Here is a 53,823-nt window from a genome sequence, read left to right as displayed (position 1 = left end):
GACCCCGCCCTCGACCCCGGCCGAGCCCCCGACCCCGCCCCCGACCCCGCCCCCGACCCCGCCCCCGAACCCGCCGGCCCCCAGGAGGCGCGGGTCGACCCGCCCGCCGCCCCGCACCCCCGCGGAAGTCGCCCCCGTCGCCGCCTCGACCCCGGGATCGCCTGGGGGCTGCTGACCGGCCTGGCCATCGCCTCCTACACGATCTGGGACGCCCACGCCCTGCGCACCTGGAGCCTCACGCCCGTCTCGTTCATGGTCGGAGTGACCCTCGCCGAGGTCGTCTTCTACACCGTCGCCCTCGGTCGTCGGCGTGGCGAGCTGCTCGGGGTCGGGCGGGCGCACTGGCCGCGGGTGCTCGCGTTCGGCGTGCTGTCGCCGCTGTCGTACATCCTCGTGCTGGTCGCGATCCAGACGACGCCGGTCGCGCTCGTCGCACCGGCCCGCGAGACGAGCGTGGTCATGGTCGCGGTCTTCGGGGCGCTCGTGCTGCGCGAGGGCTCGGTCGCGAAGCGCCTCGTCGCGTCGGTCGTCGTGCTCGGCGGCATAGCCCTCCTCGCGGCCTAGCCCCGCAGCCCTCGCATCGAGGTGACCCGTTCGGTGCCCTCCCGCGCCCCGAGGGCCCCTCTCGAGTCACCTCGACGCCAGGCCCAGGAGGCGCGGGTCTGGAGCCCCCGCCGCCCCCGCATCGAGGTGACCCGTTCGGTGCCCTCCGGCGCCCCGAGGGCCCCTCTCGAGTCACCTCGACGCCAGGCCCAGGAGGCGCGGATGGGCATACAACACGTGAACTCTGCCTGAACGGACCACGAGTTAGGTTCCTATGTCGGACGGTCGCGTGTCACCATCGTCACGTCCTGCTCCCACCCGAAAGGCCGTCATGACCCTCCGCCGTCCCCGTGCCGCGATCGCCCTCGTCGGCGTCGCCCTGCTCGCCACCGCTCTCGCCGGCTGCTCGAACGCCGCCTCCTCGGCCGAAGGCGAGGGCGGGGGCTCGTCCGACGCCGCCGGCTTCGCGGTCGACTCGAGCACCCTCGTCTTCGGCGTCGTGCCCGACTCGGTCGACACCGAGACGAACTACCAGCCGCTGATGGACTACATCGCGCAGGAGACCGGCAAGACCGTCGAGTACCACGAGTCGACCGACTACGCGGCGCTGATCGAGGCGAGCATCGCCGGTCAGATCGACGTCGCGTCGTTCTCCGGCTTCACCTACGTGACCGCCACGAACAACGGCGCCGAGCTGACGCCGATCTCGTCGATCACGACGGCCGAGGGGCAGGAGCCCGGCTACTACTCGCAGGCCATCGTGCCGAAGGGCAGCGACATCACGTCGATCGCCGACATGAAGGGCAAGAAGGTCTGCTTCGTCGACCCGTCGTCGACGTCGGGCTACCTGTTCCCGAGCTACGCGCTGCTCGAGGCCGGCATCGACCCCGAGAAGGACATCACCCCCGTGTTCGCCGGCAAGCACGACGTCAGCGTGCAGAAGACCGGCGAGGGCTCGGAGTGCGACGCGGGCTTCGCGGAGGACAGCGAGGTCGCCAAGAGCGACGCCGTCGAGGTCATCGACGAGCAGATGGTGCCCGGCGCCCCGATCGTCGAGTCGGACAGCCTGCCCGACGACCTGAAGGCGCAGCTGGAGGAGATCCTCGCGAACGTCAGCGCCGACGACATGGTCGCGGCCGGCATCGACGGCGCCGACAGCGACGGCTTCCGCAGCGTCTTCTTCGAGACGACGCCCGTGGACGACGCGTACTACGACGAGATCCGCGACATCTGCGAGAAGACGAACGCCACGCAGTGCCAGGCCTGACGACGTAGCACCCCCCCAGACCCCGGGAATCCGCTCAGACCCTCGCGCGCGCGTGGGGGGTCTCGGCGGATCCCCGGGGTCCGAGCAGAACGGACACCCGCATGAACCCGCACGACGACACCACCACCGCGACCCGCGCCGCGACGGCGACCACCGACACGACGGCGACCACGACGGCGACGGCGACCACGACGGCGACCACCGGCCCCACCGGCCCCGCCGAGACCGTCGTCGCCCTCGAGGGCATCACCAAGCGCTTCGGCGCGACCACGGCGCTCGACGGCGCCTCGCTGACCGTCCGCCGCGGCGAGGTCGTCGTGCTGCTGGGTCTGTCGGGCTCGGGCAAGTCGACGCTGCTGCGTCACGTCGACGGCCTCGAGCGGCCCACCGACGGCCGCGTCACGGTGCTGGGTCGTGAGGTCACGGCGTTGGCGGGTCGCGCCCTGCGCGAGCTGCGCAGCGAGGTCGGGTTCATCTTCCAGCAGTTCGAGCTGGTGCCGTCGCTCACCGTGCTCGAGAACGTGCTGACCGGGTCGCTCGCGACGGTGCGCGGGCCGCGTCTCGGGCTCTGGTCGTACGGTCGTGCGGCCAGGGCGGAGGCGCTCGCCCGGCTCGAGCGCGTCGGTCTGCTCGAGCGCGCGTACCAGCGCGCCGACACGCTCTCGGGCGGGCAGCAGCAGCGCGTCGCCATCGCCCGCGCGCTGATGCAGCGCCCGCAGGTGCTGCTCGCCGACGAGCCGGTCGCCTCGCTCGACCCCGAGTCGAGCGACCAGGTGATGGCGCTGATCCGCGAGATCGCCGCCGACGAGGGGCTCACCGTGATCTGCAGCCTGCATCAGGTCGACCTCGCGCTCTCGTGGGCCGACCGGATCGTCGGCCTCCGTCACGGCCGGGTCGTGCTCGACACCCCCACCGAGGGGCTCTCGAAGGCGCAGGTCATGGAGATCTACGGCCGCGTCGCGACGAGCACCGACCAGTTCGAGGCCATCGAGCTCGAGCTCGGCACGTCCGGCACGCCCGGCACGTCCGGACTCGCAGGAGGCGCGGCGAACGTCCCCGAGGACCTCGCAGGAGGCGCGGCGCACGCCCCCGACGGCGCCGTCCGATGAGCATCGTCACCGAGCGCCCGCGCACGACCGAGGCCGTCGTCGCCCCCGTCGCCGCGCCTCCTCGTCGTCGGGTCTCGCCCGAACGCGTCGCCGCCGGTCTCACGCTCGTCGCGCTCCTGATCGCGAGCGTCGTCGCCCTCCGCAGCGTCGACATCGACCCCGCCCGCATGCTGCAGAGCTGGTCGAACGCCGAGCGGTTCTTCGGCAGGGTCGGCGCGATCGAGTTCCCGCCCCTCGGCGAGCTGCTGCAGCTGACCGCGCTGACCCTCGGTCTCGTCATCTGCGGCACGCTGCTCGCCGCCGTGCTGTCGGTGCCGGTCGCCGTGCTGGCCGCGTCGAACACGTCGCCCGGCCCGGTCTGGCGCGCCGCCGCCCGGTTCGTCACCGTGCTGGCGCGCGCCGTGCCCGACGTCGTGCTCGCGATGGTCTTCGTGCTGCTGTTCTCGCTCGGCACGCTGCCCGGCATCCTCGCCATCGGCCTGCATTCGGTGGGCATGATCTCGAAGCTCTTCGCCGACGCGATCGAGCAGATCGACGAGGGGCCCCGTACGGCCGTCCGCGCCGCCGGCGGCACGCGTCTGCAGCAGTTCATGGCGGGGGTGCTGCCGCAGGTGCTGCCCTCGTGGGTCGCGACCGTGCTGCACCGCAACGACATCAACCTGCGCGGCAGCGTCATCCTCGGCTACGTCGGGGTGGTCGGTCTCGGCATGGAGATGTCGTTCGCCTTCAAGTCGCTCGACTACGGGCTGGGGCTCGGCTACGCCGTCGTCATCTTCGTGCTCTGCGTCGTGATGGAGATCGTCTCGAGCAGCGTCCGCGCGGTCATGCTCGGCACGGCTCCGACGGGTCGCGGTCTCGGCGACCGCGTCGTCCGACGGGCCACGAGGAGGCGCGGCGCGGCGACATCCGCGGCCCCCGCACCCGGGGCGGTCGGCCGGGCGTCGACCACCGCGACGTCCGCGGACGACGCGACCCGCGCCTCCGGAACCCCCGCCCCCGCGACCTCCGCGGACGACGCGACCCGCGCCTTCGGAACCCCCGCCACCGCACCCGCCGCCGCGACCGTCGCGACGATGCTGCGTCGCCCCTGGGATCGCGCCCGGGTGCGGACCACCACGTGGGCCGCGGTCGCCGCCGCCGTCGTCGTGGCGAGCATCGTCGTCTGCGACATCGCCTGGTCCGAGCTCGTGACCGTCTGGAGCGGCGTGCCCGCTGTGGCCGTGCAGTTCTGGCCGCCGTCGTTCGGCAGCTACGAGATGTCGACGATGGTCGACGCGATGGGCGAGACCGTCGCGATCGCCCTGGCCGCGACGCTGCTGACCCTGGTCGCCTCGATCGTGATCGGGTCGCTCGCGGCCCGCAACGTCGCGCCGAGCCGGGGGGTGCGCGGCGGCATGCGTCTGCTGCTCGTCGGGATCCGCGGAGTGCCCGAGGTGATCCTCGCCATCGTGCTGATCGTCGTCACCGGTCTGGGGACCCAGGCGGGCACGCTCGCCCTCGCGCTCGGCGGTGTCGGACTGCTCGGCAAGCTGCTCGCCGACTCGTTCGAGGAGGTCTCGTCGGGGCCGGAGCGCGCCCTGGCCGCGACCGGGGCCACGCGCCTCCAGGTCTACGCGGGCGCGACCCTGCCCCAGGGCACCCGGGCGCTGATCGGCCACACCTTCTACATGCTCGACACCAACATCCGGGCGGCCACGCTGCTCGGCATCGTCGGGGCCGGGGGAGTCGGGTACTACCTGCTGAACGCCAGCCAGGGCTCGAACTACGGGACGGTCACGGCGATCGTGCTGATGATCCTCGTGACGGTGCTCGCCGTCGAGGGTCTCGCGATGTGGATGCGCCGGGTGTTCCGGTGACCGCGCGCTACGACGTCGTCGTGGTCGGCTCGGGCATCGTGGGTCTCGGTGCCGCCCTGGCCGCGGTCGACCGCGGGCGGTCCGTGCTGGTCGTCGACCGTTCCGCCGTCATCGGCGGGTCGACCGTCCGCAACTTCGGCCACCTCTGCCTCACCCCGCAGAGCGGCGAGGCCCGGCGGCACGCGCTCGCCGCCCGGGGGCTGTGGCTGCGGCTCGCCCGCGACGCCGGCTTCTGGCTCGCCGAGAGCGGCACGCTCGTCGCCGCGCGTCACGACGACGAGCTCGCCCTGCTCGGCGAGCTGGCCGCGGCCCGCACCGAGCGCGTGCTCGGCGACCGCCCCGAGATCGAGCTCCTCGACGCGAGCGGGCTCGCGGCGCGCACCCCGGTCGCGCCCGGCGTGACCGTCGGCGGCGCCCTGCTGCCCTACGACCTGCAGGTGGACCCGAGGGAGGCGGCGGATGCGATCCGCAGGCATCTCGAGTCGCGAGGGGTCCGCTTCTCGACCCGCACCTCCGTCGGGTCCGTGACGACCGGCCGCGTCGAGACGAGCCGGGGGCCGATCGACGCGGGCACCGTGGTCGTCGCCACGAACCACGACCTCGACCAGCTGCTGCCCGACCTGGCCGAACGAGCCGATCTGCAGCGCTGCGGTCTCGACATGCTGCGGGTCCGCGCCGACCTGGCGAAGCCCCTCGGGGCGCCGCTGCTCACCGGGTGGTCGCTGATCCGCTACAGCGCCTTCGCCGGAACGAGCGCCGCCGAGCTGGTGCGCGCCCGCCTGCACGCCGAGCGGCCCGACCTCGCGGCCCTCGATCTGAACCAGATGTACACGCAGCTGCCCGACGGCTCGATCATCGTCGGCGACAGTCACCGGAGGGGCGAGGCGATCTCGCCCTTCCAGGACGAGCGCGCCTCCTCGGCGTTCCTCGACGAGTTCCGGGCGCTGTTCGGCGCGGAGCCCGTGGTCACCGAGCGGTGGCAGGGCGTCTACGCCTCGGGTCGCGACGAGTTCGTCGTCGACGAGGTCGAACCGGACGTGCTCGTCACCGTCGTCGCCACCGGCATCGGCATGACGACCGGTCTCGGTCTCGCCGAGCACGTCGTCGGCGGGCACCTCGACGGCGGGCGCGACGCCGCCCTGCCCGCCGCTCCGATGCGCGCCCCGCACACCGCCCACCCGCCATTCCTCCTGGAGAGCACACCGTCATGACCCTCGACACCACGCAGCCCGCTACCGCCGCTACCGCCCCTGTTCCCTCGACGGGGCCGGTTCCCGCCGCTGCCGCGACCGAGCCCGCCCCCGTCGAGCTGGTCGTGCTCGACATGGCCGGCACCACCGTCGTCGACGACGGCGTCGTCGAGCAGGCCTTCGCCCGGGTCGCCGACCGGGTCGACCTCGGGCCGGCGCTCACCCGCGACGAGGCCCTGCAGTACGTCCGCGACACGATGGGGCAGTCGAAGATCGAGGTGTTCCGGCACCTCGCCGGGGGCGACGAGCGGGTCGCCCAGCGGGCCAACGAGCAGTTCGAGATCGCGTACGGCGAGCTCGTCGACGAGAACGGGGTCGACCCGATCGAGGGCGCGGGTGATCTGATCGACGCGCTCCGCGCCTCCGGCATCGCGGTCGTGCTCACCACCGGGTTCTCGCCCGACACCCGCGACCGCCTGCTCGACGCCCTCGCCTGGAAGGTCGACGCCGCCCTCTCGCCGGTCGACGCGGGCCGCGGACGCCCTGCGCCCGACCTCGTGCTCGCGGCGCTGCTGCGCACCGGGGCGTCGTCGGTCGCGTCGGTCGTCGTGGTCGGCGACACGGTCAGCGACGTGCGCTCGGGTCGGGCCGCCGGGGCCGGGCTCGTCGTCGGCGTGACGACGGGCGCGCACACCCGCGAGCGACTGCTCGCCGCGGGTGCCGACGTCGTGCTCGACAGTGTGCGCGACCTCGTGGGGCTGCCCGCGTTCGCGGGGGTCGCGGGTGGGGCGGGAGTCGCGGGTGCCGCGGGTGCCGCGGGAGTCGCGGGTGCCGCGATGGGGGCGGCGTCGGCTGCGCCGGTCGCACCCGTCTCGCCGGCCGGGACAGCGCCCGTCGAACCCGTCGCATCGGTCGCCCCGGTCGCGCCGGTCGCGTCGGCCGCGTCGGCCGCACCGGTCGCCCCGGTCGCGTGACCGCGCTCGCGCCTCGGCCCGTCGACGACTCCGCCGCCCGCGCGGCCGGCCCCGTCGAGCTGAGGCTCGACCCCGCCCCGACGGCGATGGTCTGGACGCAACCCGGCCGCCCGCACGACGCGGTCGCCGTGCCGGGCGTCCGCCTGGCCCCCGGAGACCTGCTGGTCGAGATCGAGCTCGCGACGATCTGCGGCTCGGACGTGCACACGACCCGCGGTGACCGGGCCGCACCGGTCCCGCTCGTACTCGGGCACGAGCAGGTCGGGCGGATCGTCGCGGTCGGCCAGGGCGCGGTCGCCGTCGACGGCACGCCGCTCGCACCGGGGAGGCGCGTGGTCTGGTCGCTGACGGCGAGCTGCGGGCGCTGTGCGACCTGTGCCCGTGGTCTGCCGCAGAAGTGCGAGCGTGTGCGGAAGTACGGGCACGAGCGGCTCGAGACCGGGTGGGAGCTGAGCGGAGGCTTCGCCACCCACGTGCACGTGCGGGCGGGGACGTCGGTCGTGCCGGTCGCCGACGACCTCGACGCGCGGCTGCTCGCGCCGGTCTCGTGCGGCACGGCGACCGCGGTGGCGGCGCTCGACGCGGCGTCGGCGATCATGCCGCTCGACGGGCGGGTCGCAGGTTCGTCCGGTGCGTCCCGTGCGGCCGGTGCGGCCGGTGCGGCCGGTGCGTCGGGCTCGTCGGGCTCGGTCGGGTCGGCCGGTGCGTCCGGTGCGCCGGGCCCGTCGGGCTCGGCCTCACCGGACGGTGCGGCGGCTGCGCCTGCGGCACCGGTCGTGGTGCTCGTGCTCGGTGCGGGCCTGATCGGGCTCACGGTCGCGGCGCTGGCGACCGACGCCGGCGCCCGGGTCGTCGTGGTGGACCCCGACCCGGGTCGTCGTGCTCTCGCGGTCCGGTTCGGGGCGGTCGCGACGGGCGATCCCGGAGTCGCCGCCGACGCCGACGGCAGCGTCGACCGCGCCCTCGAGGCTGCAGGAGGCGCGCCTCTCGTGGCCGTGGAGGCGTCCGGTTCGCCGCACGCCGTCGCGTCGGCCCTGACCAGGCTCGGGGTGGGAGGCGTGGCCGTCCTGGTCGGCAGCGTGTCGCCGGCTCCGGCGGTGCCGGTCGACGCGGAGAGCGTCGTCCGTCGGCTCGTCACCGTGCGCGGGGTCCACAACTACGCGCCGCGGCACCTCGTCGAGGCGGCCCGTTTCGTCGAGCGGAGGCACCTCGCCTGGCCCCTGGCCGACCTCGTCGGCGACGAGGTCCCGCTCACCGACCTCGACACGGGCCTCGGGCGGGCCGCGTCGGCGGGAGCGGTGCGGGTCGCCGTCCGTCCGTGACGAGCGGTGACGGTGCGATCAGCGGCGACTTCGAGGGCTGAGCCGACCCGCGCCTCCTGGGCCTGCGCGCCGACGGCGGCTGCCGGACAGGCGGCGCCTCACGCCCCGATCGTGCGGATGAAGTGGTCGCCCTCGCGGGCCCGGCCCGAGGCGGCCACGGTGAAGCGGACGATGTCGCTGCGGTAGCGGTCGTCGGAGGCCTCGAACGTCCGGCCGTCGCGCCCGCGGGTCACGCGGTGCAGGCGGAGGATCGGCGTGCCCGGTTCGACGCCGAGGAGGCGCGCGTCGAGTTCGTCGGCCGCCACCGCGTCGATCTCGTGGTCGACGTCGTCGTAGCCGAACCCCCGCGAGTCGAGGTACTCGGTGATCGAGACGGTGTCGAGGTCGACGTCGAAGAGCACGCGGCCGACCTCCTCGATGAAGGTCAGGCGTTCGAGCATGGTCGGGCGGCCGTCGACCGTCCGCAGACGCACGACGTCGACGACCAGGTCGCCGGGCTCGACGCCGAGGGCGCGGGCCTTCTCGTCGCCCGCCCGGCGCAGCGAGACCTCCTGGGTGCGGGCCCCGGGCTCGCCGCCGACGTCGCGGACCCACTTCGTGAACGGGATCGACACGTCGACGGGGTGATGCGTCTTACGGGCGACCACGCGAGCCGGTCGACCGCGCCGGGTCTCGACAAGGCCCTCGCTGCGGAGGGCCGCGAGGGCGTTGCGGATCGGACCCCGGGAGGTGCGCCACTGCTCGGCGAGTTCGCCCTCGCTCGGGACGTCGTCGCCGACCGCGAGGTCGCCGCGGACGATGCGTCGGCGGAGGTCGTCGGCGATCTGCTCGTAGAGGGTGATTGCCACGATCGGAGCCTAGCGAGCGCGCGCCGCCCCCGCCGCGCCGCCCGCGCGCATCGAGGTGACCCGAAAGGCGCCCTCGGGGTGCAGGAGGGCCCTCAACGGGTCACTTCGACGCAGCGGCCGGCGGCGCCTCCCGCCCCGCGCCTCCTGCCGCAGCGTCGAGGTGACCCGAAAGGCGCCCTCGGGCCGCGCGAGGGGCCCTTTCGGGTCACCTCGACGTAGCCCCTCCGGCGCGCCCGCCCCGCGCCTCCTGCCGCTTGCGTGGAGGCGACCCGAAGCGGGCCCTCGGGGTGCGGGAGAGGTCCCTTCGGGTCACTTCGATGCAGCGCCGGCGGCGCCTCCCGCCCCGCGCCTCCTGCCGCAGCGTCGAGGTGACCCGAAAGGCGCCCTCGGGCCGCGCGAGGGGCCCTTTCGCGTCACATCGATGCGCGCGCGGCGCGCAGCGGCGCGCGTCAGGCGCCGTCGGGCGACTCGTTCACGGCGGCGTTCAGGGCCTCCGTGATCTCGTGCAGCTGCGGGATCGCGCTCAGGATGGTCTCGTCGGTGCCGGTCGTCGAGAGCACGTAGCGGTACGCCTCGCGCAGGTTCGTCATCGCGTCCGTGCCGGCGGCGGTGAGGTGCAGGTGCAGACTGCGGCGGTCGTCGGGGTGCTTCGTCCTGACGACGTGGCCGGCCTTCTCGAGCCGGTCGATGACGGCCGTCGTCGACCCCGAGGTGATGACCAGGTCGCGGGCGAGGGCCGTCGGCGTGATGCCCGGGGTGTCGCCGACGGCGAGCAGCGCCGAGACCTCCATCGGGGCCAGGCCGACCACGCGGGCGGAGTGCACCCGGTAGCGTCGGTGCGCCTCGTCGAGGCGGTGCAGGGTCATCGCCAGTCTCTCGACGGACTCCGGGGCGTTCTCGGGCGTCGCGGGGAGGACGGGGCACATCGTGGTGGTTCTCTCATCGGGCTCGGGGCCACGGGCCCGCGAGTCGGGTGGCGGTGGCGCCGACGGCGCGACCGGTGAGGCAGTGTGCCCAGGATAATGCTGCTGCTCGGGGGCCGAGGTGTCCAGACCCCGTCCGGGTGGCCTCGTCCGCTGCGCGCCTGGAGACGCGACCGTGTCCGCCTGCTGGACGCGCGCCTCCACGGGGCGTAGTATTCATGCAAACGTATAGATAGCAGCACGGTCAGGAGCCTCATGTCACACCCCCTCGAGTTCGGCCTCGACACCTTCGGCGACGTCACCGAGCGCCCCGCGGGCGTCGACGGCGCCGGGACGCTCAAGACGCACGCCCAGGCGATCCGCGATCTGGTCGACCAGGCCGTGCTCGCCGACCGCGTGGGGCTCGACTTCATCGGCGTGGGCGAGCATCACCGCATCGACTTCGCCGTGTCGGCGCCCGAGGTCGTGCTCGCCGCGATCGCCGCCCGCACCGAGCGCATCCGCCTCGGCTCGGCCGTCACCGTGCTCAGCTCCGACGACCCGGTGCGGGTCTACGAGCGCTTCGCCACGGTCGACGCGGTGTCGGACGGGCGTGCCGAGGTGATCCTCGGGCGCGGGTCGTTCACCGAGTCGTTCCCGCTCTTCGGTCTCGACCTGCAGGACTACGAGAAGCTCTTCGAAGAGAAGATCGAGCTGTTCGCCGAGCTGCTGAAAGACGAGCCCGTCACCTGGCAGGGCAGCGTCCGCGGTTCGCTGAGCGACCAGTGGGTCTACCCGCGCCCCGAGTCGGGCACGATCCCGACCTGGGTCGGCGTCGGCGGATCGCCGCAGTCGGTCATCCGCGCCGCGCACTACGGGCTGCCGTTGTTCCTCGCCATCATCGGCGGGCAGCCGGCCCAGTTCGCGCCGTACGCCGATCTGTACCGTCGCGCGCTGACCGAGTTCGGCAAGCCGTCGCAGCCGATCGCGATGCACTCGCCCGGCTTCATCGCCGACACCGACGCCGAGGCGCTCGAGATCCTCTACCCCTACCAGGAGGAGCAGACCAACCAGCTCGGTCGCGAGCGCGGCTGGCCGCCCTACTCGCGCCCGCAGTACGAGCAGAGCGCGAACGCCACCGGCGCCCTGTACGTCGGCTCGCCCGAGACCGTCGCGCAGAAGATCGCGCAGAACCTCACGCTGCTCGGGGCGTCGCGCTTCGACCTCCGCTACAGCATGGGTCGACTGCCGCACGAGCACATGATGCGCAGCATCGAGCTGTACGGCACCGAGGTCGTGCCGCGTGTGCGCGAGCTGATGGCCTGAGTCGCAGACTCACGACGCCGAGGAGGCGCGGGTCGGGACATCCCGGACCGCGCCTCCTCGCTGTCTCACGACCGGTGCGTCAGCTCTTCTCGCAGGCGATGCCGTCCTTGTCGCGGTCGTGCTTCGCGTTGGCGGCGTAGAGCGCCTTGTCGAACTTGACGGAGCCCTTGAGAGCGCGCTTCTCGACCGTCTTGTTCGCCTTCGTGACGAGGTTGACCTTGATGCCGGGCTTGGCGATCCCACCCGAGAACGCCTTGTTCACGGCGGTGCAGTTGGCGTAGACCTTGGGGGCCGCCTGGGCGGGCTCGCCGGCGACGAGGGTGAGTCCGCCGCCGAGGGTCAGCCCCGCGGTGACGGCGAAGGCGACGAATGCGACTCGGGTGCGGGCGAAGGTGGTCGACGGCATGGGTTCCTCTCGGCGTGCTCGGGCAGCACATTCTGAGGTTGCCTCATGCGTTCGACGTCGGCCAGCCCCCGAACGGGTGCGATGCGCCCGCGGTCGACTCAGCGACCGCGGCCGCTCAGCGCCCGCGGTCGCTCCGCGCCAGCGCCCCGAGCTGCTCGTTGTACGCCTTGAGCTCGGCGTCGTCGTCGCGGTCGGCCTTGCGGTCCTTGCGCTTGGCCTCGCGGCTGTCGCTGCGGCTCCACATGATGGCGACGGCGATGGCGAGCGACACGGTCGGGATCTCGCCGACGCTCCATGCGATGCCGCCCGCGGCGTACTGGTCGGCCATCGGGGTGGCGCCCCAGGTGCGGCCCATGGCCCCGTACCAGTCGGCCAGGAACAGCCCCGTGCTCGTCATGATGCTGAGCCCGAAGAACGCGTGGAACGCCATCGTCGCGAGCAGCACGAGCAGGCGCATCGGGTAGGGCAGGCGGCCCTTGACGGGGTCGATGCCGATCATCGACTGCACGAACAGGTACCCGACGATCAGGAAGTGCACGATCATCCAGTAGTGCCCGAGGTGCGTCGTGGTCGCCCAGCTGAAGAGCGACGTGTAGTAGAACACGAACAGCGACCCGGCGAAGAGCACGGCCGACACGATCGGGTTGCTGATCACGTGCGCGTACCGCGAGTGCACGAGGATCATGATCCACTCGCGCGGCCCACGGGTGCCGTCGGTCCGCTTGTGGATGGCGCGCAGGGCGAGCGTCACGGGTGCGCCCGGCACGAGCAGCACCGGCACGACCATGCCGAGCGCCATGTGCGCGAGCATGTGCGCGCTGAACAGGTACTCCTCGTAGACGTTCGGGGCGCCGCAGGTGATGTAGAACAGCACGACCATGCCGGCGATCCACGAGACCGTGCGCCCGGCCGACCAGCGGTCGCCGCGGCGGCGCAGGCGCGCGACGGCGGCGAGGTAGAAGAAGACGCCGAAGGCGCAGAGCAGGGCCCAGAGCATGTCGGGGTTCCACTCCGTGAGCCAGCGCATCGGGGTCAGCTCGGGCGGCAGCAGCTCTTCGGTGAGGATCTCGGCCGGTGTCGGGTCGGCGAGGTCGCTCGCGGCGACCTGCTCGACGGGCGTCGCGGTGCGACCGAGGGCGGCGGCCACGCCCGAGGCGATGCCCATGAACGCGAGCTCGGCCGAGACGAAGTACCAGAAGAGGCGGGTGGTGGCCTTCGGGTGCGTGCCCATGCGTGCGACCAGGAACCTTCGCTGCACGACGCCGAACAGCCCGAGCGCCACGAGCGCGAAGGTCTTGATGAGCACGAGCACGCCGTAGCCCGTGGTCAACGACGACCAGCTGCCGAGTCGCAGGGCGGCACTGCCGACGCCCGACACGGCGACCACGACGAAGCAGATGATCGCGAGCGTCGAGTAGCGCGACAGCACGATCGCGAGCCGGGTGTCGTCGAGCGTGCCGCGCAGCAGGGCCAGCAGCACGAGGCCGCCGAGCCAGACGGAGGCGCCGACGAGGTGCAGTGCGAGGTTCGTGACGGCGGCGTCGTGACCGCTCGACCCGGCGGCGTGCCCCTGCTGGGCGATGGGGATGAGCCCGCCCATGGCGAGCAGCGTGACGCCGATCAGCGCCCAGATGTTGCGGACGACGAAGCACATCACCGTGACGGCGGCGGCGATCAGCGTGGTGATCAGCCAGGCGTTGCCGAGTTCGGTGTCGGTGAGGAAGAACGCGAGCTGGCGGCCGAACTGGTCGTCGAAGGTGACGGCGACGTTGGCGACGCTGAGGAACGTGAAGAAGGTCGTGGCGGCCGAGGCGACGGCCCAGAACCCGGCGGCGCCGGCGGCGATGTCGAGCGCCTTGTCGTACTCGGCGCGAGCGCGGGCCAGTGCGAAGCAGGTCAGGGCGAGGGTGCCGATGGTCGCGGCCGCGCCGATGTTGTTCAGCATCTTGGCCATGGGCAGGCCGTAGCGGACGACCTCGCCCGGGTCGACGACGAGCGGGGCGTCGGCCGCGCCGCCCAGCTTCAGGGCGACGAGCAGCGCCGCGAACGCCACCAGCACGAGGAGTGCGGGCCCGGTGATGCGGGTGAGTTTCGGCACGGGTTCCAGCCTAGGTCGGGTGCTCGGGGTGCGGAGACGGATCGTTCGGCCCCGAGAGACCGGCGGGTTCCGCACAGGTCGGCCGAGGAGGCGCGGGTCGGCCCCCTGGGGACGACGCCCAGCCCGGCGCACGAAAGGGGGTGCCGACCGAAGTCGACACCCCCTGGGGCTTCGTGAGAAGCGGAGGACTACTTGACGGCGGCCTTGAGCTTGCTGCCGGCGCTGACCTTGACGCTGTCGCTCGCGGCGATCTCGAGGGCCTCACCCGTCTGCGGGTTGCGGCCGGTGCGAGCGGCGCGGTGCGTCTTCTCGAAGGCGATCCACCCGGGGATGGTGACCTTCGTGCCGTCCGCGACGGACTTCGAGACGACGGAGAAGAACGCGTCGACGACGCCGCTGACGGCGGCCTGGCTCTGGCCGGACTCGGAAGCGACAGCTGCGACGAGCTCGGTGCGGTTCAGTGACTTGTCAGCCATGTGTTTGTCCTCCTCGGACTTCGTTCGTAAGACGAGACGCGGCGTTCACCGCGTCCGTGCGGTAACAGGCCCGAGGGCCCTGTGGAACCGCGTAAAACCTACCAGGAAGACTTCGTGATGCCCGGAAGCTCACCGCGGTGAGCCATGTCGCGGAAGCGGACACGGCTGATGCCGAAGGCCTTGAGGTGACCGCGGGGGCGGCCGTCGACCGAGTCGCGGTTGCGGAGGCGGACCGGCGACGCGTCGCGGGGCAGCTTCTGCAGACCGAGGCGGGCGGCCTCGCGGCTCTCGTCGGTGCCGTTCGGGTCGATGAGCGCCTTCTTGAGCTCGAGACGCTTCTCGGCGTAACGGGCGACGATGACGGCGCGCTGGTTGTTCTTGGCGATCTTGCTCTTCTTGGCCATCTCTAGCGCTCCTCGCGGAATTCGACGTGCTTGCGGATCACGGGGTCGTACTTCTTCAGCACGAGGCGATCGGGGTTGTTACGACGGTTCTTCTTGGTCACGTACGTGAAACCGGTGCCCGCCGTCGAGCGGAGCTTGATGATGGGACGGACGTCCTGCTGACGAGCCATTAGATCTTCTCTCCACGAGCGAGAAGGTCCTTCACGACCGACTCGATGCCACGAGCGTCGATGACCTTGATCCCCTTGGCGCTGAGCTGCAGGGTCACGTTACGACGAAGCGACGGCACGTAGTACGTCTTCTTCTGGATGTTGGGATCGAAACGACGCTTGGTGCGTCGGTGCGAGTGCGAGATGTTGTGTCCGAAGCCGGGGATGGCTCCGGTCACCTGGCATGTTGCTGCCATGGTCATTCCTCCGTAGATACCGTAGGGAGCACCCCGTTCTGCGAACGGCGGCCCCTACCCAAGGTCACTTGTCGGCGCGCGTCGGCCCCCATGGATCCGCATGACGGAGCCGGTGTCGCGGGGGATTCGGTGCACATGGGCGCAGAGAGCACCCAACCAAAGAGCAAGAGTACGCGACACGCCCGGGATCACGCAAGCCGCGCCTCCTCGGCATCGACGGCGGCAGCCGAGGAGGCGCGGGTCAGCCCTCGGAGGAGCCGCGGGTGACCGCCGGGTCGCGCCCCGCGGCGGCCTCGGCCGAGCACGCCGCGCAGAGCCCGAAGACGTCGACGATGTGCTGCGCCTCGGTGAAGCCGTGCTGGGCGGCGACCTGGCGGGCCCAGGTCTCGACCGCGTCGGCCTCGATCTCGACCGTGGTGCCGCAGACGCGGCAGATGAGGTGGTGGTGGTGCGTGCCGGGGGTGCAGGCGCGGTAGAGGCTCTCGCCCTCCTGCTGCAGCGAGTCGGCCGATCCGTCGGAGGCGAGGTCGGACAGCGCACGGTAGACGGTCGCCAGCCCGATGGGCGAGCCCGCCTCGCGCAGCTGGGTGTGCAGCGACTGGGCGCTGACGAAGCCCTCGCTGCTGTCGAGCGCCTCGCGCACGGCCTCGCGCTGCCAGGTGTTGCGTCGGACCACCATCTCAGACCTCCTGCTTCGCGGCCAAGGCTACCCGTGCGGGTCGGCGCGGCCTGAGCGTGCGGGCGTCGCGGCGACGGCCGATCACACGGCACACGAGCCAGATGGCGAACGAGATGGTCGTGACGTAGGGGCTGATCGGCAGTCCGCCGCCGAGTGCGAGCAGGATCCCGCCGACCACCGAGGTGACGGCGAAGGCGATGCTCAGCAGCGGCACCAGCCGCGGGTTCACCGTGAGCCGCAGGGCCGCGGCGGCGGGGGTGACGAGCAGCGAGAGCACCAGCAGGGCGCCGACGATCTGCACCGACACGGCGACGGCGAGGCCGAGCACGAGCATGAAGACGATGCCGAGGGTCCGCACCGGGATGCCGGCCGCGGCGGCCACGTCGGGGTCGACGCTGGCGAAGGTGAGTGGGCGCCAGACGACCAGCAGCGTGACGATCACGACGGCCGAGATGGTCATCAGCCAGCCGAGCTGGGGGTTGTCGACGGCGACGATCTGACCGGTCAGCAGGCCGAACCGGTTGGCGGACCGGCCCTGGTAGAGGGCGAGGCAGAGGATGCCGATCCCGAGGCCGAACGGCATGAGCACCGCGATGATCGAGTTGCGTTCGCGCGCCCGCGACCCGAGCACACCGATCAGCAGGGCCGCCACGACGCTGCCGACGAGCGACCCCGCGACGACGTTGGCGCCGAAGAGCAGGGCGGCCGATGCGCCGGCGAACGACAGCTCGCTGATGCCGTGCACGGCGAACGGCATGTTGCGTGTGAGGACGAACGGGCCGATCAGCCCGCCGACCAGGCCGAGCACGGCGCCGGCGATGATCGAGTTCTTGACGAGGGCGACGAGCTCGCCGAAGTCCTGGAACGAGAACAGCTGGGCCCACAGGTCGGTCATCGCGGCCCTCCGTCGTCGTCGAGCGGCTCGAGGTGATGATCGTCGTGCCCGTGGCTGCCGACGATGACGATGCGCCCCATCGTGCGGATGACGTCGACCGGGGTGCCGTACAGCTCGCTCAGCACGGGCGCCTGCAGCACCTCGTCGGGGGTGCCGATGCGGAACGAGCCCCCGGCCAGGTAGAGCACCCGGTCGACGACGTCGAGGATCGGGTTGACGTCGTGCGTGACGAAGACGACGGCCGTGTTGCGGGCCCGGCGCTGACGGTCGAGCAGCTCGGTGACGCCGCGCTGGTGCCGCAGGTCGAGCGAGATCAGCGGCTCGTCGCAGAGCAGCAGGGCGGGGTCGGCGGCGAGTGCCTGGCCGACGCGGGCGCGCTGCTGCTCGCCGCCCGAGAGCGAGGCGACGGGGGCGTCGGCGAACGAGGTCGCGCCCACCTCGTCGACGAGGGCGTCGATGGCGGCCCGTTCGGCGGCGCTCTCGCGGCGCAGGCCCCAGCGGTGGCCGGTGACGCCGAGGGCGATCATGTCGCGGGTGCGGAGCGGCGTACCGGTCTCCATCAGGCGCTGCTGCGGCACGTACCCGATGCGGCGGTGCCCGCGGGCGACCGGCCTGCCGAGGAACTCGATGGTGCCGGCGGTGAGCTCCTGCTGACCGAGGATGGTCCGCAGCATGGTGGTCTTGCCGGCGCCGTTCGGGCCGAGCACGGCGATGAACTCGCCGGGGGCGACGTCGAGGTCGAGCCCCGACCAGAGGGTCCGGTCGCCGAAGCCGACGCCGGCGTCGCGCAGGCGCAGCACGGCGTCGCCGTCGCGCCCGGCCGAGGAGGCGCGGGTCGCGACGGCGACGGAGTCGTCGGGGTGCCGCTGGGTCACCGGTCGAGTGCCGCCTTGATCGCGTCGATGTTGCTCTGCTGCCACGAGATGTAATCATCCCCCTCCGGGAGGAGCTCCGTGACCGGCACGATGGCGACACCGGCGTCGGTGGCGGCCTTCTCGACGGCCTCGGTCTCGGGGCTCGAGGTCTGCTCGTTGTAGGCGAGCAGGTCGACGCGGCCGTCGGCGAAGGTCTTGAGCGTCTCGTTGAGCACCGCGGGCGACACGTCGTCGCCCTCTTCGATGGCCTCGGAGAAGGAGGCGGGGGTCACGTTCACGAGACCCATCTCGTCGAAGAGGTAGCCGGGCACCGGCTCGGTGTAGGCGACCGACTCGCCGTCGTGCGCCGTCTTGATCTCGGCGGCCTGCGCCTCCAGGTCAGCCACGCGGTCGCCGAACGCGTCGGCGTTCGCGGTGAAGGTGTCGGCCTGGTCGGGGTCGATCTCGCCCAGCTGGTGCGCGATCTCGTCGGCGAGGGCGCCCATGCTGTGCAGGCTGTAGAAGACGTGCTCGTTGAACGCGCCGTGCTCGTGGTCGTGCTCGTGCTCGTCGGCGTGGTCGTCGCTCGTGGCGTCGGCGGAGGGCTCGGCCTCGTCGCTGTGCTCGTCGTCGGCGTGCTCGTCGTCCGTGTGCCCCTCGGCGTCGGGGTCGAGGCCCGAGACGTCGACGGCGTTCACGACCGCGGCCGACGAGTCGCTCGCGCTGAGCATCGTGTCGACGAAAGCGTCGTAGCCGCCGCCGTTCTCGATCACGACGTCGGCCCGCGAGACCGCGAGCTGGGTGCGGGCGTCGGCCTCGTACGAGTGCGGGTCTTGCGAGGGGTCGCTGATGATGCTGGTGACGTCGACCGCGTCGCCGCCGACGGTCTGAGCGATGTCGCCGTAGACGTTGGTCGATGCGACGACCGAGATCGCGCCTCCTGAACCGTCGTCGCCCGCCGCGCCCGCCGACCCCGACGACGAGCAGCCGCTCAGCACGAGGGCCGCCGCGGCGGGCAGGGCGAGCAGGGGCAGGGTGCGGCGGAGGTTCATGTCGTCGACGCTATTGCTACTGATAATGATTGTCAAGACGAGGAGGCGCGGCTCGGCTGCCGACCCGCGACGCGCCTCCTCGGAACCGCCGAGACCCCGGGAACGCGCTGAGACCCCCGTGCGCGCACGAGGGCCTCGGCGATCCGCTGGGGTCTGGTGCCCCGGAGCGCGAGCGCGGCTACGCCTTCGTGGCGGCCTCGACCGACTCGGCGCTCGCGTCGTCGTCTTCGCGACCCGGCGTCTTGAGGTTCCACCTCTTGATCACGAAGCTGAAGATCACGTAGTAGACGACGGCGTAGCCGAGTCCGATCGGGATCAGCCAGATCGAGTTCTGCGAGATCGAGAAGTTCAGCACGTAGTCGATCAGACCCGCCGAGAACGAGAACCCGGTGTGGATGTCGAGCGCGTTGACCAGCATCATCGAGGTGCCCGTCAGCACAGCGTGCACCACGTAGAGCGGCCAGGCGACGAACATGAACGAGAACTCGAGCGGCTCGGTGATGCCCGTCAGGAAGGCCGTCAGCGCGGTCGACAGCATGATGCCGCCGATCAGCTTCTTCTTCTCGGGGCGGGCGTGACGCCAGATCGCGAGCGCCGCGGCGGGCAGGGCGAACATGAAGATCGGGAAGAACCCGGTCATGAAGACGCCGGCGCTCGGGTCGCCCTGGAAGAACCGGGTCAGGTCGCCGCGGTAGACCGTGCCGTCGGCGCCCGAGTAGTCGCCCACCAGGAACCACACGATGTTGTTCAGGATGTGGTGCAGACCCGTGGGGATCAGGAGGCGGTTGACGACCCCGTAGACACCGCCGCCGACCACGTCGTTGGACGCCACGGCCGTGCCCACCCAGGTGAGCGCCGCGTTGAAGATCGGGTAGACGAACGACATGACGACGCCGACGACCAGACCCGTGCCGGCCGTGAGGATCGGCACCAGTCGACGGCCGGAGAAGAAGCCGAGGAACTCGGGCAGCTTCGTCCGGTAGAAGCGCTGCCAGAGCATCGCCGACAGCAGACCCATGACGATGCCGCCGAGCACGCCGTAGTCGATGACCGCCGGATCGCCGGTCGCCGTCGTCTCGCCCGCGAGCACGAGAGGGGACATGGCCTCGAACACGCCGTCGATGACCATGTAGCCGACCACGGCGGCCAGGGCCGTCGAGCCGTCGGACTTCTTCGCCCAGCCGATCGCGATGCCCACCGCGAAGATCAGCGGCAGCCAGGTGAAGACCGCGTTGCCCGCCGCGCTGATGACCGAACCTCCGGTCTCGAACCCGGGGATGCCCCCGAGCAGGTCGGGCTGGCCCAGCCGGAGGAGCAGCCCCGCGGCGGGGAGCACCGCGATGGGCAGCATGAGGCTGCGCCCGAGGCGCTGCAGCACGGCGAACGCGCCGGCACCCCTCTTCGGCGCTGCGGCCGGTGCGGCCTCGGTCTCGGACGTCGTCATGCGCGGATCCTCTCGTCGATGAGCAGTCGGCCGGGGCATCGTCGTGGGCACGGTGCCGGTCGATCTGAGGCCTGTCCGGTCCTGTCCGGTCATGACCAGTGAGTGGTAGTTTCCTCAGACCGGCGGATGGTGTCAACTGGGAACCCGCGTTCCGTGTCAGCAGAACCGGGTCATGTCACCCGCGATGGAGGAGAACAGCTCATGTCGAAAGCACAGGCCATGATCGACGGACTCGGCGGCGCCGACAACATCGACGAGATCGAAGGCTGCATCACCCGCCTGCGCACCGACGTCAAAGACGTCTCGCTGGTCGACGACGCCGCCCTCAAGGCGGCCGGTGCGACCGCCGTCGTCCACGCCGGCGGCAGCGTCCAGGTGATCGTGGGCACCATCGCCGACACCCTCGCCGAAGACATCAACGACCTCCTCGACGCGTGACGGTCGTCACGGCCCCGGTCGCCGGGCGGGTCGTGGCGCTCGCCGACGTGCCCGACGCGGTGTTCGCCGGCCAGCTGGTGGGGGCGGGCGTCGCGATCGAGCCGAGCGCGCCTCCTGCGGGGCGGGGTGCCGGTGCCGAGCCCGGTGCCGAGCCCGGTGACGGTGCCGAGACCGGTGCCGGTCTCGTGGCCGTGGTCTCGCCGATCGCCGGCGAGGTCGTCAAGCTGCACCCGCACGCGTTCGTCGTCGTGCACGACTCGGGCGTCGGCGTGCTCGTGCACGTGGGCATCGACACCGTGAAGCTCGGCGGCTCGGGCTTCGAGCTCGCCGTCGCCGAGGGGGCGACCGTCGCCGCGGGCGAGCTCGTCGTGACCTTCGACCCGGCCGTCGTCGCCGAGGCGGGCTACTCGGCGGTCTGCCCCGTCGTCGTGCTCGACAGCGCACCCGACACCGTGTCGCAGGAGGCGGTGGGCACGTCGGTCGCGCCGGGCGACGCCCTCTTCACCGTCTGACCGCGTGGCGGGCTCTAGTCAGCCCTGCGGCTCCGTCGACGACACCTGCATCGACACGCGGTAGCGGTCGGAGCGGTACCAGGTCGCCGAGTGCTCGACCGGCACGTCGCCCGAGTACGACACGCGGTCGAAGAACAGCACGGGCGCGCCGTCGCGGGTGCCGAGCAGCGTCGCGGTCTCGGCCGAGGCGCCCTCCGCAGAGACCGTCTGCCGGGCGCGGGTGACGGGCAGGTCGTACTCGTCGCCGAAGAGGCGGTAGAGCGACAGGGTCAGGTCGTGGTCGAACAGCCCGGCGAAGCGCGCGGCCGGGAACCACGCGTCGTCGATGCTGACCGGTTCGCCGTCGGCGAGGCGCAGGCGCTTCACCCGGAACGCGGTCTCGCCGGGTGCGATCTCGAGCGCCGCGGCGGTGTCGGCAGGAGGCACGGCCTCGTCGCGCACCAGCACGACCGTGCTCGGAACATGCCCGAGCGACGTCATCTCGCTGGTGAACGAGGCCAGGTGCAGGGTCGACTGCACCACGCGGTGGGCCACGAAGGTGCCCTTGCCGCGCACCCGGGTGAGCCAGCCCTCGTTGACCAGCTGGCCGACCGCCTCCCGCACGGTGATGCGGCTGACGCCGTAGTCGGCCATCAGCTGGCGCTCGCTCGGCACGGCGGCGCCGGCGGGCAGCTCGGTCGCCGCCATCTCCTGCAGGATGCCGCGGAGCTGCTCGTGCTTCGGCACCGACCCGTCGACGATGTGCTGCGGCATGGCGGACCGGCCCCTCCTCGAGTCGACCGGCGGTGGTCCCGTCCGGTCATGACGTGTCGTCGACACGACCCTACGACAGGACGCCGAGGAGGCGCGGTGCGGGACTCCCCGCACCGCGCCTCCTGGATGGCAGAGCCGGCTCAGTCGAGCAGCAGCGCCGGCTCTTCGAGCACGCTCGCGACGTCGGCCACGAAGCGGCTGGCGACGTCGCCGTCGACGACGCGGTGGTCGAAGCTGGCGCCGATCGTCGTCACCATGCGGCTGCGGACCTCGCCGTCGACGACCCACGGCTTCTGCTTGATCGTGCCCAGGGCGACGATGGCGACCTCGCCCGGGTTGAGGATCGGCGTGCCGGTGTCCATGCCGAAGACGCCGATGTTCGTGATGGTGATGGTTCCGTCTTGCATGTCGGTCGGCGTCGTCTTGCCGTCGCGTGCCGTGAGGGTGAGCTGCTCGAGAGCCTGCGCGAGCTGGAGCAGGCTCATCGACTGGGCCTCTTTCACGTTCGGCACGATCAGCCCGCGCGGGGTCGCCGCGGCGATGCCGAGGTTGACGAAGTGCCGCACGAGGATCTCCTTGTCGGTCCACGCGCTGTTCACCATCGGGTTGCGACGCACGGCCCAGATGATCGCCTTCGCCATGATCAGCAGGGGCGAGACCTTGACGCCGGCGAACTGCGGCGACGCCTTGAGGCGCTTCACGAACTCCATCGTGCGGGTCGCGTCGACGTCGACGAACAGGCTGACGTGCGGCGCGGTGAACGCCGACGACGTCATCGCCCGGGCGATCGCCTTGCGGACGCCCTTGACGGGGATCCGCTCGATGCGCTCCTCGCCCCACTCGGGCGTCTCGATGTTGCGGAACACGCTGGCCTGCTGCGCATGGCGGATCACGTCGTCGCGGGTGACCTCGCCGGCGAGACCGGTGGGCTGCACGATCGACAGGTCGACCTCGAGGTCCTTGGCGAGCTTGCGGATCGGCGGCTTCGCGATGATCGGCAGGGCCTGCGCGGCCGGCACCGACGTGGTCGGGCGGCGGCGGGCCTGCTCGGCGACGCGCAGCTGACGGGCGTCGACCTCGGTCTGGGCGGGCTTGCGGCGTCGGGTCGAGCCCGATCCGCCCGCGGCCCCGTAGCCCACGAGCACGGCGCCCGAGCCGCTGTCGTCCGAGTCGGCGGGTGCCGAGGCGACCGAGCCGGTGCCGCCGCCGGCCGCGACGTCCTCCGCCGACGGAGCCGGTGCGGCGGGCGCAGCCGGTGCGGCGGGCGCGGTGGCGATGGGAGCAGCCGCAGGTGCCGCGGCGGCAGCGTCGTCCGCCCCCGAGGAGGCGCGGGTAGTCACGACCGGGATCGACGCGGTGTCGAGACCCCTGGCCCGCTGCTCGGACAGCGCCTGCTCGTTCTGCGAGACGACCTGGGCGGTGCGGGCGAGTCCACCCGATTCGGACGCCTCGGCTTCGGCGGCGCGGTCGCCCGGGGTGCGGGGCGCGCCTCCGTCGCCGATGCGGATGATCGGCGTGCCGACGTCGACCGTCTCGCCCGAGGCGACCAGCACGCTCTCGACGACGCCCGCGAAGGGCGACGGCAGCTCGACGAGCGACTTGGCCGTCTCGATCTCGACGAGCACCTGGTTGATCTGGACGGTGTCGCCCGGGGCGACCCGCCATTCGACGATCTCGGCCTCGGTGAGGCCCTCGCCGACGTCGGGCAGAGCGAATTCGCTGGTCATGAAGATCTCTCTCAGTACGCGAGGGCGCGGTCGACGGCTTCGAGGACGCGATCGGCGTCAGGCAGGTACAGCGTCTCGAGCTTCGCCGGAGGGAACGGGGTGTCGAAGCCGCTGACCCGCAGCACGGGGGCCTCGAGCGAGTAGAACGCCTTCTCGGCGACCGTCGCGGCGATCTCGGAGCCGACGCTGACGAAGCCGGGGGCTTCTTGGGCGACGACGAGTCGGCCGGTCTTCCGGACCGACTCGAGGATGGGGCCGTAGTCGACCGGCGACAGCGAGCGCAGGTCGACGACCTCGACGCTGATGCCCTCGGCGGCGGCGATCTCGGCGGCCTGCAGCAGCGTGCTGACCATGGCGCCGTGGCCGAGCAGCGTGACCTCGGTGCCGGTGCGGACGACGCGGCTGGCGTGCAGCGGCGCGTGCGGGTCGGTGCGGTCGACCTCGCCCTTGGGCCAGTAGCGGCTCTTGGGCTCGAAGAACATGACCGGGTCGTTCGACGCGATGGCCTCCTGGATCATCCAGTACGCGTCGTGCGGGGTGCTCGGGCTGACGACCCGCAGGCCGGCCGTGTGGGCGAAGTACGCCTCGGGGCTCTCCTGGTGGTGCTCGACCGCGCCGATGTGCCCGCCGTAAGGGACCCGGATGACGACGGGCATCTGCAGGGTGCCCTCGTGGCGTGCCGTCATCTTGGCCAGCTGCGACGTGATCTGGTCGAAGCCCGGGTAGATGAAGCCGTCGAACTGGATCTCGACGACGGGTCGGAACCCGCCCATCGCGAGTCCGATGGCTGTGCCGACGATGCCCGACTCGGCGAGGGGCGTATCGATGACGCGGTTCGCGCCGAACTCGGCCTGCAGCCCCTCGGTCACGCGGAACACGCCGCCGAGCGTGCCGATGTCCTCACCCATCAGCAGCACGCGGGGGTCGTCGGCCAGGGCCTTGCGGAGACCGGCGTTGATGGCGCGGCCGAGCGGCATGGTCTCGAGGGAGGCGCGGGTCGGCTCGCCGGCGGCCGTCGCGTCGGCCGTCGTGGTCGGGTTCGGGGCGGTGTCGGTCATGCGCGTCCTCCGTCGGTGTCGGCCGTGGTCGGGTCGGCGGTCGGGCCGAAGCTGTTCTCGTACGAGGCCAGCCATTCGCGCTGTTCGCGCATGACGGGGTGCGGTTCGGAGTAGACGTGCTCGAACATCGACGACGCCTCGGGCTTCGGCAGCTCGAGCGTGCGGCGACGGATGTCGGCACCGAGGTCGTCGCCCTCGGCCTCGAGCCCGGCGAAGAACGCGTCGCCCTCGCCGCGCGAGCGGAGGAACGCCTCGAAGCGGTCGATCGGGTCGCGGGCGATCCAGCTCTGCAGCTCGTCGTCGGTGCGGTACTTGGTCGGGTCGTCGGACGACGTGTGCGCGCCGATGCGGTACGTCATCGCCTCGATGAAGCGCGGACCGCCGCCGCTGCGGGCGGCGTCGAGGTCGCGGCGGCTGACCGCGTAGCTGGCGAGCACGTCGTTGCCGTCGATGCGGGTGCCGGGCACGCCGAAGCCGATGGCGCGGTTGACCAGCGGGGTGCGCGACTGGGTGGCGACGGGCACGCTGATCGCCCACTGGTTGTTCTGCAGGAAGAACAGCTCGGGGGTCTGGAAGCTCGCCGCGAAGACCAGCGCCTCGCTGACGTCGCCCTGACTGGTGGCGCCGTCGCCGAAGAAGGTGATGACGGCCTCGTCGACCTCGGGGTCGCCGCTGCCCGTCTTGCCGTCGATCGTGAGGCCCATCGCGTAGCCCGTGGCGTGCAGGGTCTGCGACCCGATCACGAGCGTGTAGACGTGGAAGTTGCCGCGTTCGGCCGGGTTCCAGCCACCGTGGGTGTGGCCGCGCAGCAGGCGGAGGATGTCGACCGGGTCGACTCCCTTGGCCAGGGCGACGGCGTGCTCGCGGTACGAGGGGAAGAGGTGGTCGTGCGGCCGGGACGCGTGCGCGACGCCGACCTGGGCCCCCTCCTGACCGTGGCTCGGCACCCACAGGGCGAGCTGCCCCTGACGGGCGAGCGCGGCGGCCTCGCGGTCGAAGCGACGGGTGAGGACCATGTCGCGGTGCATGGCGCGCAACCGGTCGTCGCCGAGGGCGTCGATGTAGGGCTGGAACTCGGCACCGGCGTCGGATTCGACGAGCTCGCCCGTCGGGCTGAGCAGCTGGACCGTCGTGACGCCGTGTTCCGCATCGATGGAAGACATGACGACCATTCTACCGGCGGCTACATGCCGTCAGAGTGATGTGTTCAGGCGCACCTGCTGGGCCGCGTGCAGCAGTCTGTCGACCGACGACGGCTCGCCGATCGTGATGCGGATGCCCTCGGGCGCGAACGGCCGGACGATGATCCCGTGGTCGGCGAAGACGCCCGCGGCGGTGGCGGTCTGCTCGCCCGTGGGCAGCCAGACGAAGTTGCCCTGGGCTGCCGGGACGTCCCAGCCCTGGTCGATCAGCGCCTGTCGCACCTGGTCGCGCAGCATGGCGATCCGGTCGACGCGGGTCATCAGCTCGGACTCGTGGGCGAGCGACGCGAGCGCGGCCGCCTGCCCCTGCTCGGTGACCGACAGCGGGATGGCGGTGGCCCGAGCGGCGTCGAGCACCGAGGAGGCGCCGATCGCGTACCCGACGCGCAGTGCCGCCAGCCCGTACGCCTTCGAGAAGGTGCGGAGCACGACGAGGTTCGGGTGGCGCTCGGTCAGCGACTCGCCGTCGACCGCGTCGGGGTCGGTGACGAACTCGGCGTAGGCCTCGTCGAGGATCACCAGGAGGTCGTCGGGGACGGCCGACATGAAGGTCTCGAACTCGTGGGTGGTGACCGTGGTGCCCGACGGGTTGTTCGGCGAGCAGACGACGACCAGGCGCGTGCGGTCGGTGACGGCGGCGGCCATGGCCTCGAGGTCGTGGCTGCCGTCGGCGCGGGTGGGCACCTGCACGCTGGTCGCGCCGGCCACGGTGACGAGCCCCGGGTAGGCCTCGAACGAGCGCCAGGCGTAGACGACCTCGTCGCCGGGCGCGGCGGCGGCCTGGATGAACTGCAGCAGCAGCGAGACGGACCCCGCGCCGACGTGCACCTCGTCGATGGTGACGCCGAACTTCTCCGCCAGGGCGCCGCGGAGGGCCGCGGCCGTCGCGTCGGGGTAGCGGTTGACCGTGACGGCGCCGCGGAGGGCCTCGACGACGGCCGGCAGCGGCTCGAACGGGTTCTCGTTCGACGACAGCTTGAAGGCGTCGGGCGACGCCTGCTTGCCCTGTCGGTACGGCGGCAGGGCGGCGATCTCGGGGCGGAGTCGAACGGGAGTCATCACCCGGCCACCCTAGGGGCTGCCACCGACGGATGACACGGCACCGCGCCTCCTCGGTGGGACGCCGCACTACCGCGCGAGGGCGCCCGTTCGGCATGATGGGGGGATGACCCGATTCATCGTGAGGCTGCTCATCAACGCCGTGGCCCTCTGGCTGACCACCCTGATCGTGTCGGGTGTCGACGTCGACCCCTACGGCGTGGGCGGCACCACCGAGACGGTGCTGACGTACCTGCTCGTCGCGCTGATCTTCGGCGTGGTCAACGGCGTCGTCGGCACGGCGATCCGGGTCGTCGCGTTCCCCCTCTACGTCCTCACCCTCGGGCTCGTGTCGCTGATCGTCAACGGGCTGCTGCTCGGCATCGTCGCCTGGATCTCGGGCCTGATCGGCTTCGGCCTCGAGATCGAGGGCTTCTGGTGGGGCGTGCTCGGCGCCCTCGTGCTCGCGATCCTGGCCTGGCTGATCGGCATCGTCGTCCGCCCGATCGTCGAGTCCGGCGACCGCCGGCGGTGAACCGCTTCAGCGTCTGCTTCGTCTGCACCGGCAACATCTGCCGCTCGCCCATGGCCGAGACGGTGCTGCGGTCGCTCGCCGACGCGGCCGGGCACGGCGACGACCTCGTCATCTCGTCCGCCGGCACCGGCGACTGGCACGTCGGCGAAGGCGCCGACCCGCGCACGGAGACCGCCCTCGCGGCCCGCGGATACGATGGCTCGCGTCACCGGGCGAAGCAGTTCGCCACCGACGACTTCGCGCGGCACGACCTCGTCGTCGCGTTCGACCGGGGGCAGGAGCGCATCCTCCGCTCGTGGGCGACGAACGACGCCGACCGGTCGAAGGTGCAGCTGCTGCTGACGTTCGATCCCGCCGCGGCCGCGCGTGCGGGTGTGACGGGCACCGACGTCCCCGATCCGTACTACTCAGACGCCGCGATGTTCGACACGGTCCTCGACCTGGTCGAGCAGTCGTGCGCCGCACTCTTCCGCCAGATCGAACCAGCACTCCGCAAGGGACCCTCATGACGTTGCCCCCTCAGCCCCTCAGCCCCCTCGACGGCCGGTACCGCGCCTCCGTCGGCTCGCTCGGCGACCACCTCAGCGAGGCCGGTCTCAACCGTGCCCGCGTGCACGTCGAGGTCGAGTGGCTGATCGCGCAGACCGAGCGCGGGGCCTTCGGCTCGAGCCCGCTCGACGAGTCGCAGAAGCGGGCGCTCCGGGCGATCGTCGCCGACTTCGGTCAAGACGCCATCGACGAGCTCGCCGGTCTCGAGGCCACCACCCGCCACGACGTCAAGGCCGTCGAGTACTACGTGCGGGCGCGCCTGACCGACCTCGGCCTCGACTCGATCGCCGAGCTGACCCACTTCGCCTGCACCAGCGAGGACATCAACAACCTCTCGTACGCCGTCACCGTCAAGGCCGCCGTCGCCGAGGTCTGGCTGCCCGCCTTCGACGCCGTGATCGACGCCCTGACGCGCTGGTCGACGGACGCCCGCGACGTGCCGATGCTCGCCCACACGCACGGCCAGCCCGCGACCCCGACCACGGTCGGCAAGGAGTTCGCGGTCTTCGTGCACCGCCTGCAGCGCCTCCGCGCGCAGATCGTCGCGACCGAGTACCTCGGCAAGTTCAGCGGCGCGACGGGCACGTTCTCGGCGCACGTCGTCGCCGACCCGTCGGCCGACTGGCCCGAGATCTCGCGGGCCTTCGTCGAGGACAGCCTCGGCCTCGTCTGGAACCCGCTCACCACGCAGATCGAGTCGCACGACTGGCAGGCCGAGCTGTACTCGCGCGTCGCCCACGCGAACCGGGTGCTGCACAACCTCGCGACCGACGTCTGGTCGTACATCTCGATGGGGTACTTCACGCAGATCCCGCAGGTCGGCGCGACGGGCTCGTCGACGATGCCGCACAAGATCAACCCCATCCGGTTCGAGAACGCCGAGGCGAACCTCGAGCTCTCGTGCGCCCTGCTCGACTCGCTCGCCTCGACGCTCGTCACCTCACGCCAGCAGCGCGACCTGACCGACTCGTCGACGCAGCGCAACATCGGCGTCGCGTTCGGTCACTCGATGCTCGCGCTCGACAACCTGCGCCGCGGGCTCGGCGAGATCGCCGTCGGCACGGTCGCCCTCGAAGCCGACCTCGACTCGAACTGGGAGGTGCTCGGCGAGGCGATCCAGACGGTGATCCGCGCCGAGGTCGTCGCCGGCCGCTCGTCGATCGCCGATCCCTACGCGATGCTGAAGGAGCTCACCCGGGGCAAGCGGGTCGGGCAGGCCGAGCTCGTCGCGTTCGTCGAGGGGCTCGACATCGGCGACGACGCGAAGCGCCGGCTCACCGCGCTGACGCCGCCGACCTACACGGGCATCGCGTCGCAGCTGGTCGACCGCCTGGCGTAGCCCGCCACTCGTGCGCCAGCGCGCTGCGGCGGGTTCGTGTCATCGGGGGCGGGTCAGCGCTGACCCGCCGCGAGTGACGGGAACCCGCCGAACCCGCCGGCAGCGCGCAGAACCGCAGCGCACCGAACTGCAGCGCGCAGAACCGCAGCGCGCAGAAATGCACCGCCCAGCACCGCGCAGGGCGGAGCCGAGGAGGCGCGGGTCGGCGGGTCCCGCCGGCGCCGGTCAGTGCCCGCGCGGCTTGTCGGCGTCGTCGAGCTCGTGCTGCTCGTCGTCGTTGGGCTTCGCCGCGAGGGCGAGCATGGCGATCACGACGAGGGCGACGATGAAGCCGATGCAGAGGAAGATCAGCGCGAGGTCGAGTTCGCGGGTGGTGAGCAGCACGACGACGCCGATGAACACGGCGAACACCGCGCTGAGGCCGAGGAACTCGGCGGGGCGGACGCGGTCGCGCCAGCTGGGTTGGGTCATCTCTGGGGTACTCCGTCTGAACTGGTGTCGGCGTCTGAAGCGGGGTGGGCGGGGATCCCCGCCGGGTCGGGTGTCGTGGTCTGCCACTTGAGCGACAGGCCCGCGATCACGAGGAACACGCCGACGAGGGCACCGTACGCGCCCAGCAGGCCGACCAGCACGGTCGACGAGGTCAGCACGCCCTCGATCCGCTCGATGCCGCCGAGCTCGCGGGCGTAATCGGGCGGCACGAGCACGAAGGCCAGGGCGAGCGCGAGCGTCAGCGCCCCGACGGTCGTCCAGTCACGGGCGAGCGGCGAGCGGCCGCGACGCCGCAGACCCGTGACGAGCTCGAGTGCCCCGGTCACGAAGGCCCAGGCCAGGACGACGGCGACGAGCACGGTCAGCCCGCCCGACGAGAAGACGAGCGCCGCGATGCCGGCCAGGAGACCCACGACGCCCTGCACCAGCTGTAGCGTCCGACTCGACGGGTCGGACGACAGGCGGGTCGCCGCGCCGAGCGCGAGGACGAGCCCGGCGACCAGGGTCGCCGCCCCGAAGACGATGAGCCCGATGCGGGCCGAATGGTCGGGTGAGAACGTGATGATCACGCCCATCGCCAGGGCGGGCACCGCGCGGAGCAGCGGGACCGGCCAGTAGCGCGCGCTGCGGGCAGCGTCGGGATGGGCAGACACGGGACCTCTTTCGGGCGTCGGGGAACCCGAGGAGTTTACCGCCCCTCCCCTGACAGGCCTCCGGGACGATCACCCGTCGCTCACCCCTTCTCACGACGGTTACCCAGGGGGCTCCCTTACGGTCGCTACATCCAAGGGCGCATCGCTCACGACACGCGGCTGGGAAGTCGACCACCGCCGGAGCCCGATGACGTCCGTTGCACCATCCCCGACCACCGACCGCTTCGCCGACTCCGGTTTCCGGGCCACCGTCCCCGGCCGGGTCAGCAAGCCGACGAGCACCTACTCCGAGCTGCTGAAGAGCGTGCGCGACGCGGGTCTCCTCAAGCGTCGCACCGGCTTCTACATCACCGTCTTCGTCATGCTCGTGCTGAGCCTCGGCGGTGCCGCCACCGGCTTCGTCCTGCTCGGGTCGAGCTGGTTCCAGCTGCTGATCGCCGCGGCGCTCGGGGTCATCCTCACGCAGTTCGCGTTCCTCACCCACGAGGCGTCGCACCGTCAGGTCTTCGCGTCGGGCACGACGAACGACAAGGTCGGCCGCGTGCTGGCCGCCGGGGTCGTCGGCATCAGCTACGCGTGGTGGATGACGAAGCACACGCGTCACCACGCGAACCCGAACACCAAGGGCAAAGACCCCGACATCGCCTTCGACACGATCTCGTTCCTCGAAGAGGACGCCGCGAAGCAGCGGGGCGTGCTCGGCTTCATCACGCGCCGCCAGGGCTACTTCTTCTTCCCGCTGCTGCTCGGCGAGGGCGTCAACCTGCACGTGACGTCGTTCCGCACGCTGCTGGGGCGTCAGAAGGTCGAGGGCCGTGCGCTCGAGATCACGCTCATCGCCGTGCGTCTGGCCCTGTACTTCGGCGTCGTGTTCTGGTTCCTGCCGCTCGGCATGGCCTTCGCGTTCATCGGCGTGCAGATGGCCGTCTTCGGCCTCTACATGGGCTCGTCGTTCGCCCCGAACCACAAGGGCATGCCGATCATCCCCGAGGGCGCCAAGGTCGACTTCCTCAGCAAGCAGGTGCTGACGTCGCGCAACATCACGGGCCGCTTCTCGACCGCGTTCATGGGCGGGCTGAACTACCAGGTCGAGCACCACCTGTTCCCGAGCATGGCGCGCCCGCATCTGCGGGCCGCGAGCCGCCTCGTGAAGCAGCACTGCGCCTCCTACGACATCCCGTACACCGAGACCACGATCACGAAGTCGTACGGGATCGTCGTCCGCTACCTGAACCGGGTCGGGCTCGCCGCCCGCGACCCGTTCGACTGCCCGGCCGCCCAGCAGCTGCGCCCCCGCTGAGTCGGTCGCTCGCCGCACCGGTCGCCCAGCGCGCCGGTCGCGAGCAGGTCGACCGCAGACCGCCCCGCCCCTCGATCCGTCGAGCGGCGGGGCGGTCCGTCGTCTCAGCCCGTCCGGTCGTCGCGTCGCGTGACGAGGAAGTCCACGTACCGCACGCGGGAGTCGGCGTCCGGTCGGGGGCGGCCGGCCGCGACGTTCTGCCGACGGTGGTCGGTCACATCGTCGGATGTGCGGGTGCGGGGCTTCGAGTAGCCGACGATCCGGACGGGTTCGGTGGCCGGGTCGCTCCGATAGGTGCTCGTCACGATCGGTCCGCCCTCCGTCGAAGAGCCCCGGCGGTCGCGCGGGGACGCTCTCAACCTAGAGACGGCGCCGAACGCGGTGAAGGGGGTTGCCAGGGCGCGGCGACGCTGCTAGGAGCGGACCAGCCGAGGAGGCGCGGGTCGCCGACCCGAGGAGGCGCGGGTCGCCGACCCGGCGGGCGTCACGCGGTCGCGGGCCACGCCTCCAGCTGCCACCCGAGCCACGGGCTGAAGGCGAAGGGCGCGGCGGCCACGGCGCGGCGGAGCTCGGCCGGATCGACCCAGGCCCACTCGGCGACCTCGTCGGGCGACGGGTCGGGCGTGCCGACCACCCGGGCGGTGAACACGGGGCAGATCTCGTTCTCGACGACGCCCGAGGCGTCGGTGGCGATGTAGCGGAAGTCGGGGAGGATGACCTCGACGTCGCTGACCTCGATGCCGAGCTCCTGCGAGGCGCGGCGGCGGACGGCGTCGGCCGGCGTCTCGCCGGGGGCCGGGTGGCCGCAGTACGAGTTCGTCCAGACACCGGGCCAGGTCTTCTTCGACAGGGCGCGCCGGGTCACGAGCACACGACCGAGGTCGTCGACGACGTGGCAGCTGAAGGCGAGGTGCAGGGGAGTGGTGGCGGTGTGGACGGTCGCCTTCTCGGTCGTCCCGACCGGTTCGCCCGACTCGTCGAGCAGCACGACCAGCTCGGCCTGCGGCCCCGGAGCGATCTCGTGGGGCTCGACCGCTGAGGAGGGTTTCTCGGATGTCATGAGAGGTAGTCTGCCTGGCGTGGACGGTGAACTTCTTCGCGAACGGACGCGGGAGCGGCATGAGCGTGTCGACGCCGTCCTCGACGGCTTCTTCAGCCTGGCCAAACGCCGGGCCGAGTCGGTCGGCTCGCGCTACGTCGACCTCTGGTCCGTGCTCGAGCGCAACAGCGCCGGCGGCAAGCGGTTCCGCCCGCGCATGGTCTTCACGGCGTACGACGCCCTGGGCGGTGGCGACGAAGACGCCGTGGCGGGTGTCGGGGCGGCCTTCGAGCTGCTGCACACCGCCCTCATCGTGCACGACGACGTCATCGACCGCGACTTCTCACGGCGCGGCATCCCGAACGTCTCGGGCAGCTACCGCGACACCGCGACGACCGCCGGTCTCTCGACGCCCGCAGCCGAGCACCGGGGCATGTCGGCCGCCGTCATCGCAGGCGACCTCGCGCTGACCGGTGCGAGCCGCCTCCTCATGCAGGTGCGGTGCGAGAGCGGGGTCCAGGCGCGCCTCCTCGACATCCTCGACGAGGCCATCTTCGTCAGCGCCGGCGGCGAGATGGTCGACGTCGAGCTCTCGCTGTCGGACGACGTGCCGACGGTCGACGAGATCCTGAACATGGAGCGCGCGAAGACCGCGGTCTACTCGTTCGAGGCCCCGCTGCAGGCCGGCGCCGTCCTGGCCGGGGCCGGCGACGACGTCGTCGACGCGGTCGGCGAGTTCGGCCGAGAGGTCGGGGTCGCCTACCAGCTGGTCGACGACCTGCTCGGCGTCTTCGGCACCGAAGAGAGCACGGGCAAGACGACGCTCGGCGACCTCCGCGAGGGCAAGCGCACCGTGCTGATCGCGCACGCCGCGACGACCGACCAGTGGTTCGCGATCCAGCCCTTCGTCGGCAAGGCCGATCTGACCCCGGACGAGGCCGCGCACGTCCGCAGCAGGCTCGAGGCGTGCGGTGCGCGGTCGTTCGCCGAGACGCTCGTCGAGCAGCACGCGGCACGGGCCCTGGCCGTGCTCGAGGGCCCCGCGATCGGCGACGCCCTCCGAGACGCCCTCAGCCCGCTCGTCTCGACCGTCCTCGAGAGGGTCCGATGACCGGCCTCGCGCTGTACGACACCGTCGCCGACCAGACGGCGTCGGGGGTGATCCGTCGGTACTCGACGTCGTTCGGGTTGGCCTCGCGCCTCCTCGGCGCCGACGTCCGTCAGCACGTCGAGAACGTCTACGCGCTGGTGCGGGTCGCCGACGAGATCGTCGACGGGCCGGCCGCCGAGGCGGGGCTCGACCCCGAGTCGTCCGCGCGGTGCCTCGACGAGTTCGAGGCCGAGACCGAGCGGGCCATCGAGACGGGCTTCAGCGCGAACCTCGTCGTGCACGCCTTCGCCCGAACCGCGCGCACCGCCGGCTTCGGCAGCGAGCTGACCCGCCCCTTCTTCGCCTCGATGCGCGCCGACCTCAGCGCCCGCGAGCACGACGCCGAGTCGTTCGACCGCTACGTCCACGGCTCGGCCGAGGTCGTCGGTCTGATGTGCCTCCGCGCGTTCCTCCTCGGGCACGCGTTCCCGTCGTCGACCGTCGCCGAGCTCGACGAGGGCGCCCGGCGCCTCGGCGCGGCCTTCCAGAAGGTGAACTTCCTGCGCGACCTCGCGGCCGACTTCGAGCAGCTCGGCCGCAGCTACTTCCCCGGGGTCGACGTCGGCTCGTTCGACGAGGCCACCAAGGCCCGCCTCGTGGCCGACATCGACGACGACCTCCGGGTCGCCGGCGACATCATCCCCGTGCTGCCCGCGACGTCGCGACGCGCGGTCGCCCTGGCGCACGGCCTGTTCGCCGAGTTGAACCGCCGTCTCGAGGCGACCCCCGCCTCCTCGCTCATCCGCGCCCGTGTGCGCGTGCCCGACCCGGTGAAGGTCCGCATCGCCCTCGCGTCCGCCGCCGGCCGCACCACCCGCATCCCCGACCGCCCCGCCGAGAGGACCTCGTGAGCACACCCTGGCTCGACCGCGCCACCGGAGACACCACCGTCGAGCGGCACGGCTCGCGCGCCGTCGTGATCGGCGGCGGCATCAGCGGTCTGGCCTCGGCGGCGCTGCTCGCCCGCGAGGGCCACGACGTCGTGCTGCTCGAGAAGAACGACGCCGTCGGCGGTCGCGCCGGCTCGTGGAGCCACGACGGGTTCCGCTTCGACCTCGGCCCCAGCTGGTACCTGATGCCCGAGGTGTTCGACCACTTCTTCCGGCTGATGGGCACGTCGTCGGCCGAGCAGCTCGACCTCGTCGAGCTCGACCCCGGCTACCGCGTCTACTTCGAGCCGTCGGCCGACGGCGGGTCCGACGCGCCCATCGACGTCCCCCGCGGTCTCGAAGAGAACGTCGCGCTGTTCGAGTCGATCGAGCCCGGCAGCGGCGACCGCATGCGCAGCTACCTGCGGTCGGCCCGCGACACGTACGAGATGGCCAAGCAGAGGTTCCTCTACACGAGCTTCGAGAGCGTCGGTCCCCTGCTGCGCGGAGACGTCGTCGTCCGTCTGCCGAAGCTCGCGCGCCTCCTGCTCCAAGACCTCGACACGTTCGCGTCGCGCACGGTGAAGGAGCCGCGGCTGCGGCAGATCCTCGGCTACCCCGCGGTGTTCCTCGGATCCTCGCCGTTCAAGACGCCGAGCATGTACCACCTGATGAGCACGCTCGACCTCGACGACGGCGTGCTCTACCCGCGCGGCGGGCTGATCACCGTCATCGACGCGATCGAGCGCGTGGCCCGCGAGGCGGGGGTGCGCATCGAGACCGAGGCGTCGGTCACGCGCGTGACGACCGCCGAGCCCGTCGTCGGCGAGGGTCGTGCCGGTCGGGTGCGCTCGCGGGGCGTCGCCACCGGGGTCGAGTACGTCGACGCCGACGGCGAGGCGCAGCTCCTCGAGGCCGACGTGGTGGTCGGGGCCGCCGATCTGCACCACATCGAGACCACGATGCTGCCCCCGTCGCTCCGCACCTTCGACGACGACTACTGGACGAAGCGCGACCCGGGGCCGAGCGCCCTGCTGATGTACCTCGGCGTCGAGGGCGAGATCCCCGAGCTCGAGCACCACACGCTGCTGTTCGCGAACGACTGGCACGAGAACTTCGACCGCATCTTCGGGGCCGACAAGCGCATCCCCGACCCGCCCTCGCTCTACGTCTGCAAGCCGAGCACCGTCGACCCGTCGACCGCGCCCGAGGGTCACACGAATCTCTTCGTGCTCGTCCCGCTGCCCGCCGACCCGGCGCTCGGTCGCGGCGACGTCGACGGAGACGGCGACACGCTGATCGAGCGGCTCGCCGACCTCGTGATCGAGCAGATCGCGAGCTGGACGGGTGTCTCCGACCTCGCCGACCGCGTCGTCCTACGGCGCACCCGCGGCCCCCGCGACTTCGTCGACGACGTCAACGCCTGGAGCGGCAGCATGCTCGGCCCGGCCCACACCCTCGACCAGAGCGCGATGTTCCGCGCCGGCAACACGTCCGAGCACGTCGAGAACCTCTTCTACGTCGGCGGGTCTGTGCGACCCGGCATCGGTCTGCCGATGTGCCTGATCAGCGCCGAGATCCTGCTGAAGAACCTGCGCGGCGACCGCAGCACCGAGCCGCTGCCCGAGCCCGGCGAGTCGACCTCGAGCGCGCCTCCCCGGTCCGAGTCCGCCGCCTGATGGGCCTGCTCTACCTCGTCGCCCTCTGCATCTCGATCTTCGGCATGGCGATGCTCGACCGCCGGTTCACGCTGTTCTTCTGGCGTGACGCCCCGCGGGCGTTCGTGACGCTGCTGATCGGCGTCGTCTTCTTCCTGATCTGGGACATCGTCGGCATCGACACCGGGGTGTTCTTCCGAGGCGAGACGTCGTTCATGACCGGCATCCAGATCGCCCCCGAGCTGCCGCTCGAAGAGGTCTTCTTCCTGACGCTGCTCTGCTACCTGACGATGAACCTCCTCGCCGGCACACGGCTGATCGTCGATCGTCGCGCCTCCCGTCGAGAGGGCGGCGCCTCATGACGTACTGGGCGATCAACGCCGTGTTCCTCGCGCTCGTGGCCGTGGTGGCGGGGGCCGCCGTGCTGGCTGCCTGGTGGCGCGGTCGGGCCGAGCGCGCCTCCTCGGCCGCCCGTGTCGCCCGCGTGCGCGCGGCCGGCCTCTCGACGGTCGTGCTGCTGCTGATGACCGCCGTCTTCGACAACATCATGATCGGGGTCGGTCTGGTCGACTACGCGCCCGACCGCATCAGCGGCGTGAAGATCGGCATCGCCCCCCTCGAGGACTTCGCCTACTCGGTGGCCGCCCTCGTGCTGCTGCCGTCGGTGTGGACCCTGCTCGGCGGACGCCGGGCCCCGAAGGAGGCGCGCTCATGAAGACGCTGACCGCCCTGTTCTGGTCGTCACGGCCCCTCAGCTGGATCAACACGGCGTTCCCGTTCGCGGCGGCGTTCATCCTGACGTCGGCGAGCGGCACCGTCGCGTACGGCGGGTCGTACGTGCCGCTCGACTCGGACGGCTCGAGTGCCGTCGCCGGCCTGTCGTCGGACGCGACCGGCTTCTTCGACTTCGGCGCCGTCCCCTGGCTGATCGCGATCGTCGGCATCGTGTACTTCCTGGTGCCCTACAACCTCGCGATGTACGGCATCAACGACGTCTTCGACTACGAGAGCGACCTCCGCAACCCGCGCAAGGGCGGGGTCGAGGGCGCGCTGCTCGACCGCGGTCTGCACCGCACGACGCTGTGGGCCGCCGTCGTCACGAACGTGCCGTTCCTGATCTTCCTGGTGATCGTCGGCAGCCCGCTCAGCTGGCTCGTGCTGGCCATCAGCGTCTTCGCGGTCATCGCCTACTCGGCACCCGGGCTGCGCTTCAAGGAGCGCCCGTTCGTCGATTCGATCACGTCGAGCACGCACTTCGTCAGCCCCGCCGTCTACGGGCTCGCGCTCGCCGGCGCGACCGTCACGCCGCAGCTCGTCGCGCTGCTGGGCGCGTTCTTCCTCTGGGGGATGGCCAGTCACGCGTTCGGCGCCGTCCAGGACGTCCTCGCCGACCGCGAGGGCGGCATCGCGTCGATCGCGACGGTGATCGGGGCGAAGGCGACCGTCCGGTTCTCGGTCGTGGCGTACCTCCTCGCCGGGGTGCTGATGACCCTCACCGAGTTCCCCGGCCCGATCGCGGCGATCATCCCCGTGGTCTACGCGATCAGCTGCGCCCCGTGGTGGAACGTCGCCGACGCCGACGCGGAGGGCGTCAACCGCGGCTGGAAGCGGTTCCTGACGCTGAACTTCCTGTCGGGCTTCGTCACGACGATGCTGCTCATCTGGTGGGTCGCCCTGGCCTGAGACGGCCCCGGCCCGAGACGGCCCTGGCGCGAGACGGCCGTGGCCCGAGGCGGCGGACGAACCGACGCGCCTCCCGATGTTCACCTCCGTGATAGGTACGCCCCCTATGGTCGCGTCGTGAGTCCTCGCCTCAGTCGATCCGCCGCCGCCCTCCGCCGGGCCCGTGCCTGGAACGACACGGGGCACCGCGTCGCCGAGCGCTGGGCGGTCATCCGCCGGCACCCGCACGCGATCTGGTGGGCGTTCGTCAGCCTGCACCTCACCGTGATGCTCGCCCTGACGCCGATGATGCTCACCGGCGACGTCACCGGCGACCTCCCGCTCTACCGTTCGTGGGCGAGCGGCGCGCTCGCCGACGGCCGTTGGCCGGTGCTCGACTTCGACTGGGTCTACCCGGCGGGGGCGCTCGGGCCGATCGTGCTCTCGAACATCCTGGGCGAGTCGCTCTACCAGTTCGTCTGGCTGCTGCTGCTGACCGCGGTCAACGCCGGGGCGCTCTGGCTGCTCACCGACCGCGGGCGACGCACCGTCGACGCCACGGCCGCCTGGTGGTGGCTGCTCATCCTGTTCCTGCTGAGCCCCGTGGCGTTCCTGCGGCTCGAGGGGTTCAGCGCCCCGCTCGTCGTGGCCGGGCTGCTGATGCTCGCCACCCGGCCGAGGGTCGCCGGCGCGCTGCTCGCCCTCGCGACCTGGATCAAGGTCTGGCCCGCCGCGGTCGTCGCCGCCGCCGTCGCGGTGTCGCGCCGTCGGGGCTCCATCGTCGGGGCGGGCGTCGCGACGAGCGCGGCCATCGTGGGGCTCGTCGTCGTGGGCGGCGGCGCCTCGCACCTCGACAGCTTCGTCACGATGCAGTCGAGCCGCGGCCTGCAGGTCGAGGCGCCGATGGCGACCCCGTGGCTCTGGATGGCGATGCTCGGGGTGCCCGGCGCCTCCGTCTACGAGAACGTGGGGCTCGCGACGAACGAGGTCATGGGGCCCGGCGCCTCGGTGCTGATCAACGGCAGCACCGGTCTGATGTTCGGGGTGCTGTTCGCGCTGGCCGTGCTCGTCGCCGTCGCCGCCCTAGGGCTGCCCGGTGCCCGTCGCGGTGCCCGGGCCGTCGACGAGACCGGCGTCGTGCTGCTCGGCGCCCTCGCGCTGACGACCACGTTCGTCGCCCTCAACAAGGTCGGCTCGCCGCAGTACGTGCTGTGGATCGCGCCCGTCGTCGCGGTCGGGCTGGCGCTCCGGCCCGAGCAGTTCCGGGTGCCGGCCCTGCTCATCGGCTGGTCGGCCGGGCTGACGACGCTCGTGTTCCCGATCCTGTACCTGCCCCTCCTCGATCTGAATCCGTTCGCGGTGGTGGTGCTCGCGGCCCGCAACGTGCTGATCGTGGTGCTCTTCGGCTGGTGCGTGCTGCGGGTCGTGGCCGCCGCGCTGGCGGCCGTCGGCGTCACCGGGCGCCCTCTGACGCCCGAGGCCGTCGGCATCGGGCTGAGATCCGCCCGATAGAGGTCAATCTGGGCCTCCCGGGCCGTGCTGTGCCAGCGTGGAGAGTCCAGAGCACGACAACGAGCAACTAGGAGCACTCATGAAAGGCAAGATCCTCTTCGTCGCAGGAGCGGCTGTCGGGTACGTCCTCGGAGCCCGCGCGGGCCGTGGCGCCTACATCAAGATCAAGGACCGCGCCGGCGACCTGTGGGAGAACCCCTCGGTGCAGAAGACGGTCCACCAGGCTGAGGACTTCGTCAAGGACAACGCCCCCGTCGTCGGTTCCAAGCTGAAGGACGTCGCGAACGACGCCGCCTCCGCCGCCCAGTCGACCGTCAAGTCCGCCACGAAGAAGGCCGACAAGGTCGCCGACCAGGCGAAGGCCAAGGCCGACGAGGTGGGATCGAAGGGCGCGTCCGCCACCGGTGCCGACAAGGGCGACGCCGACACCGGCGACCGCGACAACGGCACCTCGAAGCTCCCGGGAGTGAGCGTCGGTGACTGACCTCAAGAACCCTCAGGAGAGCACGAAGAAGTCGCTCGGCTCGCTGCTCGGCAGCCTGCCCGAACTGATCTCGCGCCTCATCCGCGGTGAGATCGCACTCGCCAAGACCGAGCTCTCGACGAAGCTGAAAGAGGTCGGGGTCGGTGCGGGTCTGCTCGTCGGCGCCGCGCTCTTCGGGTTCTTCCTGCTCGCGGTGCTGCTGACCGCTGCCGTGCTGGGGCTGTCGACCGTCGTGGCCCCGTGGTTGGCCGCGCTGATCGTCGCCGCGGTGCTGCTGATCATCACCGCCGTGCTCGCCCTGCTGGGCGTCAAGGCGCTGAAGAAGGGCGTGCCGCCGACCCCCGAGAAGACGGTCGCCAGCGTCAAGGCCGACGTCACCGCTCTGAAGGGCCAGGGAACCTATGACTCCCCGCAGCACTGACCCGGCCGGGAAGAACGAGCCGAAGCCCGACCCCGAGCGCGAGCTCGCCGAGGCGAGGGCCGAGGAGGCGCGGGCCGAGAAGTCCGGCGGCTCCCGCGACGAGACGGCCCCGGAAGACGAGAAGGGCCCGCGCCCCGGCGCGAGCATCCCCGAGATCGAGCTCGACCTCGCGCGCACCCGCGAGGAGTTCGCGGCGACGCTCGACGCCATCGAAGACAAGCTGAGCGTGCCGGCGCACGCCCGCCGCCTCAAGGCGAGCGTCAAGCGGCGGTACTCCGACGACCCGAAGCCGGTCGTCGCGGCGGCCGCCGCGGGCGCCGCCGGCCTGGCGGCCATCGTCGCCGGCGTCGTCAAGGTCGCCCGGCGCTGACCGCCCGGCGCTGACCGGCCGGCAGCGGCCGGCCGGCGCTGACCGCCTCGGCGCGGTGGCGGTCCTCGTGACCGGCACCGCGCCTCCTGGGCTCACCACCCGCATCTCCACGACAGGACACCCCATGGCCCAGAAGAGCACCGAGCGCGAGCAGCAGGCGCCGTCGGCGGACGACGAGCGCAAACCGCAGGAGCTGACCGACGTGTCGAAGCCCTCGTGGGGGTACGTGCTCGGCAAGACGCTCCGCGAGTTCACCCGCGACCAGTGCACCGACCTCGCCGCGGGTCTGACCTACTACGCCGTGCTCGCGATCTTCCCGGCCCTGCTGGCGATCGTGTCGCTGCTCGGGGTCGTCGGGCAGGCCGGGGCGACGGCCGACGCGGTGCTCGACATCATCCGGCAGCTGGGGTCGCCCGACGTCGCGAAGCTGCTCGAGGGCCCGATCGAGCAGCTGACCGGGTCGCCGGCGGCCGGCGTCGCCCTGATCGTCGGTGTGCTCGGCGCGCTGTGGTCGGCCTCCGGGTTCGTCGGCGGCTTCGGGCGCGCCATGAACCGCATCTACGGCATCGACGAGGGTCGCCCGATCTGGAAGCTGCGCCCGACGATGCTCGGCGTCACCGCGTTCACGGTCGTGCTGATCGTCGCGGCCGGGCTGATCCTCGTGCTCAGCGGGCCCGTCGCCCAGACGGTCGGCGACCTGGTCGGACTCGGATCGACGGCGGTCTTCGTCTGGAACATCGTCAAGTGGCCCGTGCTCGCGGTAATCGCCATCGTGATCGTGGCCGTGCTCTACTACTGGGCCCCGAACATCAAGCAGCCGAAGTTCAAGTGGATGAGCATCGGGTCGCTCGTCGCCCTGGTCATCTGGCTGATCGCGTCGGTCGGCTTCGGCTTCTACGTCGCGAACTTCTCGAACTACAACGCGACCTACGGCTCGCTCGGCGCCGTGATCGTGTTCCTGCTCTGGCTCTGGATCACCAACAACGCGCTGCTCTTCGGCGCGGAGTTCGATGCCGAGCTCGAGCGCGGACGTCAGCTGCAGGCCGGCATGAAGGCCGAGAGCGAGATCCTGCTGCCGCCGCGCGACACGGCGCAGACCGAGAAGAAGGCCGCCGCGCTCGCCAAGGACGAGCTCGAGGGCATGCGCCTGCGCCAGGCGGCGGCCGCCGAGATGGCGCGTCAGGGCGAGGAGCGACCCGAGGCCGACGGCGAGGGCGGATCGGCCCCGTCGGACGACCACCCGGAGCCCGACGAGCCCGACTCGGGCAAGCGCCGCGACTGAGCGCGCGCCACGCCGCCCGCGTGCCGGGCCGGCCGCGCGCCGGCGGCTACACCTCGAAACCCGCGCCGCACCCCGATTTCTCGAGGTGTGACGCGGGTTTCGGGGTGTCGCGTGGGGCTCGGCTCAGAACGAGAAGCCGAGCTCGGCCGGGTACTCGCCGCGGGCGGTGAGCGTGGCGGCGGCGTCGCGCAGGTGCGACAGCGTCAGACCCATGGTGGTGGGGCCGAAGCTGACGCGTGAGACCCCGAGCTCGGCGAGACGGGCCAGGGGCACGGCCGACGGGTTCGAGATGACGCTGATCTTGCCGTCGATGCGGTCGAGGGCGGCCTTGACGAGGTCTTCGGTGCCGAGGCCGAGCACGAAGGCGCAGTCGGCGCCGGCGGCGAGGTACGCGTTGGCGCGCGTGACGGCGTCGTCGAAGCTGTCGGGGTCGCCGGCCAGGGCGTCGACCCGGGCGTTGATGACGATGGGCACCCCGGCGCGGTCGCCGGCCTGGCGGGCGGCGGCGACCTTCGAGACCTGCGTGTCGATGTCGTAGAGCGGGGCCTTGGCCTGGCCGATGCTGTCTTCGATGTTGAGGCCGGCGGCGCCCTCCTCGATGAGGCGGAAGACGTTGTCGAGCGTGCCGGCGGCGTCCGAGGCGTAGGCCTTCTCGAAGTCGACGGACACGGGCAGGTCGACGGACCGGATGATGATGCGTGCCGCGGCCAGCATCTCGTCGACGTCGAGGCCCTCGCCGTCCTCGACGCCGTGCGCCTCGCTGATGGAGTGGGAGGCGGTGGCCAGGGCGCGCACGCCCGGTGCGCCGGCGACGATGCGGGCCGTGATGCTGTCCCACACGTTCGTCACGATCAGCGGATCGCCGGGGACGTGCAGCGAGCGGAGCAGTTCGGCCTTCTCGGCCGTGGAGGAGATGGACATGCCCCCAGCCAACCAGCCCGCGCTGTGCGGCACCAGCCCCGCGCGCGCTGCCGCCCTCGCCCCGACCCCAGGAGTCCGCTCAGGCCCCCGTGCGCACGCTGGGGTCGGAGCGGGTTCCTGGGGTCTCGGCGACCCACGGCCATCGAGGTGACGCGAACGGGGCCCTGTCACGCCTGCGGGGCGCGATCCGGGTCACATCGATGAGGCCGCGAGCGCGGGTCAGGCCGCCGCGAGCGCCGACGTGGGCGGGATGCGCGCCGCCCGCGACGCGGGGTAGAGCCCGCTGACGCCGCCGATCACGACCGTGGCCACCAGTCCGCCGACCGCCGCCCACGCCGGCACCACGACGGGCCAGCCCTGGCTGAGCGCGAACACGGCCGTCACCGCGGCCCCGAGCGCGACGCCGACGGCGCCGCCGAGCAGCGAGAGCAGCAGCGACTCGACCAGGAACTGGTCGCGGATGTGCCGACGGCGTGCGCCGAGCGCTCGCCGCACCCCGACCTCCGCCCGGCGCTCGAGCACCGTGATGACCATGGTGTTGGCCACTCCGATGCCGCCGACGAGCAGCGCCACCCCGCCGATGCCGAGCAGCAGCCCGGTGAACGACGCCTCGGACGCCTGCTGGGCGGCGAGCGCCTCGGACGGCCGGCTCACGGTGACCGCCGTCGGCTCGGCGGGGTTGACCGTGCGGGCGAGGACGTCCCGTACGGCCGCGACCCGCTCGGGATGGGCGCGGGCGAACAGCCGGGTGGGGTGGCCGTCCCAGCCGAACTCGTCGGCGGCCGTCGACTCGGGCACGAGGGCGGAGCTGTCGAGGTCCGGGGCGAGGGGCAGCGGCGCGAGCACGCCGACCACCGCCACCCAGCGGCCGTCGATCCAGACGCGGCTGCCCGGATGCACCCGGTCGAGACCGAGCGTGGCGGCGGCCGTCGACCCCAGCACGACCTGGGGCAGGTCGTCGGACGCGTCGCCGAACCAGGTGCCCGACGACATCTCGCTGCGCAGCACCTCCTCGAGGTCGCCGAGGGCCACGTCGAGGGTTATGCCGCCCGAGGCCGCCGCGGGGATCCGATCGCTGCGGTAGACCCGCTGACCGGGCACCCGGCCGACACCGGCCGCCTGCTCGACGTCCGGGCGGCGGTCGAGCATGTCCCGCGAGGCCTCGGGCAGAGGGACGTCCGTGCCGAGGGCGTCCCGACCGGGGGTGACCTGCAGCAGGTTCGTGCCGAGGCCGTCGAGCACCCGGGCGAGAGCCGCCTGGCTCGACGAGGAGATCCCGACGACGGCGATCATCGCCGCGATGCCGATCGCGATGCCGAGCGCCGACAGCACGACGCGCGCGGGTCGGGTCCGCAGCCCGAAGACGCCGAGTCCGACCAGGTCGCGCGTCGACAGCCGACCGGGTCGACGCCGGCTCACGGGAGCACCTCGCCCTCGATCAGACCGTCGCGCATGCGAACCCGGCGGGGCAGGGTGGCCGCCAGCGACAGGTCGTGCGTGATGACCACCACGGTCGTCCCGCCGGCGTTCAGGTCGTCGAGCAGACGCAGGACGGCTGCGCCCGACACCGAGTCGAGGGCGCCCGTGGGTTCGTCGGCGAGCAGCAGCGCGGGTTCGCCGACGATGGCCCGGGCGATCGCCACGCGCTGCTTCTCGCCGCCGGAGAGCTGATGCGGGCGGTGATCGACGCGGTGACCCAGGCCGACGCGGTCGAGGGCGCCGCGGGCCCGGTCGATGCGCTCGCGGCGGGGGACGCCGGCGTAGAGCAGCCCGTCGGCCACGTTCTCGGTGGCCGTCGCACCCGAGGCGAGGTGGAAGTGCTGGAAGACGAAGCCGATGTGCTCGGCGCGGAGTCTCGACAGGGCGTCGTCTCCGAGCCCTCCGACCTCGTGACCGGCCACCCGGACCGATCCGGTCGTCGGGCGGTCGAGCGTGCCCATGACGTTCAGCATGGTCGACTTGCCCGAGCCGCTCGGCCCGACGACCGCCAGGAACTCGCCCCGGGTCACGCTCAGGTCGACGCCCCCGAGGGCGGCCAGCCCGCCGTAGACCTTCGTCACGCCGCGCAGCTCGAGCACGGCCTCGGCGGCCGTCGGGGTCGTCGTCGCCTCCGAGGAGGCGCGGGTCGTCCCGATGAGACCGCCCACGGTCTCGATCCCGCTCACGATGGCACCACGACCTCGTCGCCCTCGGCGAGCCCGTCGCCCGAGACCTCGGCCCGCCCCTGGGCGAAGAGACCGGTCGTCACGGGGACGCGCTCGGTCTCGCCGCCCGACCGCACGACCTCGACGACGTAGCCGTCGTCTCCGGCGAGGAGGGCCGTCACGGGGACGCTCAGCACGCCCTCGCGGCGCTCGCCGTCCACCACCAGGTCGACCGCGGTCGACGTCGACGTCCCCTCGGGCGGATCGCCGTCGAGCCCGACGGTGACGACCACCTCGTCGTCGCCACCCGGCGCCGGGTCGTCACCCGCGCCTCCTGAGGGTTCGCCCACGGCCTGGACCGAGCCGGGCACCGTGGTGCCGTCGGGCAGGCGGACCTCCACGGGCCCGCCGCCGGGGAACCGGGCGAGGTCGGGAGGCGAGACGGAGGCCGTCACCACGAGTGCGGTCGGGGTGTAGCCGTAGACGGCCGAGCCCGCCTCGTCGCCGACCCGCCCGATCGGGTCGGCGACCCGGATGTCGCCGGGGACGAAGGCGATGTCGGACGCATCGAGGCCGCCGGTGCGCGTCCGCCCCCGGTCCGTCTGCCAGCGCGTGACGGCGTCGCGCGTCGAGGAGTCGAACCACTCGCCGTCCGAGACCTCGTATCCGAGTGCGCGCAGGTTCTCTTTCAGCTGGGTGACGTCGGCCCCGCGCAGACCCTGCACGAGGGGGCGCCAGAGCGGCACGGCCCCGTGCATCGCCCGCACCGGGCTCTCGTCCACCGAGTAGAGGACGCCGTCGCGGCCGATCTCCTCGCCGAAGGCCGGGAGCCCGGTGACGACGCCCGTCCCGGCGGACGTCAGCGGCACCGGGGTGCCGTAGCCGAGGGCCGCGGGGATCCGCTTGCCGTCGACGAGGTCGCCGAGCACGACGGGGGCGGTGGGGCGCTGAGCGCCGACGGCCGAGGCAGACGGAGCGCTGCCGCCGGCCCCGCCCTCGATGAGCGAGCAGCCGGTCAGAGCCGCGACGCAGAGCGCGCCCGCGACGACGCCGACGAGGGCCCGGCGGTGCGCCGGGCGGTGGACAGGGGGGCGGTCGGGCTGGCGGGCGGGGCTCATTCGCCCGACCCCTCGGCGGAGGGGCCGAACCGCTCGCTGCAGGCGAAGAAGGCGTCCTGCTCGGGGGTGCTGCTGGTGGTGCTCCAGCTCGTCTGCGGGAACGCGCCGTCGACCGGGTCGGGGAAGTCCTCGAAGCCCTCCTGGCGGACGCACTCGGCGACCTTCAGCTGGGACTCCTGCCACTCGGCCAGTTCGGCCGCGGAGGGCTCCTCGGCGGCCTCCCCGCCGCCCGCGGACTCGGGCAGGCCCTCACGGCACTCGGCGAACGCGGCCGCGTACTCGTCGGCGTCCGCCCCGTTCGGGACGGCCACGACCATGCCCTCGTCGAGGTCGGGATCGTCGACGTCGTACCCGGCGTCGCGGAGGCACTGTCCGAGCTGGGCCGACGCGCTCGTGCCGCCGCCCGCCGACGTGGCGGCGGAGGTGGCGTCGTCGTCCGTGCTGCATCCGGCCAGCAGGGCCGGCAGCAGCACGGCGCAGACCGAGAGCGTGCCGAGGGCGGATGTGCGTCGACGCGCGGACCGGCGGTCACGGAACGGCGCGGATGCGGGGGAGGTGGAGGTCATGGGGTGCCTTTCTCTGGCGTGATGATGGGCGGCTCCGTACCGGGTCGTCGTGCGGAGATCGGTGACCATCTCACCGAGGGGGGTGTCTCGGGGCCGTGGCCTCGACGGTTACGTCGGCGAAACGCGATGTCCGTAATATGATGTGAATAATTCTCGTCGCCTGGACGGCGGCGGCGGAGGACGACGGGAGGGGATCGATGCGAGTCCTGGTGGTGGACGACGAGGTGGCGCTGGCCGACCTGGTCGCCGCGGGGCTGTCGCGGCAGGCGATGGCCGTCGACGTGTCCTATCGCGGAGACGAGGCCGACGAGATGCTCGCGGTCAACGACTACGACGTGGTCGTGCTCGACCGCGACCTGCCGGGCCTCCACGGCGACGTGGTGGCACGACAGGTCGCCGAGCGGGGCGACGCGACGCGCATCCTCATGCTCACGGCGGCCGGCGACCTGCACGATCGCGTCGGCGGGCTCGAGCTCGGAGCGGACGACTACCTGGCGAAGCCGTTCGAGTACCCCGAGCTCGTGGCGCGGGTGCGAGCGCTCGGACGCCGGTCGGGGGCGGCGACGCCGCCGGTGCTCCGATCGGGCGACCTCGAGCTCGACACCAACCGCCACCTCGCGACCCGCAGGGGGCTCGACCTGGGGTTGTCCACGAAGGAGCTCATGGTGCTCGAGGTCCTGCTGCAGGCCGACGGGCGCATCGTCAGCGCGGAGGAGCTGCTCGAAAAGGTCTGGGACGCCAACATCGACCCCTTCACGAACGCCGTGCGCGTCACCGTCAGCAAGCTGCGCCGCAAGCTCGGCGAGCCCGATCCGATCCGCACCGTCCCCGGTCGCGGCTACCGGCTGTGAGACCGGCACCCCCGGCGCCCCCGGCGGCCCCGACGACTCCGGCGGCCGACGGTCTCGGGTCGTTGAACCGGAGGCGGCGGAGCATCGGCCTCCGCACGGCGACCACGTTCGGGGTCGTCTTCGCCGTCCTCGCCGCGCTCGTGCTGCTCGCCGTCGGCGTCGCGACGTCGCAGGGCGTCGCCCTCAGCCTCGAGGGCGTCCCGTCGTCACCGGGGTCTCCGTCGTCCTCGGGGTCGGCGTCGTCCCCGGGGTCGCCGTCGTCGCCGGGCTCGCCGATCGCCGTCGAGCGTCCCGTCGGCAGCGCGGAGCCGGGCGACGACACCCTGACCGCGGCTCGCGTCGTCGGGACGATCGTGGCGCGGCAGCAGCTGATCTGGTCGACCGTCGGCGTCGCGGCGGCGTCCGTGATCGCGGCCGGGGCCGGGTGGTTCGTGAGCCGCCGCCTGCTCCGCCCGATCGACGACATCGTCGCCGCGACCCAGCGCATCACCGCGAGCACCCTGCACGAGCGCATCGGTCTGACCGGCCCGAGCGACGAGCTCTCGCGGGTCGCGTCGACCATCGACGGGCTGCTCGACCGGCTCGAGGCCTCGTTCGAGGCCCAGCGCCGCTTCGTCGCCTACGCGTCGCACGAGCTGCGGACGCCGTTGGCCGTGCAGCGCGCCGCGCTGCAGATCGGCCTCGACGACCCCACGCCCGATCAGGTCGCCGCGATCCGCGATCAGCTGCTCGAGGTCAACCGCCGCAGCGAGCACCTCGTCGAGAGTCTGCTCGCCCTCGCGACGGCCGACCGCGGGCTGGCCGCCGGGACTCTCGAGCCGGTCGCCGTCGGGGACGTCGTCGACGAGGTGGTGACGGGCGTCGCCGACGCGGCCCGCGCCTCCTCGGTGCACGTGGTCGTCGACCGCGGCTCGTTCCGCACCGTCGAGGGCGATGCGGTGCTCGTGGGGCAGCTGGTCCGCAACCTCGTGGCCAACGCCGTCGAGTACAACGAGCCCGACGGGTGGGTGCGCGTGAGCGGCTCGGACGACGCGGTCGGCTCGGTCGACGCGGTCGTCGTCGTCGAGAACTCGGGGCCGGTCGTCGACCCGGAGGTCGCCGCCACGCTGACGCGGCCGTTCACGCGCGTCGCTCCGGCGTCGACCACCGTGGCTGCAGGCTCCGGAGGAGCGGTGCCCGCCCGGCATAGCGGCCTCGGTCTCGCGATCGTCGCCTCGATCGCCCGCGCCCACGGGTGGACGGTCGAGGTCGCGCCGCGCGAGGGCGGTGGTCTGCGGGTCGCGGTCGGCTGACGGACCCCATCGAGGCGACCCGAACGGTGCCTCAGCATGCCCGCCGGGCCCGATTCGAGTCACCTCGATCGACGAGACCCCAGGAAACCGCTCAGACCCCCGTGCGCGAGCTGGGGTGTGAGCGAGTTCCCGGGGTCTGAGCGGGCGTCAGGAGGCGCGGGTCGCCTCGGCGAGGATCGCCGCCACCCGACCGGGCACCGTGTCGTCCTGCAGGCTCGTCGTGTCGCCGAGGGGGCGGCCGTCGACGATGTCGCCGAGCAGCCGGCGCATGATCTTGCCCGAGCGGGTCTTCGGCAGGTCGGGCACGACGAGCACGGTGGCGGGCTTGGCGATGGGGCCGATCTGGTCGGCCACGTGCGCTCGCAGCACGCTCGACAGCGACCCCGCGAGCGGAGCCCAGACCTGCGGTTCGGAAGCGGACCCGGAGTCGGGCACCGCGCCTCCTGCGGGCCTCGCCGCCGGCACCACGAACGCGGCGATCGCCTGCCCGGTGCGCTCGTCGGCGACCCCCACGACCGCGGCCTCGGCCACCAGCGGGTGCGCCACCAGCGACGACTCGATCTCGATCGTCGACAGCCGGTGACCCGACACGTTGATCACGTCGTCGACGCGGCCCAGCACCCAGATGTCGCCGTCGGCGTCGTACTTCGCGCCGTCGCCCGAGAAGAACCAGCCCTGACGCCAGTACTTCGCCCAGTACGAGTCGCGGTACCGCTCGGGGTCGCCCCAGACGGTGCGGGCCAGCGACGGCGGGGTCCGCTGTACGACGAGGTAGCCGCCGGCGCCGTTCGGCACGCGCGCTCCGGCGTCGTCGACGACGGCCGTCGAGACGCCCGGCAGCGCCCGCAGCGACGAGCCGGGCTTGAGCGTGTCGACCCCGGGCAGAGGCGCCATGACGCTCGCACCCGTCTCTGACTGCCACCAGGTGTCGACGATGGGGCACTCGCCGCGCCCGAACTGCTCGTGGAACCACACCCACGCCTCGGGGTTGATGGCCTCGCCGACCGTGCCGAGGAGGCGCAGCGACGAGATGTCGTACGTGTCGGGGAGTCCGTCGGGGAACCACGACGACAGCGTCCGCACGAGGGTCGGCGCCGTGTAGTACGTCGTCACGCCGTACCGCTCGATGATCTCGAGATGCCGGGCGGGGTGCGGGGTGTCGGGAGTGCCCTCGTAGATCACCTGCGTGAGGCCGTTCGAGAGCGGCCCGTAGATCTCGTAGGTGTGCGCCGTGACCCACGCGAGGTCGGCCGTGCACCAGTGGACGTCGTCGGGCTTCGCGTCGAAGACGGCCCAGTGCGTGTAGCTCGCGGCCGTGAGGTAGCCGCCGCTCGTGTGCACGAGCCCTTTCGGCCGACCCGTCGTGCCGCTCGTGTACATGATGAACAGCGGCGTCTCGGCGTCGAAGTGCTCGGGGGAGTCGGTGTCGGGCTGAGGGTCGACGACGTCGTGCCACCAGAGGTCGCGTCCGTCCGTCCAGGGCAGGTCGGGGGTCCGATCGCCCGTGCGGCGGACGACGAGCACGTGCTCGATCCCGTTGTCGCCGCTGACCGCGTGGTCGGCGTTCGCCTTGACCGGCACCGCGCCTCCTCGGCGGAACTGGCCGTCGGTGGTGACGAGCAGCTTCGCGCCGGTGTCTTCGACCCGGAACTTCAGGGCCTCGCCCGAGAACCCGCCGAAGACGAGCGAGTGGATCGCGCCGATCCGCGCGATGGCGAGGGTGACGACGATCGTCTCGGCGATCACCGGCAGGTAGACGACCACGCGGTCGCCCTTCGTCACACCGAGCGATCGCAGTCCGTTGGCCGCCTTGACGACCTCGCGCTGCAGCTGCGCGTAGGTGATGTCGCGGCGGTCGCCCGGCTCGCCCTCGACGTGCAGCGCGACCTTGTCGCCCCGACCGGCGGCGACGTGCCGGTCGACGCAGTTGACCGCGACGTTCAGACGGCCGCCCGCGAACCAGGTGGCCTCGGGCACGGTCAGCTCGCCGTCGGGGCCCTCGGCGACCGGCGACCAGGTGTGCGCCGTGCGCCACGGGGTCTCCCAGTCGAGGCGGTGCGCCTGCTCCTCCCAGAAGGCGACCGGGTCCGCTGCCGCGCGGGCGTGCTCGGCGGCCGTGACGTTCGCGGTCGCGGCGAGCCCAGGAGGCGCGGGGAACGTCCGTCGCTCGTCGAGCAGATTCGAGATGGTGTCGGTCGTCGCCATCCGTCGATGCTACGAGTCGCCCCGGCGCGGCATCGGGCGGCGGGCAACCCGGCGTAACACGGCGGGTCGTGCGGAATCTCGCGTCGCGCCTTACTCTGAGCAGGACTCCGTTCCGGACGTCGGTCGGCGCCCGCGCCGGATCGCGACGACTCCTGGCGCGACGACAGGAGCAGACGTGACCAACCCGACCGGTCGTGGGCGCGTTCGCCTCGGCACCGCCCTCGCGCTCGCCGGCGCGCTCGTGCTCGCCCCGGTGGCGGCGTCCGCCGCGGAGCCGGCACCGGCGCCTGCTCCGGTCGTCGAGCCGGCGCCCGCCGTCGACACGGCCCCCGCCGCGGACGCATCGGCGCCTGCCGCGGAGGCGCCTGCTGCGGAGGCGCTCGCCCCGGAGGCGCTCGCCCCCGGCGAGCTCATGAACTACGTCGTCAACGTCGCCCCCACCGAGGCCGCGACGACCGAGGCGCGGGCGGCCGTCGTGGCAGCCGGCGGAATCGTGCTGATGAGCTACCCCGAGATCGGGGTGGTGACCGCGCAGTCGACCGCCACCGGGTTCCTCGACGCGATCCGCGCCTCCTCGGCCGTGCAGTCGGCCGGGCCCACGCGCCAGGCGGCCGTCACCGAGGGCGCCGTCGCGGCCGACTGGGAGGGCGGCACGCTGTCCATCGACCGGCCCCGTGCCGAGGCCGCCGTCACCGCGGCGCCGCTCGACTCGCAGCAGTGGGACATGGACGCGATCGGAGCCCCCGAGGCCCGCTCGATCGAACCCGGCGACGCCGAGGTGCTGGTCGGCGTGCTCGACAGCGGCATCGCCGTCGACCACCCCGATCTCGCGTCGCAGGTCGACCCCGCGGCATCGGTCGGCTGCTCGGTGAACGGCATCCCCGACGGCGACCAGGCGGCCTGGGTGCCCGTCGACGACAGCGAATCGCACGGCACGCACGTCGCCGGCACGATCGGCGCGGACGCCGACGGCGACGGCATCACCGGCGTCGCGCCGGGCGTCACGCTGGCGAGCGTCAAGGTGGTGAACCACGACGGCTTCATCTACCCCGAGTACGCGCTCTGCGGCTTCATGTGGGCCGCCGCCGAGGGCATGGACGTCACGAACAGCAGCTACTACGTCGACCCCTGGGCGTTCTGGTGCGAGGGGCAGCCCGAGCAGCAGCCGGCGCTCGACGCCGTCGAGAAGGCCGTCGCCTGGTCGCAGCAGCAGGGCGTGCTGAACATCGCCGCCGCCGGCAACGAGGACTACGACCTCGCGAACAAGACCACCGAGTCGACGAGCCCCGACGACGGCGTCTACGACGCCGCGGGCGCCTACGTGTCCGGGCCGCGGATCATCGAGGACCGCGACGTCTCGCAGGGCTGCGTCGACCTGCCCGCCGGCGTCGACGGCGTCGTCACCGTGGCCTCGGTCGCGCAGCAGCCCGACGGCAGCGTCGCGAAGTCGTCGTTCTCGAACTACGGCGAGGGCGAGATCGACATCGCCGCCCCGGGTTCGGGCATCGTCAGCACCGTCTTCGGGGGCGGCTTCGACGTGTACAGCGGCACGTCGATGGCGTCGCCGCACGTGGCCGGCGTGGCCGCGCTGCTGGCATCGGTCCACCCCGACGCGGGGCCCGCAGAACTGCGGGCGCTGCTGATCTCGCAGGCGACCGACCTCGGCGACACCGCGCTCTACGGCGCCGGCCTGGTCGACGCCTTCGCGGCGGTGACCGACGACCTCGACCTCGGCCCGACCGCTGCCGTCGCGGACGGCCGGGTGCAGGCCGGTGTGCCGTTCCGACTGCTCGGGGCCGGGTTCGCGCCCGGCGAGACGGTGACGCCGACGCTCGAGGTCGGCGGGGTCGATAGCCCGGCCGCGGACCTCACCGCCTTCGACGCCGACGCCGACGGCCGCCTCGGATCGATCGGCCGACTCGACCCGGGCACCCCGGTGGGGCCGGGCACGATCGTGCTGACCGGGAGCTCGGGCAGCAGCGACCGGGTGGACGTCGAGATCGGCGCCCCTCTGGCCGGTCCGCGCATCGGCTCGCCCTCCGCGGGCCAGGTCGTCGTCGGCTCCCGCGTCGTGGTGACGGGTCTCGCGGCACCGGGTGCCGCCGTCGCCGTCGCCCTGGTCCCGCCCGGCGGCGTCGCGGGGGCGGAGGCGTCCGCCGCTGCGGCCGCGGCCCTGGCCGCCGCGGCCGATCGTGCCGAGGCCGGCGGCGACCCCGCGCCTCCCGAGCCGTTCGACACCGGTTCCGCGGTGACCGCCACGGCCGTCACCGCCGACTCCACGGGAGCCTGGCGCGTCGAGTTCACCGGCGTCCCCGAGGGCGACCACGTCGCGCTGGGGCTGGTGCAGGTGCTCCTCAGCGGGAGCGTCTCCGGGCAGGGCGAGCCCGTGGCCTTCAGCGTGAGGGCGGCTGCGGCCGAGGTGCCGGGTGCGCCCGCCGTGCCTGGTGGGCCGGGTGCGCCCGACTCGCCGGTGCCCGTGTCGCCGGCCGACCCGGCCGACCCGGCGGGCACGGCCGACGCGGCCGACGCGGCCGGGCACGGCGTCGACCTCGTCATCTGGTCCGCCGGCACCGGCGACTGGCACGTCGGCGAAGGCGCCGACCCGCGCACGGAGACCGCCCTCGCGGCCCGC

Annotated in this window: 56 protein-coding genes; 28 read left to right on the top strand and 28 right to left on the bottom strand. The window is 72.4% G+C overall.

The annotated features are described in order from the left end of the window. The 7 genes from SOM13_RS14300 to SOM13_RS14270 form a co-directional block, all read left to right on the top strand. Positions 1-564, top strand: a 564-nt coding sequence (locus SOM13_RS14300) for a DMT family transporter (RefSeq protein WP_320480098.1), incomplete at its 5' end; no start/stop codon positions are given. 310 nt (positions 565-874) lie between these two features. Beyond that, positions 875-1,810: a phosphate/phosphite/phosphonate ABC transporter substrate-binding protein gene (locus SOM13_RS14295; protein WP_243216511.1), complete on the top strand. Its 936-nt coding sequence runs from the start codon at positions 875-877 to the stop codon at positions 1,808-1,810. A gap of 101 nt (positions 1,811-1,911) precedes the next feature. Beyond that, positions 1,912-2,919 (top strand): phosphonate ABC transporter ATP-binding protein, encoded by a 1,008-nt coding sequence (phnC, locus tag SOM13_RS14290; protein ID WP_320480097.1) that lies wholly within the window; start codon positions 1,912-1,914, stop codon positions 2,917-2,919. Then, positions 2,916-4,775: a phosphonate ABC transporter, permease protein PhnE gene (gene phnE, locus SOM13_RS14285; protein ID WP_320480096.1), complete on the top strand. Its 1,860-nt coding sequence runs from the start codon at positions 2,916-2,918 to the stop codon at positions 4,773-4,775. Before phnC ends, phnE begins: the two co-directional genes overlap by 4 nt. Continuing rightward, entirely contained in the window at positions 4,772-5,986 is a 1,215-nt protein-coding gene (locus SOM13_RS14280; RefSeq protein ID WP_320480095.1) for a TIGR03364 family FAD-dependent oxidoreductase, read from the top strand. Before phnE ends, SOM13_RS14280 begins: the two co-directional genes overlap by 4 nt. Next, complete coding sequence (locus tag SOM13_RS14275; RefSeq protein ID WP_320480094.1) at positions 5,983-6,939, top strand: phosphonatase-like hydrolase; 957 nt, start codon at positions 5,983-5,985, stop codon at positions 6,937-6,939. The genes SOM13_RS14280 and SOM13_RS14275 overlap by 4 nt, the downstream gene beginning before the upstream one ends. After that, the gene (locus SOM13_RS14270; RefSeq protein ID WP_320480093.1) at positions 6,936-8,261 is read left to right on the top strand and encodes an alcohol dehydrogenase catalytic domain-containing protein; all 1,326 of its coding nucleotides are present in this window, start codon (positions 6,936-6,938) and stop codon (positions 8,259-8,261) included. Before SOM13_RS14275 ends, SOM13_RS14270 begins: the two co-directional genes overlap by 4 nt. A gap of 98 nt (positions 8,262-8,359) precedes the next feature. Here the strand turns inward: SOM13_RS14270 and SOM13_RS14265 are convergent, their stop codons facing one another. Both SOM13_RS14265 and SOM13_RS14260 read right to left on the bottom strand, forming a co-directional pair. Continuing rightward, the gene (locus SOM13_RS14265; protein ID WP_192061650.1) at positions 8,360-9,109 is read right to left on the bottom strand and encodes a GntR family transcriptional regulator; all 750 of its coding nucleotides are present in this window, start codon (positions 9,107-9,109) and stop codon (positions 8,360-8,362) included. Positions 9,110-9,558: 449 nt separating this feature from the next. Beyond that, the gene (locus tag SOM13_RS14260) at positions 9,559-10,035 is read right to left on the bottom strand and encodes a MarR family winged helix-turn-helix transcriptional regulator (RefSeq protein ID WP_192061649.1); all 477 of its coding nucleotides are present in this window, start codon (positions 10,033-10,035) and stop codon (positions 9,559-9,561) included. 252 nt (positions 10,036-10,287) lie between these two features. Between SOM13_RS14260 and SOM13_RS14255 the strand changes: the two genes are divergently transcribed. Beyond that, positions 10,288-11,337 (top strand): LLM class flavin-dependent oxidoreductase, encoded by a 1,050-nt coding sequence (locus SOM13_RS14255; protein WP_320480092.1) that lies wholly within the window; start codon positions 10,288-10,290, stop codon positions 11,335-11,337. Positions 11,338-11,416: 79 nt separating this feature from the next. Here SOM13_RS14255 and SOM13_RS14250 read toward each other — a convergent pair whose 3' ends face one another. The 11 genes from SOM13_RS14250 to SOM13_RS14200 form a co-directional block, all read right to left on the bottom strand. Then, a complete protein-coding gene (locus tag SOM13_RS14250) occupies positions 11,417-11,743 on the bottom strand; it encodes an excalibur calcium-binding domain-containing protein (RefSeq protein WP_192061647.1) in 327 nt (108 codons plus the stop codon). A 115-nt stretch (positions 11,744-11,858) separates the two neighbouring features. Further along, positions 11,859-13,841, bottom strand: coding sequence for a cytochrome c oxidase assembly protein (locus SOM13_RS14245; protein WP_320480091.1), 1,983 nt, complete (start codon positions 13,839-13,841; stop codon positions 11,859-11,861). 188 nt (positions 13,842-14,029) lie between these two features. Further along, positions 14,030-14,317, bottom strand: a complete 288-nt coding sequence (locus SOM13_RS14240; RefSeq protein ID WP_043595940.1) for an HU family DNA-binding protein — start codon at positions 14,315-14,317, stop codon at positions 14,030-14,032. Between the two features lie 98 nt (positions 14,318-14,415). Then, a complete protein-coding gene (gene rpsN, locus SOM13_RS14235; protein ID WP_192061646.1) occupies positions 14,416-14,721 on the bottom strand; it encodes a 30S ribosomal protein S14 in 306 nt (101 codons plus the stop codon). Between the two features lie 2 nt (positions 14,722-14,723). After that, complete coding sequence (gene rpmG / locus SOM13_RS14230; RefSeq protein ID WP_043595944.1) at positions 14,724-14,891, bottom strand: 50S ribosomal protein L33; 168 nt, start codon at positions 14,889-14,891, stop codon at positions 14,724-14,726. Beyond that, positions 14,891-15,127, bottom strand: a complete 237-nt coding sequence (rpmB, locus tag SOM13_RS14225) for a 50S ribosomal protein L28 (RefSeq protein WP_022885355.1) — start codon at positions 15,125-15,127, stop codon at positions 14,891-14,893. Before rpmB ends, rpmG begins: the two co-directional genes overlap by 1 nt. Positions 15,128-15,368: 241 nt before the next feature. Then, entirely contained in the window at positions 15,369-15,803 is a 435-nt protein-coding gene (locus SOM13_RS14220; protein WP_320478148.1) for a transcriptional repressor, read from the bottom strand. Between the two features lie 4 nt (positions 15,804-15,807). Further along, positions 15,808-16,701, bottom strand: a complete 894-nt coding sequence (locus tag SOM13_RS14215) for a metal ABC transporter permease (protein WP_192061644.1) — start codon at positions 16,699-16,701, stop codon at positions 15,808-15,810. After that, the gene (locus SOM13_RS14210) at positions 16,698-17,501 is read right to left on the bottom strand and encodes a metal ABC transporter ATP-binding protein (protein ID WP_192061670.1); all 804 of its coding nucleotides are present in this window, start codon (positions 17,499-17,501) and stop codon (positions 16,698-16,700) included. Before SOM13_RS14210 ends, SOM13_RS14215 begins: the two co-directional genes overlap by 4 nt. Before the next feature lie 71 nt (positions 17,502-17,572). After that, complete coding sequence (locus SOM13_RS14205; protein WP_320480090.1) at positions 17,573-18,607, bottom strand: metal ABC transporter solute-binding protein, Zn/Mn family; 1,035 nt, start codon at positions 18,605-18,607, stop codon at positions 17,573-17,575. Positions 18,608-18,785: 178 nt separating this feature from the next. Beyond that, a complete protein-coding gene (locus SOM13_RS14200) occupies positions 18,786-20,051 on the bottom strand; it encodes a PTS transporter subunit EIIC (RefSeq protein WP_320480089.1) in 1,266 nt (421 codons plus the stop codon). Positions 20,052-20,252: 201 nt separating this feature from the next. Here SOM13_RS14200 and SOM13_RS14195 point away from each other — a divergent pair, with 201 nt between their 5' ends. Both SOM13_RS14195 and SOM13_RS14190 read left to right on the top strand, forming a co-directional pair. Then, positions 20,253-20,489, top strand: coding sequence for a glucose PTS transporter subunit EIIB (locus tag SOM13_RS14195; protein WP_320478068.1), 237 nt, complete (start codon positions 20,253-20,255; stop codon positions 20,487-20,489). Further along, complete coding sequence (locus tag SOM13_RS14190; RefSeq protein WP_320480088.1) at positions 20,486-21,001, top strand: PTS glucose transporter subunit IIA; 516 nt, start codon at positions 20,486-20,488, stop codon at positions 20,999-21,001. Before SOM13_RS14195 ends, SOM13_RS14190 begins: the two co-directional genes overlap by 4 nt. A gap of 18 nt (positions 21,002-21,019) precedes the next feature. Here SOM13_RS14190 and SOM13_RS14185 read toward each other — a convergent pair whose 3' ends face one another. The 5 genes from SOM13_RS14185 to SOM13_RS14165 form a co-directional block, all read right to left on the bottom strand. Then, on the bottom strand, positions 21,020-21,754 hold the full coding sequence (locus SOM13_RS14185) for a GntR family transcriptional regulator (RefSeq protein WP_192061640.1): 735 nt from the start codon (positions 21,752-21,754) through the stop codon (positions 21,020-21,022). A 140-nt stretch (positions 21,755-21,894) separates the two neighbouring features. Further along, on the bottom strand, positions 21,895-23,481 hold the full coding sequence (locus SOM13_RS14180; RefSeq protein WP_320478070.1) for a dihydrolipoamide acetyltransferase family protein: 1,587 nt from the start codon (positions 23,479-23,481) through the stop codon (positions 21,895-21,897). Positions 23,482-23,492: 11 nt separating this feature from the next. Beyond that, positions 23,493-24,539 carry an alpha-ketoacid dehydrogenase subunit beta gene (locus tag SOM13_RS14175; RefSeq protein ID WP_192061638.1) on the bottom strand — a complete coding sequence of 349 codons (1,047 nt, stop codon included), beginning with the start codon at positions 24,537-24,539 and terminating at the stop codon, positions 23,493-23,495. Next, entirely contained in the window at positions 24,536-25,702 is a 1,167-nt protein-coding gene (locus tag SOM13_RS14170; protein ID WP_192061637.1) for a thiamine pyrophosphate-dependent dehydrogenase E1 component subunit alpha, read from the bottom strand. The genes SOM13_RS14175 and SOM13_RS14170 overlap by 4 nt, the downstream gene beginning before the upstream one ends. 30 nt (positions 25,703-25,732) lie before the next feature. Beyond that, positions 25,733-26,800, bottom strand: coding sequence for a histidinol-phosphate transaminase (locus SOM13_RS14165; RefSeq protein ID WP_192061669.1), 1,068 nt, complete (start codon positions 26,798-26,800; stop codon positions 25,733-25,735). A gap of 106 nt (positions 26,801-26,906) precedes the next feature. Here SOM13_RS14165 and SOM13_RS14160 point away from each other — a divergent pair, with 106 nt between their 5' ends. Genes SOM13_RS14160 through purB form a run of 3 tightly spaced genes read left to right on the top strand, consistent with a single transcriptional unit; the run spans position 26,907 to position 29,202 of the window. Continuing rightward, on the top strand, positions 26,907-27,314 hold the full coding sequence (locus SOM13_RS14160) for a phage holin family protein (RefSeq protein ID WP_192061636.1): 408 nt from the start codon (positions 26,907-26,909) through the stop codon (positions 27,312-27,314). 50 nt (positions 27,315-27,364) lie between these two features. Continuing rightward, positions 27,365-27,823 carry a low molecular weight protein-tyrosine-phosphatase gene (locus tag SOM13_RS14155; RefSeq protein ID WP_192061668.1) on the top strand — a complete coding sequence of 153 codons (459 nt, stop codon included), beginning with the start codon at positions 27,365-27,367 and terminating at the stop codon, positions 27,821-27,823. Next, positions 27,820-29,202, top strand: a complete 1,383-nt coding sequence (gene purB / locus SOM13_RS14150; RefSeq protein WP_320480087.1) for an adenylosuccinate lyase — start codon at positions 27,820-27,822, stop codon at positions 29,200-29,202. The genes SOM13_RS14155 and purB overlap by 4 nt, the downstream gene beginning before the upstream one ends. A gap of 225 nt (positions 29,203-29,427) precedes the next feature. On the opposite strand, the gene SOM13_RS14145 is transcribed toward purB, so the two are convergent. Both SOM13_RS14145 and SOM13_RS14140 read right to left on the bottom strand, forming a co-directional pair. Further along, positions 29,428-29,673: a hypothetical protein gene (locus tag SOM13_RS14145; protein ID WP_192061634.1), complete on the bottom strand. Its 246-nt coding sequence runs from the start codon at positions 29,671-29,673 to the stop codon at positions 29,428-29,430. Beyond that, positions 29,670-30,347: an HdeD family acid-resistance protein gene (locus SOM13_RS14140; RefSeq protein ID WP_320480086.1), complete on the bottom strand. Its 678-nt coding sequence runs from the start codon at positions 30,345-30,347 to the stop codon at positions 29,670-29,672. The genes SOM13_RS14145 and SOM13_RS14140 overlap by 4 nt, the downstream gene beginning before the upstream one ends. 187 nt (positions 30,348-30,534) lie before the next feature. Here SOM13_RS14140 and SOM13_RS14135 point away from each other — a divergent pair, with 187 nt between their 5' ends. Beyond that, positions 30,535-31,647 carry an acyl-CoA desaturase gene (locus SOM13_RS14135; RefSeq protein WP_320480085.1) on the top strand — a complete coding sequence of 371 codons (1,113 nt, stop codon included), beginning with the start codon at positions 30,535-30,537 and terminating at the stop codon, positions 31,645-31,647. A gap of 104 nt (positions 31,648-31,751) precedes the next feature. Here the strand turns inward: SOM13_RS14135 and SOM13_RS14130 are convergent, their stop codons facing one another. Further along, a complete protein-coding gene (locus SOM13_RS14130; protein WP_192061632.1) occupies positions 31,752-31,952 on the bottom strand; it encodes a hypothetical protein in 201 nt (66 codons plus the stop codon). Positions 31,953-32,131: 179 nt separating this feature from the next. Further along, the gene (gene idi / locus SOM13_RS14125; RefSeq protein ID WP_243215273.1) at positions 32,132-32,707 is read right to left on the bottom strand and encodes an isopentenyl-diphosphate Delta-isomerase; all 576 of its coding nucleotides are present in this window, start codon (positions 32,705-32,707) and stop codon (positions 32,132-32,134) included. Positions 32,708-32,726: 19 nt separating this feature from the next. On the opposite strand from idi, the gene SOM13_RS14120 reads away from it, so the two are divergent. From SOM13_RS14120 to SOM13_RS14070, 11 genes are all read left to right on the top strand, one after another. Further along, positions 32,727-33,797 carry a polyprenyl synthetase family protein gene (locus tag SOM13_RS14120; RefSeq protein ID WP_243215272.1) on the top strand — a complete coding sequence of 357 codons (1,071 nt, stop codon included), beginning with the start codon at positions 32,727-32,729 and terminating at the stop codon, positions 33,795-33,797. Beyond that, positions 33,794-34,687 (top strand): phytoene/squalene synthase family protein, encoded by an 894-nt coding sequence (locus SOM13_RS14115; RefSeq protein ID WP_192061629.1) that lies wholly within the window; start codon positions 33,794-33,796, stop codon positions 34,685-34,687. Before SOM13_RS14120 ends, SOM13_RS14115 begins: the two co-directional genes overlap by 4 nt. Beyond that, the gene (crtI, locus tag SOM13_RS14110) at positions 34,684-36,384 is read left to right on the top strand and encodes a phytoene desaturase family protein (RefSeq protein ID WP_243215271.1); all 1,701 of its coding nucleotides are present in this window, start codon (positions 34,684-34,686) and stop codon (positions 36,382-36,384) included. The genes SOM13_RS14115 and crtI overlap by 4 nt, the downstream gene beginning before the upstream one ends. After that, complete coding sequence (locus SOM13_RS14105; protein ID WP_320480084.1) at positions 36,384-36,725, top strand: lycopene cyclase domain-containing protein; 342 nt, start codon at positions 36,384-36,386, stop codon at positions 36,723-36,725. The genes crtI and SOM13_RS14105 overlap by 1 nt, the downstream gene beginning before the upstream one ends. Further along, a complete protein-coding gene (locus SOM13_RS14100) occupies positions 36,722-37,078 on the top strand; it encodes a lycopene cyclase domain-containing protein (RefSeq protein WP_192061626.1) in 357 nt (118 codons plus the stop codon). The genes SOM13_RS14105 and SOM13_RS14100 overlap by 4 nt, the downstream gene beginning before the upstream one ends. After that, complete coding sequence (locus SOM13_RS14095) at positions 37,075-38,046, top strand: prenyltransferase (protein WP_320480083.1); 972 nt, start codon at positions 37,075-37,077, stop codon at positions 38,044-38,046. Before SOM13_RS14100 ends, SOM13_RS14095 begins: the two co-directional genes overlap by 4 nt. Before the next feature lie 117 nt (positions 38,047-38,163). Then, entirely contained in the window at positions 38,164-39,537 is a 1,374-nt protein-coding gene (locus tag SOM13_RS14090; protein WP_192061624.1) for a glycosyltransferase 87 family protein, read from the top strand. Between the two features lie 79 nt (positions 39,538-39,616). Beyond that, entirely contained in the window at positions 39,617-40,021 is a 405-nt protein-coding gene (locus SOM13_RS14085) for a YtxH domain-containing protein (RefSeq protein WP_192061623.1), read from the top strand. After that, positions 40,014-40,442 carry a phage holin family protein gene (locus SOM13_RS14080; RefSeq protein WP_192061622.1) on the top strand — a complete coding sequence of 143 codons (429 nt, stop codon included), beginning with the start codon at positions 40,014-40,016 and terminating at the stop codon, positions 40,440-40,442. The genes SOM13_RS14085 and SOM13_RS14080 overlap by 8 nt, the downstream gene beginning before the upstream one ends. Continuing rightward, positions 40,423-40,812 (top strand): DUF3618 domain-containing protein, encoded by a 390-nt coding sequence (locus SOM13_RS14075; protein WP_320478076.1) that lies wholly within the window; start codon positions 40,423-40,425, stop codon positions 40,810-40,812. The genes SOM13_RS14080 and SOM13_RS14075 overlap by 20 nt, the downstream gene beginning before the upstream one ends. A gap of 124 nt (positions 40,813-40,936) precedes the next feature. Further along, entirely contained in the window at positions 40,937-42,094 is a 1,158-nt protein-coding gene (locus tag SOM13_RS14070) for a YihY/virulence factor BrkB family protein (protein WP_192061620.1), read from the top strand. Positions 42,095-42,217: 123 nt separating this feature from the next. On the opposite strand, the gene SOM13_RS14065 is transcribed toward SOM13_RS14070, so the two are convergent. The 5 genes from SOM13_RS14065 to SOM13_RS14045 all read right to left on the bottom strand — a co-directional run bounded on the left by SOM13_RS14065 (position 42,218) and on the right by SOM13_RS14045 (position 46,843). Further along, entirely contained in the window at positions 42,218-43,015 is a 798-nt protein-coding gene (locus SOM13_RS14065) for an isocitrate lyase/phosphoenolpyruvate mutase family protein (protein ID WP_320478078.1), read from the bottom strand. 219 nt (positions 43,016-43,234) lie between these two features. Continuing rightward, on the bottom strand, positions 43,235-44,434 hold the full coding sequence (locus SOM13_RS14060; protein ID WP_320480082.1) for an ABC transporter permease: 1,200 nt from the start codon (positions 44,432-44,434) through the stop codon (positions 43,235-43,237). Beyond that, entirely contained in the window at positions 44,431-45,180 is a 750-nt protein-coding gene (locus SOM13_RS14055) for an ABC transporter ATP-binding protein (protein WP_320480081.1), read from the bottom strand. Before SOM13_RS14055 ends, SOM13_RS14060 begins: the two co-directional genes overlap by 4 nt. Further along, positions 45,177-46,277, bottom strand: coding sequence for a peptidoglycan-binding protein (locus tag SOM13_RS14050; RefSeq protein WP_320480080.1), 1,101 nt, complete (start codon positions 46,275-46,277; stop codon positions 45,177-45,179). The genes SOM13_RS14055 and SOM13_RS14050 overlap by 4 nt, the downstream gene beginning before the upstream one ends. Next, positions 46,274-46,843 (bottom strand): hypothetical protein, encoded by a 570-nt coding sequence (locus tag SOM13_RS14045; RefSeq protein ID WP_243215974.1) that lies wholly within the window; start codon positions 46,841-46,843, stop codon positions 46,274-46,276. The genes SOM13_RS14050 and SOM13_RS14045 overlap by 4 nt, the downstream gene beginning before the upstream one ends. Before the next feature lie 197 nt (positions 46,844-47,040). Here SOM13_RS14045 and SOM13_RS14040 point away from each other — a divergent pair, with 197 nt between their 5' ends. Together SOM13_RS14040 and SOM13_RS14035 are read left to right on the top strand one after the other, a co-directional pair. Beyond that, positions 47,041-47,694 carry a response regulator transcription factor gene (locus tag SOM13_RS14040; protein ID WP_192061616.1) on the top strand — a complete coding sequence of 218 codons (654 nt, stop codon included), beginning with the start codon at positions 47,041-47,043 and terminating at the stop codon, positions 47,692-47,694. After that, on the top strand, positions 47,691-48,986 hold the full coding sequence (locus SOM13_RS14035; RefSeq protein ID WP_320480079.1) for a HAMP domain-containing sensor histidine kinase: 1,296 nt from the start codon (positions 47,691-47,693) through the stop codon (positions 48,984-48,986). The genes SOM13_RS14040 and SOM13_RS14035 overlap by 4 nt, the downstream gene beginning before the upstream one ends. Before the next feature lie 147 nt (positions 48,987-49,133). Here SOM13_RS14035 and acs read toward each other — a convergent pair whose 3' ends face one another. Next, complete coding sequence (acs, locus tag SOM13_RS14030; RefSeq protein WP_320480078.1) at positions 49,134-51,191, bottom strand: acetate--CoA ligase; 2,058 nt, start codon at positions 51,189-51,191, stop codon at positions 49,134-49,136. 175 nt (positions 51,192-51,366) lie between these two features. On the opposite strand from acs, the gene SOM13_RS14025 reads away from it, so the two are divergent. Beyond that, positions 51,367-53,823: S8 family serine peptidase (locus SOM13_RS14025; protein WP_320480077.1), on the top strand; the 2,457-nt coding region annotated here is incomplete at its 3' end.

Source organism: Frigoribacterium sp. CFBP9030 (assembly GCF_034045195.1).
GTDB lineage: Bacteria > Actinomycetota > Actinomycetes > Actinomycetales > Microbacteriaceae > Frigoribacterium.
The sequence above is the reverse complement of the archived record's forward strand: the minus strand, read 5'-3'. Positions and strand labels throughout refer to the sequence as shown.

Excerpts from the sequence above, each read along its gene's own strand:
- SOM13_RS14295 (WP_243216511.1), top strand. The coding sequence starts at position 875 with ATGACCCTCCGCCGTCCCCGTGCCGCGATCGCCCTCGTCGGCGTCGCC.
- phnC (WP_320480097.1), top strand. The coding sequence starts at position 1,912 with ATGAACCCGCACGACGACACCACCACCGCGACCCGCGCCGCGACGGCG.
- phnE (WP_320480096.1), top strand. The coding sequence starts at position 2,916 with ATGAGCATCGTCACCGAGCGCCCGCGCACGACCGAGGCCGTCGTCGCC.
- SOM13_RS14275 (WP_320480094.1), top strand. The coding sequence starts at position 5,983 with ATGACCCTCGACACCACGCAGCCCGCTACCGCCGCTACCGCCCCTGTT.
- SOM13_RS14260 (WP_192061649.1), bottom strand. The coding sequence starts at position 10,035 with ATGTGCCCCGTCCTCCCCGCGACGCCCGAGAACGCCCCGGAGTCCGTC.
- SOM13_RS14255 (WP_320480092.1), top strand. The coding sequence starts at position 10,288 with ATGTCACACCCCCTCGAGTTCGGCCTCGACACCTTCGGCGACGTCACC.
- SOM13_RS14250 (WP_192061647.1), bottom strand. The coding sequence starts at position 11,743 with ATGCCGTCGACCACCTTCGCCCGCACCCGAGTCGCATTCGTCGCCTTC.
- SOM13_RS14240 (WP_043595940.1), bottom strand. The coding sequence starts at position 14,317 with ATGGCTGACAAGTCACTGAACCGCACCGAGCTCGTCGCAGCTGTCGCT.
- rpsN (WP_192061646.1), bottom strand. The coding sequence starts at position 14,721 with ATGGCCAAGAAGAGCAAGATCGCCAAGAACAACCAGCGCGCCGTCATC.
- rpmG (WP_043595944.1), bottom strand. The coding sequence starts at position 14,891 with ATGGCTCGTCAGCAGGACGTCCGTCCCATCATCAAGCTCCGCTCGACG.
- rpmB (WP_022885355.1), bottom strand. The coding sequence starts at position 15,127 with ATGGCAGCAACATGCCAGGTGACCGGAGCCATCCCCGGCTTCGGACAC.
- SOM13_RS14215 (WP_192061644.1), bottom strand. The coding sequence starts at position 16,701 with ATGACCGACCTGTGGGCCCAGCTGTTCTCGTTCCAGGACTTCGGCGAG.
- SOM13_RS14205 (WP_320480090.1), bottom strand. The coding sequence starts at position 18,607 with ATGAACCTCCGCCGCACCCTGCCCCTGCTCGCCCTGCCCGCCGCGGCG.
- SOM13_RS14200 (WP_320480089.1), bottom strand. The coding sequence starts at position 20,051 with ATGACGACGTCCGAGACCGAGGCCGCACCGGCCGCAGCGCCGAAGAGG.
- SOM13_RS14195 (WP_320478068.1), top strand. The coding sequence starts at position 20,253 with ATGTCGAAAGCACAGGCCATGATCGACGGACTCGGCGGCGCCGACAAC.
- SOM13_RS14185 (WP_192061640.1), bottom strand. The coding sequence starts at position 21,754 with ATGCCGCAGCACATCGTCGACGGGTCGGTGCCGAAGCACGAGCAGCTC.
- SOM13_RS14180 (WP_320478070.1), bottom strand. The coding sequence starts at position 23,481 with ATGACCAGCGAATTCGCTCTGCCCGACGTCGGCGAGGGCCTCACCGAG.
- SOM13_RS14175 (WP_192061638.1), bottom strand. The coding sequence starts at position 24,539 with ATGACCGACACCGCCCCGAACCCGACCACGACGGCCGACGCGACGGCC.
- SOM13_RS14170 (WP_192061637.1), bottom strand. The coding sequence starts at position 25,702 with ATGTCTTCCATCGATGCGGAACACGGCGTCACGACGGTCCAGCTGCTC.
- SOM13_RS14165 (WP_192061669.1), bottom strand. The coding sequence starts at position 26,800 with ATGACTCCCGTTCGACTCCGCCCCGAGATCGCCGCCCTGCCGCCGTAC.
- SOM13_RS14160 (WP_192061636.1), top strand. The coding sequence starts at position 26,907 with ATGACCCGATTCATCGTGAGGCTGCTCATCAACGCCGTGGCCCTCTGG.
- SOM13_RS14155 (WP_192061668.1), top strand. The coding sequence starts at position 27,365 with ATGGCCGAGACGGTGCTGCGGTCGCTCGCCGACGCGGCCGGGCACGGC.
- purB (WP_320480087.1), top strand. The coding sequence starts at position 27,820 with ATGACGTTGCCCCCTCAGCCCCTCAGCCCCCTCGACGGCCGGTACCGC.
- SOM13_RS14145 (WP_192061634.1), bottom strand. The coding sequence starts at position 29,673 with ATGACCCAACCCAGCTGGCGCGACCGCGTCCGCCCCGCCGAGTTCCTC.
- SOM13_RS14135 (WP_320480085.1), top strand. The coding sequence starts at position 30,535 with ATGACGTCCGTTGCACCATCCCCGACCACCGACCGCTTCGCCGACTCC.
- idi (WP_243215273.1), bottom strand. The coding sequence starts at position 32,707 with ATGACATCCGAGAAACCCTCCTCAGCGGTCGAGCCCCACGAGATCGCT.
- SOM13_RS14115 (WP_192061629.1), top strand. The coding sequence starts at position 33,794 with ATGACCGGCCTCGCGCTGTACGACACCGTCGCCGACCAGACGGCGTCG.
- SOM13_RS14105 (WP_320480084.1), top strand. The coding sequence starts at position 36,384 with ATGGGCCTGCTCTACCTCGTCGCCCTCTGCATCTCGATCTTCGGCATG.
- SOM13_RS14100 (WP_192061626.1), top strand. The coding sequence starts at position 36,722 with ATGACGTACTGGGCGATCAACGCCGTGTTCCTCGCGCTCGTGGCCGTG.
- SOM13_RS14095 (WP_320480083.1), top strand. The coding sequence starts at position 37,075 with ATGAAGACGCTGACCGCCCTGTTCTGGTCGTCACGGCCCCTCAGCTGG.
- SOM13_RS14085 (WP_192061623.1), top strand. The coding sequence starts at position 39,617 with ATGAAAGGCAAGATCCTCTTCGTCGCAGGAGCGGCTGTCGGGTACGTC.
- SOM13_RS14075 (WP_320478076.1), top strand. The coding sequence starts at position 40,423 with ATGACTCCCCGCAGCACTGACCCGGCCGGGAAGAACGAGCCGAAGCCC.
- SOM13_RS14070 (WP_192061620.1), top strand. The coding sequence starts at position 40,937 with ATGGCCCAGAAGAGCACCGAGCGCGAGCAGCAGGCGCCGTCGGCGGAC.
- SOM13_RS14065 (WP_320478078.1), bottom strand. The coding sequence starts at position 43,015 with ATGTCCATCTCCTCCACGGCCGAGAAGGCCGAACTGCTCCGCTCGCTG.
- SOM13_RS14050 (WP_320480080.1), bottom strand. The coding sequence starts at position 46,277 with ATGAGCCCCGCCCGCCAGCCCGACCGCCCCCCTGTCCACCGCCCGGCG.
- SOM13_RS14045 (WP_243215974.1), bottom strand. The coding sequence starts at position 46,843 with ATGACCTCCACCTCCCCCGCATCCGCGCCGTTCCGTGACCGCCGGTCC.
- SOM13_RS14040 (WP_192061616.1), top strand. The coding sequence starts at position 47,041 with ATGCGAGTCCTGGTGGTGGACGACGAGGTGGCGCTGGCCGACCTGGTC.
- acs (WP_320480078.1), bottom strand. The coding sequence starts at position 51,191 with ATGGCGACGACCGACACCATCTCGAATCTGCTCGACGAGCGACGGACG.